51 protein-coding genes (1 of these 51 running past the window's edge) are annotated in these 57,671 nt (G+C 70.6%); 21 read left to right on the top strand and 30 right to left on the bottom strand.

Annotated features, from left to right (window positions below; all coding sequences use genetic code 11):
* Positions 1-63: 63 nt before the first annotated feature.
* Positions 64-2,064 (top strand): sel1 repeat family protein, encoded by a 2,001-nt coding sequence (locus G6045_RS02995; RefSeq protein ID WP_165330182.1) that lies wholly within the window; start codon positions 64-66, stop codon positions 2,062-2,064.
* A 142-nt stretch (positions 2,065-2,206) separates the two neighbouring features.
* Here the strand turns inward: G6045_RS02995 and G6045_RS41165 are convergent, their stop codons facing one another.
* Entirely contained in the window at positions 2,207-2,776 is a 570-nt protein-coding gene (locus G6045_RS41165; RefSeq protein WP_235967504.1) for a hypothetical protein, read from the bottom strand.
* A gap of 82 nt (positions 2,777-2,858) precedes the next feature.
* Complete coding sequence (locus G6045_RS03005) at positions 2,859-4,325, bottom strand: glycoside hydrolase family 16 protein (RefSeq protein WP_165330183.1); 1,467 nt, start codon at positions 4,323-4,325, stop codon at positions 2,859-2,861.
* Between the two features lie 474 nt (positions 4,326-4,799).
* Between G6045_RS03005 and G6045_RS03010 the strand changes: the two genes are divergently transcribed.
* The 3 genes from G6045_RS03010 (at position 4,800) to G6045_RS03020 (ending at position 7,254) form a co-directional block, all read left to right on the top strand.
* A complete protein-coding gene (locus G6045_RS03010) occupies positions 4,800-5,297 on the top strand; it encodes a transglycosylase SLT domain-containing protein (protein WP_165330184.1) in 498 nt (165 codons plus the stop codon).
* Between the two features lie 55 nt (positions 5,298-5,352).
* Complete coding sequence (locus tag G6045_RS03015) at positions 5,353-6,483, top strand: LCP family protein (protein WP_165330185.1); 1,131 nt, start codon at positions 5,353-5,355, stop codon at positions 6,481-6,483.
* Between the two features lie 120 nt (positions 6,484-6,603).
* On the top strand, positions 6,604-7,254 hold the full coding sequence (locus tag G6045_RS03020; protein ID WP_328707636.1) for a TIGR04222 domain-containing membrane protein: 651 nt from the start codon (positions 6,604-6,606) through the stop codon (positions 7,252-7,254).
* Positions 7,255-7,317: 63 nt separating this feature from the next.
* Here G6045_RS03020 and G6045_RS03025 read toward each other — a convergent pair whose 3' ends face one another.
* Positions 7,318-8,292, bottom strand: coding sequence for a DUF3500 domain-containing protein (locus G6045_RS03025; RefSeq protein WP_165330187.1), 975 nt, complete (start codon positions 8,290-8,292; stop codon positions 7,318-7,320).
* 344 nt (positions 8,293-8,636) lie between these two features.
* Between G6045_RS03025 and G6045_RS03030 the strand changes: the two genes are divergently transcribed.
* A complete protein-coding gene (locus G6045_RS03030) occupies positions 8,637-10,919 on the top strand; it encodes an Ig-like domain-containing protein (protein WP_206343204.1) in 2,283 nt (760 codons plus the stop codon).
* A gap of 73 nt (positions 10,920-10,992) precedes the next feature.
* Here the strand turns inward: G6045_RS03030 and G6045_RS03035 are convergent, their stop codons facing one another.
* Positions 10,993-14,196: an alpha-L-rhamnosidase gene (locus tag G6045_RS03035; protein ID WP_165330189.1), complete on the bottom strand. Its 3,204-nt coding sequence runs from the start codon at positions 14,194-14,196 to the stop codon at positions 10,993-10,995.
* 337 nt (positions 14,197-14,533) lie between these two features.
* Between G6045_RS03035 and G6045_RS03040 the strand changes: the two genes are divergently transcribed.
* Positions 14,534-15,757: a metallophosphoesterase gene (locus G6045_RS03040; protein WP_165330190.1), complete on the top strand. Its 1,224-nt coding sequence runs from the start codon at positions 14,534-14,536 to the stop codon at positions 15,755-15,757.
* 173 nt (positions 15,758-15,930) lie between these two features.
* On the top strand, positions 15,931-16,599 hold the full coding sequence (locus G6045_RS03045; protein ID WP_165330191.1) for a lysophospholipid acyltransferase family protein: 669 nt from the start codon (positions 15,931-15,933) through the stop codon (positions 16,597-16,599).
* Positions 16,600-16,648: 49 nt separating this feature from the next.
* On the opposite strand, the gene G6045_RS03050 is transcribed toward G6045_RS03045, so the two are convergent.
* The 3 genes from G6045_RS03050 to G6045_RS03060 are packed head-to-tail and all read right to left on the bottom strand — an operon-like array spanning position 16,649 to position 19,027.
* Positions 16,649-17,560 carry a sucrase ferredoxin gene (locus tag G6045_RS03050; RefSeq protein WP_165330192.1) on the bottom strand — a complete coding sequence of 304 codons (912 nt, stop codon included), beginning with the start codon at positions 17,558-17,560 and terminating at the stop codon, positions 16,649-16,651.
* Position 17,561: 1 nt separating this feature from the next.
* Complete coding sequence (locus G6045_RS03055) at positions 17,562-18,767, bottom strand: cupin domain-containing protein (protein WP_165330193.1); 1,206 nt, start codon at positions 18,765-18,767, stop codon at positions 17,562-17,564.
* Positions 18,764-19,027, bottom strand: a complete 264-nt coding sequence (locus tag G6045_RS03060) for a BatC protein (protein WP_165330194.1) — start codon at positions 19,025-19,027, stop codon at positions 18,764-18,766. The genes G6045_RS03055 and G6045_RS03060 overlap by 4 nt, the downstream gene beginning before the upstream one ends.
* A 223-nt stretch (positions 19,028-19,250) precedes the next feature.
* On the opposite strand from G6045_RS03060, the gene G6045_RS03065 reads away from it, so the two are divergent.
* Positions 19,251-19,811 (top strand): type 1 glutamine amidotransferase domain-containing protein, encoded by a 561-nt coding sequence (locus tag G6045_RS03065; RefSeq protein ID WP_408056291.1) that lies wholly within the window; start codon positions 19,251-19,253, stop codon positions 19,809-19,811.
* A 63-nt stretch (positions 19,812-19,874) separates the two neighbouring features.
* Here the strand turns inward: G6045_RS03065 and ligD (G6045_RS03070) are convergent, their stop codons facing one another.
* The 5 genes from ligD (G6045_RS03070) to G6045_RS03090 form a co-directional block, all read right to left on the bottom strand.
* Entirely contained in the window at positions 19,875-20,807 is a 933-nt protein-coding gene (gene ligD, locus G6045_RS03070) for a non-homologous end-joining DNA ligase (RefSeq protein WP_165330304.1), read from the bottom strand.
* Between the two features lie 94 nt (positions 20,808-20,901).
* On the bottom strand, positions 20,902-21,549 hold the full coding sequence (locus tag G6045_RS03075) for an endonuclease (RefSeq protein WP_165330196.1): 648 nt from the start codon (positions 21,547-21,549) through the stop codon (positions 20,902-20,904).
* Positions 21,546-22,556, bottom strand: coding sequence for a non-homologous end-joining DNA ligase (gene ligD / locus G6045_RS03080; protein ID WP_165330197.1), 1,011 nt, complete (start codon positions 22,554-22,556; stop codon positions 21,546-21,548). The genes G6045_RS03075 and ligD (G6045_RS03080) overlap by 4 nt, the downstream gene beginning before the upstream one ends.
* On the bottom strand, positions 22,553-23,194 hold the full coding sequence (locus tag G6045_RS03085) for a DNA polymerase ligase N-terminal domain-containing protein (protein ID WP_165330198.1): 642 nt from the start codon (positions 23,192-23,194) through the stop codon (positions 22,553-22,555). The genes ligD (G6045_RS03080) and G6045_RS03085 overlap by 4 nt, the downstream gene beginning before the upstream one ends.
* 117 nt (positions 23,195-23,311) lie before the next feature.
* Entirely contained in the window at positions 23,312-24,301 is a 990-nt protein-coding gene (locus tag G6045_RS03090; protein WP_165330199.1) for an SDR family NAD(P)-dependent oxidoreductase, read from the bottom strand.
* Positions 24,302-24,598: 297 nt separating this feature from the next.
* On the opposite strand from G6045_RS03090, the gene G6045_RS03095 reads away from it, so the two are divergent.
* Both G6045_RS03095 and G6045_RS03100 read left to right on the top strand, forming a co-directional pair.
* Positions 24,599-26,398 (top strand): chitinase, encoded by a 1,800-nt coding sequence (locus G6045_RS03095; RefSeq protein WP_328707637.1) that lies wholly within the window; start codon positions 24,599-24,601, stop codon positions 26,396-26,398.
* Positions 26,399-26,528: 130 nt separating this feature from the next.
* Entirely contained in the window at positions 26,529-27,179 is a 651-nt protein-coding gene (locus G6045_RS03100) for an ester cyclase (protein WP_165330200.1), read from the top strand.
* Between the two features lie 108 nt (positions 27,180-27,287).
* On the opposite strand, the gene G6045_RS03105 is transcribed toward G6045_RS03100, so the two are convergent.
* From G6045_RS03105 to G6045_RS03115, 3 genes are all read right to left on the bottom strand, one after another.
* Entirely contained in the window at positions 27,288-28,439 is a 1,152-nt protein-coding gene (locus G6045_RS03105; RefSeq protein WP_165330201.1) for a hypothetical protein, read from the bottom strand.
* Positions 28,440-28,662: 223 nt separating this feature from the next.
* A complete protein-coding gene (locus G6045_RS03110) occupies positions 28,663-29,394 on the bottom strand; it encodes a chitinase (RefSeq protein WP_165330202.1) in 732 nt (243 codons plus the stop codon).
* A gap of 125 nt (positions 29,395-29,519) precedes the next feature.
* The gene (locus G6045_RS03115; RefSeq protein WP_165330203.1) at positions 29,520-30,038 is read right to left on the bottom strand and encodes a lytic polysaccharide monooxygenase auxiliary activity family 9 protein; all 519 of its coding nucleotides are present in this window, start codon (positions 30,036-30,038) and stop codon (positions 29,520-29,522) included.
* A gap of 280 nt (positions 30,039-30,318) precedes the next feature.
* Here G6045_RS03115 and bla point away from each other — a divergent pair, with 280 nt between their 5' ends.
* Together bla and G6045_RS03125 are read left to right on the top strand one after the other, a co-directional pair.
* A complete protein-coding gene (gene bla / locus G6045_RS03120; protein WP_165330204.1) occupies positions 30,319-31,257 on the top strand; it encodes a class A beta-lactamase in 939 nt (312 codons plus the stop codon).
* Positions 31,258-31,334: 77 nt separating this feature from the next.
* On the top strand, positions 31,335-31,532 hold the full coding sequence (locus G6045_RS03125; protein WP_165330205.1) for a hypothetical protein: 198 nt from the start codon (positions 31,335-31,337) through the stop codon (positions 31,530-31,532).
* A 43-nt stretch (positions 31,533-31,575) separates the two neighbouring features.
* Here the strand turns inward: G6045_RS03125 and G6045_RS03130 are convergent, their stop codons facing one another.
* The 3 genes from G6045_RS03130 to G6045_RS03140 form a co-directional block, all read right to left on the bottom strand.
* Positions 31,576-32,241 carry a DUF6629 family protein gene (locus G6045_RS03130; protein WP_165330206.1) on the bottom strand — a complete coding sequence of 222 codons (666 nt, stop codon included), beginning with the start codon at positions 32,239-32,241 and terminating at the stop codon, positions 31,576-31,578.
* A gap of 127 nt (positions 32,242-32,368) precedes the next feature.
* Positions 32,369-33,166 carry a phosphatase PAP2 family protein gene (locus G6045_RS03135; protein WP_408056292.1) on the bottom strand — a complete coding sequence of 266 codons (798 nt, stop codon included), beginning with the start codon at positions 33,164-33,166 and terminating at the stop codon, positions 32,369-32,371.
* Between the two features lie 4 nt (positions 33,167-33,170).
* Entirely contained in the window at positions 33,171-34,739 is a 1,569-nt protein-coding gene (locus G6045_RS03140) for a threonine/serine exporter family protein (protein WP_165330207.1), read from the bottom strand.
* A gap of 187 nt (positions 34,740-34,926) precedes the next feature.
* On the opposite strand from G6045_RS03140, the gene G6045_RS03145 reads away from it, so the two are divergent.
* Positions 34,927-36,066 carry an MFS transporter gene (locus G6045_RS03145; protein ID WP_165330307.1) on the top strand — a complete coding sequence of 380 codons (1,140 nt, stop codon included), beginning with the start codon at positions 34,927-34,929 and terminating at the stop codon, positions 36,064-36,066.
* A 45-nt stretch (positions 36,067-36,111) separates the two neighbouring features.
* Here the strand turns inward: G6045_RS03145 and G6045_RS03150 are convergent, their stop codons facing one another.
* Positions 36,112-36,984 (bottom strand): SDR family NAD(P)-dependent oxidoreductase, encoded by an 873-nt coding sequence (locus G6045_RS03150; RefSeq protein WP_165330208.1) that lies wholly within the window; start codon positions 36,982-36,984, stop codon positions 36,112-36,114.
* 97 nt (positions 36,985-37,081) lie between these two features.
* Positions 37,082-37,561, bottom strand: a complete 480-nt coding sequence (locus G6045_RS03155; protein ID WP_165330209.1) for a DedA family protein — start codon at positions 37,559-37,561, stop codon at positions 37,082-37,084.
* A gap of 554 nt (positions 37,562-38,115) precedes the next feature.
* Between G6045_RS03155 and G6045_RS03160 the strand changes: the two genes are divergently transcribed.
* Entirely contained in the window at positions 38,116-39,342 is a 1,227-nt protein-coding gene (locus tag G6045_RS03160) for an acyl-CoA dehydrogenase family protein (protein ID WP_235967506.1), read from the top strand.
* 4 nt (positions 39,343-39,346) lie between these two features.
* On the opposite strand, the gene G6045_RS03165 is transcribed toward G6045_RS03160, so the two are convergent.
* A complete protein-coding gene (locus G6045_RS03165; protein ID WP_165330211.1) occupies positions 39,347-40,318 on the bottom strand; it encodes an ArsR/SmtB family transcription factor in 972 nt (323 codons plus the stop codon).
* Positions 40,319-40,533: 215 nt separating this feature from the next.
* Here G6045_RS03165 and G6045_RS03170 point away from each other — a divergent pair, with 215 nt between their 5' ends.
* Positions 40,534-41,787: a hypothetical protein gene (locus tag G6045_RS03170; RefSeq protein WP_165330212.1), complete on the top strand. Its 1,254-nt coding sequence runs from the start codon at positions 40,534-40,536 to the stop codon at positions 41,785-41,787.
* Between the two features lie 37 nt (positions 41,788-41,824).
* Complete coding sequence (locus G6045_RS03175; protein ID WP_165330213.1) at positions 41,825-42,616, top strand: M23 family metallopeptidase; 792 nt, start codon at positions 41,825-41,827, stop codon at positions 42,614-42,616.
* Between the two features lie 291 nt (positions 42,617-42,907).
* On the opposite strand, the gene G6045_RS03180 is transcribed toward G6045_RS03175, so the two are convergent.
* Entirely contained in the window at positions 42,908-43,792 is an 885-nt protein-coding gene (locus tag G6045_RS03180; protein ID WP_165330214.1) for a SigB/SigF/SigG family RNA polymerase sigma factor, read from the bottom strand.
* A gap of 343 nt (positions 43,793-44,135) precedes the next feature.
* On the opposite strand from G6045_RS03180, the gene ligA reads away from it, so the two are divergent.
* Positions 44,136-46,193 (top strand): NAD-dependent DNA ligase LigA, encoded by a 2,058-nt coding sequence (ligA, locus tag G6045_RS03185; RefSeq protein WP_206343207.1) that lies wholly within the window; start codon positions 44,136-44,138, stop codon positions 46,191-46,193.
* Between the two features lie 19 nt (positions 46,194-46,212).
* Here the strand turns inward: ligA and G6045_RS03190 are convergent, their stop codons facing one another.
* Positions 46,213-47,355, bottom strand: a complete 1,143-nt coding sequence (locus G6045_RS03190) for a PP2C family protein-serine/threonine phosphatase (protein WP_165330215.1) — start codon at positions 47,353-47,355, stop codon at positions 46,213-46,215.
* Between the two features lie 441 nt (positions 47,356-47,796).
* On the opposite strand from G6045_RS03190, the gene G6045_RS03195 reads away from it, so the two are divergent.
* The 3 genes from G6045_RS03195 to G6045_RS03205 all read left to right on the top strand — a co-directional run bounded on the left by G6045_RS03195 (position 47,797) and on the right by G6045_RS03205 (position 50,787).
* Positions 47,797-48,810, top strand: coding sequence for a phosphotransferase family protein (locus G6045_RS03195; protein ID WP_165330216.1), 1,014 nt, complete (start codon positions 47,797-47,799; stop codon positions 48,808-48,810).
* Between the two features lie 75 nt (positions 48,811-48,885).
* Entirely contained in the window at positions 48,886-49,095 is a 210-nt protein-coding gene (locus G6045_RS03200; protein ID WP_165330217.1) for a hypothetical protein, read from the top strand.
* 369 nt (positions 49,096-49,464) lie between these two features.
* Positions 49,465-50,787, top strand: a complete 1,323-nt coding sequence (locus G6045_RS03205; protein WP_165330218.1) for an enolase C-terminal domain-like protein — start codon at positions 49,465-49,467, stop codon at positions 50,785-50,787.
* 91 nt (positions 50,788-50,878) lie between these two features.
* Here the strand turns inward: G6045_RS03205 and G6045_RS03210 are convergent, their stop codons facing one another.
* The 6 genes from G6045_RS03210 to G6045_RS03235 all read right to left on the bottom strand — a co-directional run bounded on the left by G6045_RS03210 (position 50,879) and on the right by G6045_RS03235 (position 55,277).
* Positions 50,879-51,625, bottom strand: coding sequence for a phosphotransferase family protein (locus G6045_RS03210; RefSeq protein WP_165330219.1), 747 nt, complete (start codon positions 51,623-51,625; stop codon positions 50,879-50,881).
* Between the two features lie 130 nt (positions 51,626-51,755).
* The gene (locus G6045_RS03215) at positions 51,756-52,175 is read right to left on the bottom strand and encodes a hypothetical protein (protein WP_165330220.1); all 420 of its coding nucleotides are present in this window, start codon (positions 52,173-52,175) and stop codon (positions 51,756-51,758) included.
* Between the two features lie 12 nt (positions 52,176-52,187).
* Positions 52,188-52,469: a hypothetical protein gene (locus G6045_RS03220; RefSeq protein ID WP_165330221.1), complete on the bottom strand. Its 282-nt coding sequence runs from the start codon at positions 52,467-52,469 to the stop codon at positions 52,188-52,190.
* A 130-nt stretch (positions 52,470-52,599) separates the two neighbouring features.
* Complete coding sequence (locus G6045_RS03225) at positions 52,600-53,532, bottom strand: hypothetical protein (RefSeq protein WP_165330222.1); 933 nt, start codon at positions 53,530-53,532, stop codon at positions 52,600-52,602.
* A 275-nt stretch (positions 53,533-53,807) separates the two neighbouring features.
* Entirely contained in the window at positions 53,808-54,356 is a 549-nt protein-coding gene (locus G6045_RS03230) for a hypothetical protein (protein WP_165330223.1), read from the bottom strand.
* A 237-nt stretch (positions 54,357-54,593) separates the two neighbouring features.
* A complete protein-coding gene (locus G6045_RS03235) occupies positions 54,594-55,277 on the bottom strand; it encodes an HNH endonuclease family protein (protein WP_165330224.1) in 684 nt (227 codons plus the stop codon).
* 294 nt (positions 55,278-55,571) lie between these two features.
* Here G6045_RS03235 and G6045_RS03240 point away from each other — a divergent pair, with 294 nt between their 5' ends.
* The gene (locus tag G6045_RS03240; protein WP_165330225.1) at positions 55,572-56,735 is read left to right on the top strand and encodes a lipid II:glycine glycyltransferase FemX; all 1,164 of its coding nucleotides are present in this window, start codon (positions 55,572-55,574) and stop codon (positions 56,733-56,735) included.
* A gap of 24 nt (positions 56,736-56,759) precedes the next feature.
* On the opposite strand, the gene G6045_RS03245 is transcribed toward G6045_RS03240, so the two are convergent.
* Positions 56,760-57,671, bottom strand: partial view of a UDP-N-acetylmuramoyl-tripeptide--D-alanyl-D-alanine ligase gene (locus G6045_RS03245; protein ID WP_165330226.1) — the 3' portion only. It continues 432 nt past the right edge of the window; 912 of the gene's 1,344 nt are visible here — the last part of the coding sequence; its start codon lies beyond the right edge, outside the window; its stop codon occupies positions 56,760-56,762.

Here is a 57,671-nt window from a genome sequence, read left to right on the forward strand (position 1 = left end):
GTGTCAGGCGGGCGCACCCGACCCCCTTCCGTCCCGGCCGCGCCCGCCTGACACGATCTCGTTATGACACACGGGGAAACGCACGCGGAAATACGGGACGAGGAAGCCGAGTTGGCGGCCGCCGCAGAGGCCGGACAGGACGGTGCGTACCGCGCCTACGCCACGTTCCTCGGCAAGAACGGCCGGATGGACCAGGCCCTTCCCTGGTGGGCCCGAGCGGCCGCGGACGGGGACGCGGATGCGGCGCGTACGCTCGCGATCTGTCACAAGGACCGCTGGGAGTTCGCCGAAGCCGAGCGCTGGTACCGCAGCGCGGCCGACCGCGACGGCGGCTGCGCCTTCGGGCTCGGCACGCTCCTGAAGGAGGCCGGCGACCCGGACGGGGCACAGGAGTGGTACGCGCGGGGAGCCGCACTCGGCAATGTCCAGTGCCTCACCAACGGTGCCGTGCTCAAAGCCGCCCGCCACGGTGCCTTCGCCGAAGCACAGGCGCAGCTGGCCGAGGCGGCCGAACTCGGGGACCACAAGGCGGCATCGACCCGTCAGGTCATCGAGAACTTCGTCGACGACCTGGAGCTCTGGGAGGACAGGCTCGCGCGGGCGGAGGCGGACGGGGACGCCGAGGCCGCGTTCGAGGCGCTGAGTCCGCTGCGCGACCCGGAGTACGCGGGCATGTTCACGTACTACCCGAGCACGATCCGCGTGGCGGAGGCCCTCTACGCGCGAGCCGCGGCGGTCGGCTCCCACAAGGCCCTGATCGAGCAGGCCATCCTGGTCGCCCGCGACAGCGACCGGTTCGAGGAAGCCCACGCCCTGGCCGTACGAGCGCATGAGCTCGGCTACTCGGGTGCGGCCTACGTCCTTGGTGTCTGGGCGTTCGAGCGCGGTGACCAGCGTGTGGCCGAGCAGTGGTTCGAGACGGCGGCCGCGGCGCCCGACGGTCACGACTACGCCCGCTACTACCTCGGTCTCATCGGCATCATGCAGCGGCGGCTCGACGAGGCCGAGCGGTGGCTGCGTCTCACCGGCACCTCCGAGGACGAGGACGATCCGTACGACGGACTGCCCAAGATGTTCGTCGACCAGCTCGAGGAGATCGCGGCGATCCGCGCCGACCCCGCCCGGCTGCCCGACCCCGAACTCACCGCGCGCCTGCCCGAGTTGCGTGCGGCCGCGGAGGCCGGCGGTCCCGAGGAGTGCTTCGCGTACGCCGATGCGCTCGAGCGCCTCTACCGGCTGCCCGACGCGGCCGACTGGTACCGCAGATCCGGCACTCCGCGCGCGCTGCTCGACCTCGGCCGCATGCTGCAGGACTGCCAGGCCGACGAGACCCTGCTCGTGCCGTACTTCGAGCCCGCCGCCGAGGCCGGGGACGCGAGGGCGGCGTACAGCATCGCCGGGATCCACACCCGCGCGAAGGACGACCGGGCCGCCGGCATCTGGACGCTGAAGGCCGCGCAGCTCGGGCATGCGAGGGCCGCCTGGGGCGTCGGCTGGACCTCCGAAGAGCGGGGCGGGGACCCACAGTTCGCGGAGCGCTGGTACGTGCGCGCCGCCGAGGGCGGACTGGCGCGCCCCGCATTCCTGGCCGGTCGCAGCATGGTGCGCTGGGGACGGTACGCCGAGGCCGAGCAGTGGCTCCAGATGGCGTGGGAGAACGACATCCCCGAGGCGGCGTACCACCTCGGCAGGGCGCTGCGCCGGCTCGGGCGCACCGCGCAGGCCGAGCAGTGGCTGCGCCGTGCAGTGGAGCGCTCCGGTGACTTCGACCGACCGCGGGGACCACTCGCCTCGCGCCCGGATCCGCGTCCCGAGCTGGCCGAGCTCCTCGTCGAGGCGGAGCGCGACGAGGAGGCCGCGCCACTCGTCGCGGACATCCTCGCCGAGTACCCGGGCCATCTTTACGGCCACCGCCTCGCCGGCCGGCTGGCCCGGCGCCGCGGCGATCTCACCACGGCCGAGCAGCACTTCGCGCAGATCGAGGAGCGGGACTCCGACCCCGGTACGCGAATGAGCCTGCGGGAGATCCGTGAGCTGCTTGCTCAGGTCACGCACGAACACTGAGCGGCGAGCAGCCGGGTGAAGTGGCCGGTGCCGGGCAGGCGTTGATGAGCGCGAGGTCAGCCCGGTACCGGTGCACGCCGCCGGACCGGCTCAGTTCTGCGCGGGCTCCGTGCCGGCGCAGGCGGCAGTCCGCCGCCCGCGGTCAGCCGCCGGGCGCGATACGAAGCACCGCGACGGTGGCCCCCGTCTTGAGGACCTCCAGGCTCATGACCTTGTTGATGGTCGCGACGGTCCCCCGGTCGCACTTCAGGCTGACACCGCCACCGCCGTGCGAGGACGTGCCGCCGCCTCCTGAGCACCCGGAGATGCTGTAGCCCGATCCTGTCAACGGCGCGGTGAGCTCGACCGATTCGCCGGTGATCGCTTTCACTGTCATCGGACCGAGTCCGTAGGTGTCGGGGACGGCCAGGACGTCTCCCACGGCGACCTCGACCTCGCATGTTCCGTCCGCGCAAGGTCCGGTCGGTGATGGCTTGGGCTCGGCCGGAGGGCTCGGTGGAGTGGTGGGCGGCGATGCGTCGGACCCGGACCGGCTGGAGGCGCCGTTCGCGTCCGAGGAGCCGGAGGAGCCCGAGGAACCCGAGGAGCATGCCTGGGCTCCGGCGAGCACGGCCACAACAGCCAGCGCGGCAACGGCAGATGACTTCGTACGCACCATGGTCACGCCGGAATCCTGCTCCGGGCCGGCGGAGTCCATGCCGGACAAGTCCATGCCGGCCGGTTCGCCTCCGTCGTGCGGCGCGGTCACCGCGGGGCAGGGACCGGCTCGTCCCGCGGTGACCGCGTCGTGCGGCTCAGCCGATCGGGACGGTCACCCGTGACTGATTGCCGATGCCCAGCGTGCTGGGGCCGTTGCCGATCGCGTTCCACACCTCGACGCGCACCCTGCCGTTCGTCATGGTGCCGTGCGCACCGGTCGAGGACTTGAGGCCGCGGGCCTGCGTGTAGTGCTCGTAGCCGGTCACGGGATCGGTGGCGAAATAGTGATACGTCTCCGTGCGCTCCCAGCTTCCGTCGCCCGTACGGTCGTAACTCACCCGCACCTGCTGCCCGTTGGCGACCGTGGTGCCGGCGTCGACGAAGAGATCGAACTGGGTCGAGCCGCCGGTGTACGCGCCGTTGACTCCGCTCGCCGTGAAGACCTGCGGGTTGTACGGCGTACCGTCCCGGTTCACCCCGCCCGCGGACGGGAGTGCCGCCGTGGCGGCGGACGACTGAGCGGCGCCGAGGCCGCCACCGGTCCGCAGGTGCAGTGCGGTCGGATCACCCGGGTCGGGATCGGGGTCCGTGCCGCCGCCGCGTGTCCACACCGCGACGTAGTCCACCAGCATCGGGCGGCCGGAGACGGTCTCGGGGACCGGGGTGCCGTGGCCCGCGACGCCGTTGGGGAAGGCGCCGCCCATCGCCACGTTGAGCAGGATGAAGTAGCCGGCGTGGCTGGTCATGTTGTTCCACGCCTCGGCTCCGACCCGGTTCTCGTCGACGCTGAGGTAAAGCTGTCCGTCGACGTACCAGCGCAGCACGTTGGGACTCACGCTGCGGTCCCATTCGAAGCGGTACGTATGGAACGCGGACTGGCAGCTCGCGCCCGGGCAGGCCCGGCTGGCGCCGATGCCCTGGGTTTCGTTGCAGGGGCCGCCCGGGTTCACGCCACAGTGCAGCACGCCCCAGACGGAGTTGATCCCGTTGACGTTCTCCATGATGTCGAACTCGCCTATGGCCGGCCAGTTCCAGTAGTTGCCCCGGTACGGCGCCCCGAGCGCCCAGAACGCCGGCCAGTAGCCGAGGGCCTGGGTGCCGGTGACGTTCGGCATCTGAATGCGGCCCTCGATGGCGAGCGTGCCGCCCGCGGGCGCCTTGAAGTCCGCGCGGCGGGTCTCGATACGGCCCGAGGTCCAGTTGCCGGCCCCGTCCTTGAGCGGGGTGATGCGCAGGTTGCCGCCGCCGTCGAGGCTCAGATTGGCGGGGTTCGCGGTGTAGTTCTGGATCTCTCCGGTGCCCCAGTTCGCAGGCCCGCCGGGGTAGTTGTGGCCGGTGTCGATCTGCCAGTTCGTGGACGAGGGCAGGGCGTTGTTCGCCCCGGTGAAGTCGTCGCTCCATTGCAGTGTCCAGCCGGGCGCGGGCGGCGGTACGTCGCCGCGCGCGTCGGCCGGCATCAGCACGGTGAGGAGTCCGACCGCCGCGCAGGCCGCGATCAGCGCGGCTCGCCATCTGCTCGAGGCCCCGGTGCGGGCAGCGGACGTCGTACGGCTCGTTCTCATGGCGCCTCCGTGAGGGCGTGAACCGGTGGGGGGTGAGAGCGCTCCCACAGTTCTTTTATTCACGGAATGCGGCGCCGTCTATGGCATGACTCGGCCAACTTTTGAAGGCGGGCCGAGCAACACGGGACAGGTGTGACGCGGGCGTGCGTCACACCTGTGGTTCACGAAGGCGCGGCGGTCAGGGGCAGGAGTGGGCGTGCCGAGAGTCACCCCGCGCCGCTCGGAGTGTGAGCCCACGCATATGACCCAGCGCACATGCTAAGGACGCTAGTAGTGCCGCCGGTGCGCCGTGGAGCCTTGTGAGGGCTTCGGGCTGGGGGCCGTGGGGGTCCTCTGCTGACCGAGGTAGTACGTCACATCTTTGCGTCGGCCGTCCGGGCGGGGCTACGACTGGCTGACGTTCCCGGACAGCCGGGAGCAACCGGGCGGATTCGCCCGGCACCATGACGTACCGCATTGGAGCGCACACCCCCTATGACCCCCACGCAGACCCGAACCCGCATCGCACGACTGCGCAAGATCACGTTCACCGGCATAGCCACCGCGGGCACCGCGGCCGCCGCTCTCGCCTTGGCCCCCTCCCCCGCCCAGGCCGCCGAGCCCGCGGGGAGCGCTCCGTCGGCGCAGCGCGCGGCGGACGACAAGACCTACCCCGAAAACCTCGACGGCTGGATCCGCGAGTCCCTCGACATCATGAAGGCCGAGGGCATCCCCGGCAGCTACGAGGGACTGCACCGCAACATCATCCGCGAGTCCGGCGGTGACCCGAGCGCCCAGAACAACTGGGACATCAACGCCCAGAACGGCACCCCCTCCAAGGGACTGCTCCAGGTCATCCAGCCCACGTTCGACGCCTACCACGTCGAGGGCACCCCCGAGGACCTGACCGACCCGGTCGCCAACATCACCGCGGCCGCCAACTACGCCGCGGACCGCTACGGCTCCATCGACAACGTCGACTCCGCGTACTGAGACCCGGCAGGCGAATCCGCGTACTGAGAACCCGGCAGACGATAGAGGGCAGCGCATGCCGCACCAGAACGAACACCCCGCGCAGCCGGCCGGCGCCCCACCGGCCCCCGGTTACGGACCTCCACGGCTCGGCCGCTCCCGCCACAAGGCACGCAAGACGGGTCTGCGGTACGTGGCCTGGGGCACCCTGGCTCTCCTGCTCGCCACCGGCGGCGGCGTCGCCTACGCCTGGCAGCACCTCGACGGCAACATCAAGTCCACCGACCTGAACGCCGCGCTGGGGCAGGACCGGCCCGACGCGCAGCGCGGCGGTGCGCAGAACATCCTGCTGCTCGGATCGGACTCCCGGGCGGGCACCCACGGCAAGTACGGCCAGGGAGTCAGCGGGGCACGGGCCGACACGGCGATGGTGCTGCACGTCGACAAGAGCCACCAGAAGGCCTCCGTCGTCAGCATTCCGCGCGACACGATGGTCGAACGCCCCGCGTGTACGAAGCCCGGCGGCGACGAGACGCCCGGCGCACAGCAGGCGATGTTCAACTCGTCCTACGCGGTGGGCGGACCGGCCTGCACCGTCAAGACCGTCGAGAAGATGTCGGGCCTGCGCATGGACCACTACCTCGAAGTCGACTTCAAGGGGTTCCAGAAGCTCATCGACGAGCTCGGCGGCGTGGACATCACAACCCGCAAGGCCATCGACGACCCCAACAGCGGTCTCTCGCTCACCGCCGGCAAGCACCGCCTCAACGGCGAGCAGGCACTCGCGCTCGTACGCACCCGGCATGGCGTGGGCGACGGCAGCGACCTGGGGCGCATCCAGCTCCAGCAGGCGTTCGTCAAGGCCCTGATCCACCGCGCGCACACCGTCGATCCGCTGGGCAGCCCGGCCAAGTCCTACGCGCTCGCCGACACCGCCACCAAGAGCATCAGCGCGGACTCCGACCTGGCCTCGGCGGACAAGTTGCTCGGTCTGGCCAAGGATCTCAAGGACATCAGCCCCGAGCGCACCCGGATGGTCACCCTGCCCGTCACCTACGACGCACAGGACGCCGGCCGCGTACTGCCGCTCGACAAGGCCTCGCACCAGGTGTGGACGGCCTTGCGCCAGGACCGGCCCGTCCCGGAGTCCGCGACCTCGGCGTCCGTGGGCGACAAGGCCGATACGCCGGTGAAGGCGGGCAGTTGAGGGCGCCGTACGCCACCCACGCGGTGGCGTGCTCGCAGTCGGGGCACCCGTAGTCGGCGTGCCCGTAGCTCAAGTAATGCTCTGAGATGGCGGGATGAGGGTTGGACCCTTGGCCGGCAGGTGACACTGCCGGCAGGTGCAGCGGGCCGAATCGGGGGGCGGGTCTGGATGCGGTGGGGGTTCCGGAGGTTCAGCAGGGGTTCGGGCGCGGCGCGGGATCTGGGCGTCTATGACGTCGCGTTCCTGGCGGGCGGGCCTCAGCGGGTGGCGGACAGCGCGATCATCGCGCTGAACAGGCGCGGCCTCGTCGTGGTGCTCGCCTCACGGGTACGTGCGGTGGATGGCGAGCACCCCGAGCATGCCGTCGAGCGTGCTGTGCTCGTCTTCTGCCGGCGCAGCAAGGTCATCAACGCCGTACGTGCTGCCGTGCAACGCTCCCCGGAAGTCGAGGAGATCGGGCGTCGGCTGGCCGCACGGGGTCTGGTGGCGGGCTCGCGGCGGAGGGTGACGCGTGCGGGCAGGCGCCACCTGCAGGCGGCCCGGGACGACGCGAGCGTGCCGCAGTACGTCCTTGGCGGGGCCACGATTTCCCGGGACGGGACGGTGCGACACCGGGGTGGCCACGCGCAGACGCTGCCGGCCGGTCTCGGCCGGACGCTGAGGCGCATGGGCAAGGCCCTGGACAACGACTCCGATCCGGGCTCGGATGCGGGCACATACGCCGGGAGCGGTTCGAGTTGCGGTGGCGGCGGAGGTGGTGGGGGCGATTGAGGCCTCACCCGCCGGCCAGGTGCACAACTCCGCATGCTCCAGGGGGCGTTCGCGCCGAGCCGGTCAGCCGTCGGTGTGCTGATCCGTGTAGTGCGTCCGCAGAAGATCGATGCCCCAGTCGTGGCGTAGGTGCCGCCACACGGAGTGGGCGTGGTTGCCGTTGTCCTGGGTGTTGTCGTACTCGATGAGGAAATCGGGCGATCGTACGCAGTAGTAGTGCTGTTCGCCGGGGGCCGTGCCGCCGGCCCAGGCGAAGGAGAGCGCCTCCAGGCCGCGCGCTTGGACCTCGGACCAGCGGGCCTGTGCGTAGGCGGCAGGAGCCCGGTCGAAGTAGCGGCGCACCAGGTGTTCGAGGAGCTGTTGCTGCGGGTCCGTCATCGCGCCGTACGACAGGCCGGCCGGCAGCACGCCGGGGTCGGCGAACGGGTCGTCGCGGGTGAGGATGTCGTCCGGCGGCGTGGCCGAGAAGACCGCTTCGGTGCGCCGGGCGCGGTCCAGGCCGGTGACGAGATCGCGGGCCAGATCCTCTTCCGGGCCCAGCAACCGCCGCCCTGCGTGCGGGCCGTCGGCGATGCGCGCCGGCTCCGAGCCGATGAAGTGGGGCGTCACCCGGATACCGCCCGCCGCGACCAGCACATGAACGGCGAGGTGGTGGCCGTTCATCCGCCAGCCCCATGGGCCGTCACCGTCGGGATCGCCCAGCAGCCGCAGCCAGTACCGGTCCGGGCCCGTCGCCCCGACCAGGACACGGCGATGACGTTCCACCTCGATCGCGCCGAGGGCCAGCTCCGCGCCCAGCGCGCCGTGCGCGGCGGCGAGCACCGCATCGACCGCCTCGCGCTGTACGCCGTCGAGCCCCTCGGTGGACAACCCCGGCCGTGAGCCGGGCAGATACGTCCACTCCCGCAGCTCCGGGGCATCAAGCCGGCTCGGCGCCGCCCGCAACTCGCGTACCTGCTCCGGCTCCAGGACCTTCAGGAGCGTATGTACCGCGGCGCGCAAGCTCGCCGTCGGCGCCTCCGCCTCCATCCCACCCATGTTTCCTCCTCACCGACGAGCGCCCCCGGCGGAACACCGCCCTTGCCCGGCCATCTCTGATGCGTCCCGGGTTCGCAAGCTACCTCGTCACCCTGCATGCCGTCCGCCTCCCACCGGCCCGAACACTACGCAGAGGCGATCTTGCGTCGAGGCCGCGCGGCTTCCGTCCCAATTTCCTCGTTTTTCCTCGTTCGTATGTACGGAATATCAAGCATCCATCACTCTTATGCAGCTCATGCCAATTACCCAGTACGAAAGGGGATTTACCAGTGAAATCAATACATGCGCATGCTTTATGCAGCGCGCGAGCACCACGGCGAGCGGAGCCGCGAAGATCCCACCGGGTGGGCCCGCACGGGCCGGCCCGGCGCCTGCGGATCCGCGCGACAGGGATCGCGCTCGGCGCACTGGTCGCCCTGCTGGTGGCGCCTTCGTCCGCCCAGGCCGAGCCGACGTTCTCCGTGAAGATGGACTTCGGCGCAGCGACCACGACGCCGGTCACCGGGAACGTCCTCGACTACGGGCAGGCGTTCGGGGCACGGACCGGGGCCGGCCAAGGCACCGGTCTGGAGTACGGCTGGGTCGGCATGACGGGCACGACACCACTCAGCCTTGTCGGCAACGGCCGCGACCGGGGCACCGCGGAGACCGACCGGCTGCGCGCCACCCTGATGCACATGCAACTCCCGGCGTCCTCGACGGGCGTGAAGACCCCGGGCCGCTGGGAGATAGCCGTGCCCAACGGCACGTACCGCGTCTCGGTCACGACCGGTGACGCCACCTCGGTGGACAGCACACACGCGCTCCAGATCGAGAACCAGAACGCGGTCGACACCTTCGTACCGACCACGTCGACGCGCTACCGCACCGCGACCGTGTCGGCGAACGTCGCCGACGGGCGGCTCACCGTCAGTCCCGCCACCGGTACCAACACCAAGATCACCCACCTGACGGTGGACCCCGTGGCCGACGCGTCCCAGCACCCCGAGGTGCGCGCCATGACTCCGGCCAACACCGCCACCGACGTCTCGCCCACCGGCAGCATCGTCGCCGACCTGCGGCTGATCGGATCCGGTGTCGACGCGGCCTCACTCGCCTCGTCCACCGTGACGCTCAAGGAGTCCGTCTCCGGCGCGGCCGTCGCCACCCGGGTCATCACCTCCGGCGGCGGCGACGTCATCAACGTCTCGCCCACCGCGGGCCTCAAGGCCAACACCCGCTACGTCGTCGAAGTCACCAGCGGCGCCAAGGACCTCACGGGGCGCACGTTCACACCGTGGCGTTCGGTGTTCACCACCGGAGCGGCCGGCGGCGGGGGCGATATCGCCTTCGCCAAGGTCGCCAGCGGTGCGAGCGGGCGCAGCTTCACCTCCGTCGTCAAGGGGCCGGACGGCAAGCTCTACGCCTCCACGCTGGACGGCTACATCGTGCGCTGGACCATCGCCGCCGACGGCACCCTCACCGGCGCGCAGACCATCAGCACCGTCCGCACGGACGCCACTGCGCGCGCCCTGCCCGGTGCCCCCAACCGGACGATCATCGGCCTGGCCTTCGATCCGGCGTCCACCGCCGCCGCGCCGATCCTGTGGGTCAGCTCCAACACCATGTACGCGGGCGGCACTCCGAGCGAGCCCGACTTCTCCAGTAGCGTCGCAAAGCTCACGGGGCCCGCGCTCGGCACGTACACCGAGGTCGTCTCGAAGCTGCCGCGGTCGGTCAAGGACCACGAGACCAACTCCCTGGCCTTCGGCCCCGATGGCGCGCTGTACATCAGCCAGGGCGCCAACAACGCCATGGGCGCCCCCGACGGTGCCTGGGGCAACCGCCCCGAACGGCTGCTGAGCGCCGCGGTGCTGCGTCTGGACCCCGCGAAGCTGCCGCAGACACTGCCGTTGAACGTGCAGACCGAGGGCGGCGGCACCTACGACCCCTTCACCGCGACCGCCCCGCTCACGCTGTACGCGACCGGGGTCCGCAACGCCTATGACCTCGTCTGGCACAGCAACGGACACCTCTACACCCCGACCAACGGCTCCGCGGCCGGCGGCAATGCCCCCGCCTCGCCGGTGTCCCTGCCCGCCGCCTGCAACCGGCGGATCGACTCCGCGACGTCCGGCCCGTACACAGGACCCGCCGTCCCCGCGCTCACCAACAACCCGAACGCCGAGACGGACTACATCTTCGACGTCAAGAAGAACCGCTACTACGGACACCCCAACCCGAGCCGCTGCGAATGGGTGCTCGCCGCCGGCAATCCCACCTCGGGCAGCGACCCCTTCCAGGCGGCCGCCTACCCCGTGGGCACGCAGCCCGACCGCAACCTCGACCTCGCCGGCATCTACGACGCGGGGCTGCACGCCTCCGCCAACGGCGTGGTGGAGTACCGCTCGGGCGCCTTCGGCGGAGCCCTGCGCGGCAAGCTGCTCGTCGTGCGCTACTCGAGCGGGCAGGACATCGCGGTGTTCGGCGTCGACGCCCAGGGCCGGCCGGCCCCACCGCTCACCGGCACCGCGGGCATGACCGGCTTCCAGCAACCGCTCGACGTCACGGAGGACACCGCCACCGGGAACCTGTACGTCACCGAACTGGGCGCCAACCGCATCACCCTGCTCCGTCCCGCGAGCTGACTTCTCGCGTGAACACGAGGGGGCGACCGACACGACTGCCGTCGGTCGCCCCTGACGAAGCCCTACGGCACGGTCAGTTGGAGAACCGGTGCGTGCCGGAGCCCACGGCGAAGACGGCGCAGCCGTCCTCCACGCGGAGGAACTTCGCAGAGCCGTGCGCGACTTGGTCCGCCTCGGCCGACTCGCCGGTGGGGACCCACACTTCAGCGGTCGTGTTGGCGGGCACCGCGACGGTGAGCCGGAAACCTCCGTCGTCCACCTTCCACTGCGTGGTGATCGGCCCGTGCACGGAGTCGTAACGGCCTTGTGCCTCGGTGATCCCGCCACCGGGCCGCGGCCGGACCCGGATCTTGCGGAAGCCCGGTTCGGCCGGGGCGATGCCCGCGATGTTCGCGTACATCCACTCCCCCACCGCGCCGTACGCGTAGTGGTTGAAAGAGTTCATCCCGGGGTCCTGGAAGCTGCCGTCCTCCTTGAGGGAGTCCCAGTGCTCCCACATCGTCGTGGCTCCCTTGTCGATCTGGTAGCCCCAGCTGGGGAACGAACGCTGGACGAGCAGCCGGTAGGCGACATCGGTGTGCCCGGTCTCGGTGAGCACCGGCAACAGGCGAGGGGTGCCGAGGAATCCGGTCGACAGGTGCCACCCCTTGGACCTGATGAGTTCGACCAGTCGATCGGCGGCCGGAGCGCGGTCGGCCTCGGCGAGGAGGTTCATGGAGAGGGCCAGGACGTACGCGGTCTGCGTGTCGCCCTTCACCTTGCCGCCGGCCGAGACGTACGCCGCCCGGAAGGCGTCGCGCACGCCGGCGAAGAGTGCCGTGTACGGCGCCGGGTCCTTGCCGAGGGCCTTCGCCGCCTGGGACACCAGGTCGGCCGAGTGCGCGAAGTACGCCGTGGCGATGACGTCCTTGGGCGTTTCGTCCTTGACGTTGAGCCAGTCGCCGTAGCCCTCCGCGGGGCGCAGGAACCCGCTGCTGTGCGCCTCCAGATAGCCGAGCCACTTCACCATGGAGGGCCATGCGCGCTCCAGGACCCCCAGGTCGCCGTACGCCTGGTACAGCGCCCACGGGACGGTCACCCCCGCGTCGCCCCAGCCCGCCACGCCTCGCCCGACCGTGCCGACGAACGGCGCCACGTCGGTGAACGCGCCGTCGCCGTCCTGCCCGTCGCGCAGGTCGTCGAGCCACTTGGTGAGAAACCGCGCCGACTCCATGGTGTACGCCGCCGTCGGCGCGAACACGTTGATGTCGCCGGTCCAGCCGAGCCGCTCGTCGCGCGCGGGGGTGTCGGTGGGCACGGAGACGAAGTTGCCGCGCTGACCCCAGGTGATGTTGCTGTGCAGCTGGTTGAGCATCGGTACATTCGTCGAAAAGTCCATGGTGAACGGGGCGTCGGTGTGGATGACCCGCCCTTTGACGGCGCTCAGCGGCGGCCGGCCGGGATAGCCGGTCACCTCGACGTAGCGGAAGCCGTGGAAGGTGAAGCGCGGCTCGTACGTCTCCGTCCCCGCGCCCTTGAGGGTGTACGTGTCCGTTGCCCGCGCGCTGCGCAGGTTGGCGGTGTAGAGGGTGCCGTCGGGGTTGAGCACCTCCGCGTGGCGCAGCGTGATGACCGTGCCCGCCTCGCCCTTCACCTGTAGGCGCACGGCACCGACCATGTTCTGGCCGAGGTCGAAGACGAAGACGCCAGGCCCCGGCTCGGTCACCTTCTGTGCGGGCAGTTCGTGCTTCACGCGCGTGGCCCCGTCGACCGCCGCCACCAGCGCGGCCTTCACCTCGCCGAAGGCGTCGGCGGGCACCCAGCCGGAGTCGTCGAAGCCGGGGCGCGTCCAGCCCTCGGTCTCCCGGCGGGCGTCGTACTCCTCACCCGTCAGGAGGTCCGCCATGGTGACGGGCCCGAGCGCGGCCCGCCAGTCGGTCCCGGACAGGACGCGGTCGGTGCTGCCGTCGGTGTACGTGACCTCCAACTGGGCCAGGAAGGCCGGGCGTTCACCGTACTGATGCGGTCCGAACATGCCGACGTTGCCCGCGTACCAGCCGGTGGCGAGTGTGGCGCCGATGGCGTTCGTGCCGGACCTGACCAGCCCGGTCACGTCGTACGTCTGGTACTGCACCCGCTTGTTGTAATCCGTCCAGCCGGGCGCGAGGCGGTCCTCGCCGACCCGACGGCCGTTGATCTGCGCCTCGTACAGGCCGAGGGCGGTGGCATAGAGCCGTGCCCGCGCGACCGTCCGGCGCCCCAGGCGGAACTCCTGGCGCAGCTGCGCGGCCGGGGACACGGCCACCGCCACCTTTCCCCACGGCCCCGATCCCCAGGGTGCGAGCTCCTTGGCGGCCTGCCACGCACTGTCGTCGTACGCGGCCGAACGCCAGTCACCCGAGGGCTCCTTGTCGGCGGCCTTCCACTCGCCGCCGGTGGCGAAGGTGCGCACACCGTCCGCGGTGGTCAGCTCAAGGAGGCCGAGAAGGCCCGCGGGGCTCACGGTGGCGTTCGTGGCCGCGACGGCGATGAGCGCGGCGCCGGGGCCAAGTTGGGAGGTCACGTCGATGAGGGCGGGACGGCGCCAGCTGTCGGCCGGGCCGTGAGCGTCGACGTGGCCGACCTGCTCGCCGTTCACGTACACCGTGTAGCCGTCATCGGCCGATATGACGAGGCGGGCGCGGGTCACTCCTGCGGGAATGTCCAGAGGGCCGCGGAAGTACCTGGTTCCCGCGGGGGCTTCGGCGGCCGGGTCGCCTTCGGGGAACCAGATCCACGAGGCGCCATCGAGCGCAGGTGCGCCGACGAGCGCTTCGGGGGCGGCGATCCACCTGGCCGTCCAGTCGTCAGGGGACATGAGACCGGTTTCCCACCAGGAAGGCTCGCTCCACTCGGAGGCCCTTCCCTTGTCGTCCCAGACACGCACCGTCCAGTGGTACCGCGTACGCGACTTGAGCGCCGGGCCGGCGTAGGAGACCAGGACGGAATCACGCGAGGCGACCTTCCCGCTGTCCCACACGTCGGGCTCCGAGAGCCGGCCTGGCGAGCTCGCCACCCGTATCTGATAGGCACCCTGCGTCCACCCCTTCGCGGCGGACGCCAGCGGCCAACTGAACCTGGGGCGAGCCGCGTCGAGACCCAGAGGGTTGCTCACGTACTCGACGGACGGGACGGTGACGCCGGCGGCCTTCGCGTCGGCGGCCCCCCTCGCCTGCGCTGCGCCCGGCACGGCGGAGGCGAGGGCCGTTCCCAGGGCGGCCGTCGTGGTCGTGCTGAGCAGTCGTCGTCTGCTGATCAATGTCGGCTCCTATGCGATGCACAGTGCATGAATCGTTCCAGTCCTGACATGGCAGCGGAACGGCTGCGCCGCGTGGTCCATGCAGACCTGGGCTCGGGGTGTTGGTAGCTCGACTCAAACGCCGTCACGAACGCCGTCATGAAACGTTTCAGCCACGGTGAGCGATCCTAAGTGGAGCGTCAGGGACACCTCAAGAGGCTTGCAGGGGTGTATTGGTGCGGTGCGACAGCACAGCGGGGTGCGGTGTGCCCGAGCGTGGGCAGGCGCATCCGTGCGTGGCACACGAACGGCTACAGTTCCCGCGACGGCAGCCCGGTTGCTCGAAAAAAGGGGAAGCGTGACCGAGACCAGCGACGAAACCCGATCCGCCGGAGCCGCGGCGGACGCGGCTCAGCCGAGCCGGCTGCATCGCCTGATGCGCTACCTCCCCCTGATCGCGCCCGTCCTGCTGTGGGCCGTGCCCTGCTGGCTGCTCCTGCACGCCGGCCAGAACTGGCCACTGCCCCTCACACTGGCCGGCACCTGCCTGTTCGCGCTCGGTCTCATCGGCATGCCGCTCGCCATGGTCCGCGGCCACGGCCGGCGGCAGCAGGACGCGGCGGCGATCGTCGGGGACACCCTCCTCGGCAGCATCTGGGTCCTGTTCACCTGGTCCGTTCTGCTCGGTGTCCTGCTGCGGCCCGCCCTGACCGTGGCCGGTGTCGGCGACGGCCAGGACCGGGCCCGGACCGTCACCTGGGCAGTCCTCGGCGTAGCCGCCGTGCTGCTCGCCTGGGGGTACGCCGAAGCCCGCCGGGTGCCGCGGGTGCGCCGGCTCGACGTGCAACTCCCCCGCCTCGGCGCCGGATTGGACGGCACCCGCGTCGTCCTCATCACCGACACCCACTACGGCCCGCTCGATCGCGCCCGCTGGTCCGCGCGGGTCTGCGACACGGTGAACACCCTGGAGGCGGACCTCGTCTGCCACACCGGTGACATCGCCGACGGCACGGCCGAGCGCCGCCGCGCCCAGGCCACCCCGCTCGGCACCGTGCGGGCCACCCGGGCCCGCGTCTACGTCACCGGCAACCACGAGTACTACAGCGAGGCCCAGGGCTGGGTCGACCTGATGGGCGAGCTGGGCTGGGAGCCCCTGCGCAACCGCCATCTGCTGCTCGAACGAGGCGGTGACACCCTCGTGGTCGCCGGCGTGGACGATGTCACCGCCGAGTCCTCGGGCCTGGCCGGCCACCGCGCCCACCTCGCCGGAGCGCTCGACGGCACCGACCCCGATCACCCTGTTCTGCTCCTGGCCCACCAGCCCAAGTTCATCGACCGGGCCGCCGCCGAGGGCGTGGATCTGCAACTGTCAGGCCACACCCACGGCGGCCAGATCTGGCCCTTCCACCACCTGGTCCGCCTCGACCAGCCCGCCGTCGCGGGCCTGAGCCGCCACGGCACCCGAACCCTCCTCTACACCAGCCGCGGCACCGGCTTCTGGGGCCCACCCTTCCGTATCTTCGCGCCCAGCGAGATCACCCTGCTCGTGCTCCGCTCCGGGCAGGGGTCGCCCTCGTCGTAGCCGCCGCAGCGCTGAGACCCTCGTGGGTACGGAAGGTCCAGGCGGCGCCCGGAGCGGCGAAGTGCGCACCGTACGTGCCGGACGCCAGACCAAGATGAGTACCTGCACTCAGGCCCCAGCGGCTCCCGACGCCGACGATGGAGATCATTCGTCGTCGGCCTCAGGAGAGCACGTTGCTCAGTCGCCTCGCCCAGGTTCTCGTTCCGGCTTTCGGTCGCCTCACGGTGAGCGCCGACCCCGGGGCCGAGTTCGCACGTGGCAGTCTCATCGTCGCGAATCACACCTCGTTGGCCGACCCGGCTGTCGTGCTCGCCGCGCTGGAGCGTCTTGGGGTCCGGCCCGTGGTGATGGCCGCAGCGGGCCTGTGGCGCATTCCGTTCCTCGGTACGACGCTGGCTCGCGAGGGCCACATCCCGGTTCATCGCGGAGACCGCCGTGCGGCACAGGCCCTCGACCTCGCCGCCGCCGCGCTCGAGGAGGGCAAGCTGGTGCTCATCTACGGTGAGGGCCGCCTGCCCGTACGCCGGGACGCCGGCGAGCAGGCACCCCTCGCCTTCCGCAGCGGCGTGACCCGGCTCGTCGAACGTACGGGCGCACCGATCGTGCCGATCGGGCAGGCCGGGGCACGGCGGGTCACCTCAGGGAGCCTGACCAAGCAGCTGGCGGGCCTGGCCACAGCGCCCCTGCGTCGTCCGGAGCTGCATGTGCACGTCGGGGCTCCGCTCACCGTGACCGGGCACGGCCACCGCACCATGCGTACGGGACAAGCGCACGACGCGGTCACCGCCGCGTGGCGTACGGCGGCGGGCCGGCTCGGCGAGCCGGCCGCGCTCGCCGCGTGAGGGGAGGGCTCGGCAGTCCAGCGCCTACGGGGCGGTCCGCACGCCCAGTTCACCGTCGGTCGGCGACGATCGACTGGGCTTCGTAGACGACAGTCGAGCTCAAGGACAGACCGTTGCAGGTCAATTGGCGAGCGGGCGTCCGGTGGGAGCGTACGTCGACGTCATACGCGGGTGAGCGCGGCGTACGGGCCGTCAGGCGGACGAGCCAGCCGTCGTTGTCGCGGGTCGTGTCCTCGACCGCGTAGTGGTGCCGACCGGCCGGGCCGAAGCGTGCGAGGAGAGCCGCGACGGCGGTCTGCTGGGGCGGGAAGAGGTTCGTGTAGCCGCGCAGGTGATCGGCGTGTACGCGGTCGGACAGGTGCTCCTCGACGGCGGTGACGGCTGACGCGGCATCGAGGTTGCCGTAGTAGACGCCGTCGGGCGCGACGAGGACGTTGGCGGCGAATCGGTCGCCTCCGACGTGCGTGCACTCCCACACCAGGTCCGGCCAGCGCTTGCTCAACGCCCGTGACACCGGCCGTCCGCGCACGGCACAGCAGGCGTCGTGCAGGCCGTGGGCGCAGACCAGCACGACGGGCCGAGCTCCCCGGTCGCCGGGGGCATCGAGGGCGACGGCGATGCCCGCGAGGTCCTCGTCACGCGTCCAGGTGCCCCAGGTCTGCCGGTGCGCGCCGTCGCTCTCGTAGCGCAGGACAGCCCAGCGCCGCGTCCCATCGGACGTGCGCCGTCCGTGCCGTCTGATCAGGAGGATGCGGGCCCGGACCGCCTGGGCCGCGGAGAACACGAGCCGCTTTGTGTCGGGCTCGAGTGCGAGGCCGTCGAAGCCGTTGGGCGGCCAGCCGCCCGGGTACTCGATGAGGATCCAGGTCGTCCCGTACGGCGCCGTACCGGCCAGGGGGTCGTTCCGCAGCCGGGCGGCGTCGGCGCAGAAGAACCGGGGCGCCGGATTCGCCGCCCCCACGTCAGGACCCGCCGGGCACCGCTACGCCCGCACGCAGGAGCCGCTCTACGAGCTCGGGGCCCAACTCGTGTGCGGCGTGGTCCCGGCCGTCGAGCAGGCGGGTCACCGCGGGCAGGTCCTGTTCGGACAAGTCGAGCCAGCCCGCCCGTGTGTGCAGGCGCCGTCCCTCCAGCCGTGCCTCGAGGGACGCCCGCAACCGCACCTGCGTATCGGGTGCGAGGCCCTCGACGGCCGCGAGTTGGGCCAGCGGTCCCAGCGGCGCCGGCCGTGCCTGGCCGCGCCGGGTCCGGTGGAACAGGGGCGTGGGATCCGTCTTCGTCAGGGCGGCGACGAGACGTTGACGGATCAGGGCGAGTTCTTCGCCCGGCCCGTCGGTGCCGAGTGGCAGGGAGGCGCGCATCTCCGGGTCGTCCCGCAGCAACGCCAGTGCGGACTGGGCGAGTTGCTCGGCCAGGGTGTGACGTGTCCAGGTGTGGACGCCGAGCGTCAGGTGGATCGAGACGGCGCCCTGCGCCTCGGCCGCGTGCAGCCAGCCCCGCGGCAGGTAGAGGACGTCGCCCGGCGCGAGGACGGTGTCCAGGTGGGGCTCGTCCTTCGCGGCCCGGGCGACCGCGTCACGGTGATCGGTCCACGGCTGGTCGCGCAGCGGGTCGGGGTGGACCGGCTTGTGGATCATCCAGCGCTTGGTGCCCGCGATCTGGAGGACGAAGACGTCGTGCACGTCGTAGTGGTCGTCGAATCCACGGTTCTGCGGGGGCGTGACGTAGGCGTTGGCCTGCACCGGGTGTCCGAGTTCCGCACCGAGGCGGGCGACGAAGTCCGTCACCGGCTCCCACGTGCGGTGCAGGGCCTGCAGGACGAGCGTCGCGCCGTCGGCGAAGCTGCGCCACAGGGCGGTGTCGTCGAGTTGGTCCCCGATCGACGCGCCGACTCCTGCCGGGGCGGTGAACGACGCTTCGGGGAGCGTGGCGCCGTCCTTGGCCACGCGCAGGAACGGCGTGCGCAGACCGCGCCGGGAGATCAGTTCGTCGACGGCGTCGGCGGAGAAGAGGTCGGTGAAGTCGTCGGCGCCGCGCGTGAGCAGCGGGGTGCGCGCCCAGTACTTCTGGGCGAATTCCTCGCGGGTCAGGTTGGTCAGGCGCGCGTGCAGGACGCCGACGCCCGGCTGGGCGTCGGCGTCCCTGAGCTCATGGGGAGGGGTGCTCAAACGCCACTGCCGGACTCGTCGGCCCCGCCATCGGCTCCGCCGTCGTGGACACCCGGCGTGCCCGCAGCGCCACCGTCGGCCGGACCTTCCGCGCCGCCGTCCGCTCCCCCGTCGTGGACGCCCGGTGTCCCTGCGGCGCCACCGTCCGCCGGACCCTCCGCCCCACCATCGGCACCCCCGTCGTGGACGCCCGGCGTGCCCGCGGCGCCACCGTCCGCCGGGCCTTCGGTCTGGTTCGGGTCCTGCTCGGGGTTCGTCATGTCTCCTCCTGGAAGTCGACGGTCGGGACGGGACGGGAGCCTTGTGAACCCCCGTGTCCCCACTTCCCAACGTCACCCATGCGGTCCCGGCCAGCAACCGGAGCGGTATCGACACTGCGACGCTTTTGTTCCGTATGTGCTGATTGTGCTGGCACTCGCCGGTTACTAGATCCATATGGCCTCGGCGACCGAGGCGACACCCCACAAGCGGAAGGACATGCCCATGCCTGCGGATCTCGGAAACCGCCGTGCGCTGGTCATCACGACCAACTACGGCGTCGAACAGGACGAGCTCGTCAAACCGGTGGAGCACCTGCGCGGCCTGGGCGCGCAGGTCGACATCGCAGCGACCGAGAAGGACAGCATCGTCACGCTGGTGGGCGACCGCGACCCGGGCCAGACCGTGCCCGCGACGCACAGCCTGTCCGAGGTGCGGGCCGACGACTACGACCTGCTCCTGATCCCCGGCGGCACGATCAACGCGGACACCCTGCGCCTCGAGGACACGGCCTTGGACGCCGTACGCAGTTTTGCCTCCTCCGGACGTCCGGTGGCGGCGATCTGCCACGGCCCGTGGGTCGCGGTCGAAGCGGACGTGCTGCGGGGCAAGACGCTGACCTCGTACCCGTCCACGGCCACCGATGTCCGCAATGCCGGGGGCACCTGGGTCGACAAGGAGGTGCAGGTCTGCGGTGCGAACGGCTGGACGCTGATCACCTCGCGCAAGCCCGACGACCTCCCGGCGTTCCTCGACGCCATCAATGGGGCGCTCACGCCCAGCTGAGGCGGTGGCAGCGGCCCATTCCGACGCCCTCAGCCCCACCTGGGGCCCGCCCGCGCCCCACGCTCATGCCCGCTGATCCTTCAGGTCGCGCAGTGCGGCGCGGGCGGGCCCCAGTGCTCGTCCCTTGCGGGCCAGGCCGGCCCACGGGTCGGTGCGGGCCTGGTCGACGACGTTGTCGATGGTCCAGCGCCGCGCCGTGAGGTCGGGGTCGTCAAGCTGGTCCCAGGCGATCGGGGTGGCCACGGGGGCGCCCGGCTTCGCCCGCACCGTGTACGGGGTGACGGCGGTCTGCGCGTACGCGTTGCGCTGCACGTCGAGGTAGAGCCGGGCGCCGCGGTCCTCCTTGCGCATGGCGGTGGTGAGCCGGTCGGGGTGGGCCGCGGCCAGGGTCTCGGCGGCCTCCTTGGCGAAGTCATGGACGTCGTCGAAGGTGTGCCGGCCCTTGAGGACGGCCACGACATGCAGTCCGCGCGAGCCGGTGGTCATCGCCCCGCAGGCGAGGCCGATGCGGTCGAGGAGGTCGCGCACCTGCCGGGCGGCCGAGCGGACCGCCTCGAAATCGTCGTCCCCGGCGGGGTCGAGGTCGAACACCACGCGATCCGGATGCCGGATGCCCGAGGCCCTCGACTGCCAGCGGTGCAGGGTGATGGCCGCCTGGTCGGCGAGGTAGACCAGGGTCGCCGTGTCGTCGCAGACCGGGTGCACGACGCTGCCGCCCTCCTTGGGCACCTTCACGCGGCGGATCCACTCCGGGAAGTACGCGGGCACGTTCTTCTGCATGATGCGGGCACCGTCGAGTCCGTCGGGGAGACGCTCCAGCATGAGCGGACGCCCCCGCAGATGCGGAAGCATGAAAGGGGCGATCTCCCGGTGGTACGCGACGAGATCACCCTTCGTGATCGGGTCGCCGGTGTCGCCGGCGGGCAGCAGTGTCTTGTCCTGCCGGTGCAAGGTCAGCGTGCGGCGGCCGACCCGCAGCGACTGGGTCTCGGACATCGAACGGCTCCTCTTCTTCGTCGGCCGGTCCGCGCTCTTCGTCGGCGGTCCGGGCTCTTCGTCATCGCTCTTGGTCATCGGTCCGCGCTCTTCGTCAGCGTGCCCGCGCCAGGCAGTCGTCCGCCACACGCCGGTCCAGGGCGGCGCGCACGAGCGCCGCGGCCAGTTCCGCGCGGGAGGCGTCCTTCGCCAGGCGGGTGAGCGCGGCGGGCTCCTGCGGCAGCCCGAGACGCTCGGCACCCTCGAGGGCTTTCCTGTCCAGGAACGGCGCATACTCGGTCCAGACGTCCTGGACCTCACGCAGGAAGATGTCGGCACCGGTCGCACCGAGTCCCGGCGTGCGGCGCAACAGCGCGCGCAGCTCGGCCACATCGCCGTCCGCCTGCTTGCGCAGCGTGCGCAGGTCGCCGCCGAAGTCGTCCAGCAACAGGCGGGCGCCGTCGCCGAGTTGCGTGGCCGTACGTTCGTCGTAGCGGCGATAACCACCCTCTCCCAGCGCGTCGACGCGCTGCTGCCAGGTCGCGTCCGCCATACGGCGCGGATCACGCAGGCCCGCTTTGTACAAGGCGCGCGACGTGGAGACCGCGACGGAGGCTTGGATCCGGGCACTGAGCAGGATCGCGAGTACGAGGGTGCGGTACAGGGGCTGCGGCGTGTCCCGCAGCCGGATGCCGGCTTCGGCGGCGTAGGTGCGGCCGTGCTCACGCAACAGGGTCCGCATCACGTCCTTCTGCTCGGTCATGTCCTGGCCCGCTCCTTGATCACGTCGGTCGGCTTCTTGTCGTCGCGCAGCCCTTGGTAGCGGGGGTGGCGCAGCATGCCGTCGCGCGTCCATTCGGAGAAGGCGATCTGGGCCACCAGGTGCGGCCGCGTCCAGTGGGCGGCGGGCGGGGCGGGGCGTCCCTCGAAGGGTGAGGTGTCCGCCTTCAGTTCGTCGAGCCTGCCTCTGAGCGCGGTCAGGGTTTTCTGGTCGAAGCCCGTGCCGACTTTGCCCGCGTAGCGCAGCCGGCCGTCCTCGTAGTAGCCGATCAGCAGGGCGCCGATGCCCTTCCTGCTGCCTGCCGGTTCGGTGAATCCGCCGACCACGAACTCCTGGCCCTGAGCGCATTTCAGCTTGAGCCAGTCGTCGGAGCGCCGCGCCTGGTACATGCTGTCCGCCCGCTTCGCGATGAGCCCTTCCCAGCCCCGCTTGCAGGCGTCGGCGAGCAGCTCGGGTCCGCCCGCGTTGCGGTGTGTGGTCAGACGCAGGGGCGCTCGGAACGTCAGCGCGTTGCGCAGGAGGGACTTGCGGGTGCGCAGCGGAAGACGCCGCAGGTCGGTGCCGTCGAGGCGCAGCAGGTCGAAGGCGTAGTACGTCACGGCGACCTTGCTGCGTGCCACGTCGGCGGGGCGGCTGAGGCCCATGCGTTGCTGGAGCCGTCCGAAATCCGTGCGGCCGTGTGCGTACGCGACGATCTCCCCGTCGATCGTGAAGTCCGCGCAGTCCTGTGCGGACAGGGCGTCGACGATCTCCGGATAGGTGGCGTCGAGCTTGCGGCCGGAGCGGGAGCGCAGCGTCACCGTGCCGCCCTCGCGTACGGCGAGGACCCGGATGCCGTCGAGCTTCCGCTCGAAGATCCAGCCGTCGGGGAAGTCACGGCGGTCGCTGAGCGTCGCCAGCATGGGAGTTGCCGCCAGTTCGACGCCGGGTGCGGCCGGGGAGAGGCGGCTTTCCAGCGCGGACGGCACGGTGTCGAGCAGACCGGTCATCCCCGCTCCCCTCCTTCCGCCTCCTCGACCTGGCGCAGGGTGCGTCCGCTGCGGGCGGACCGTGCGCGCCGCGGGTCGGGGGTGCCGGCGCCGCTGGGTCCGGATTTCGTGCGTACGAGCAGCCAGGTCGGTTTCGCGGAATCGGCGCCGGACTTCTCCTCGCGGCTGTTGATGCGGGTGAGGGCGTACTGGCCGTGCAGTTTGTCGCCGTGCAGTTCGAAGGTGGCGTGCCCGTCGTCCAGGGCGCGTCCGAAGGGGACCGGGCGGCCGTGTTCGTCGTGGGCGGCGGGCCGGTACGTGCCGGTGTCCCAGACGATCACGGTGCCGCCGCCGTACTCGCCTTCCGGGATCACGCCTTCGAAGTCCCGGTAGGACAAGGGGTGGTCCTCGGTCGGGATGGCGAGCCTCTTGTCCCGCGGGTCGCCGGAGGGCCCCTTGGGGACGGACCAGGATCTGAGCACGCCGTCGACCTCAAGCCGGAAGTCGAAGTGCAGGGTGCTCGCGTCGTGGATCTGGACGACGAAGACGGGCTGGTCGTCCGCGTCACCGGCCCCGTCTTCGTTCTGGCCGTGCGGCTCTTTCGTACGGTCGAAGTTCCGCTTGTCGTGATAGGCCCGCAGGCCGTCCTTCTCGCTCATGGCGACCTCCTTCGGTACGGAGCGCGGATGCCGGTCTCCTTCGCTACGGATCGCGGATGCCGGTCTCCCTGGGCATCACCGCTGCGGACCGGTACGCGTGCGCCGGGCAGCCCCGCATCACGAGCTGGTGCGCGGCCCGGGCTCCTGCTGGTTGGCCTCACGCACCGCCCGGTCGTTGCGCGCGCTGCCCCAGGCCCTGATCCGCCGCGCGATCGGGTTGCGGGGCTCCCCGGCCTCGGCGCCCTGGCGCAGGGGCCCTCGGCCCGACGCGGACGGCAGCAGCCGCGCGGCGACGCCGTTGAGGCGGGTCGTCAGGCCGGGCGCCACCCCGTGCGCGAGTTGGGCCGCCTTGGCCGGTGCGGTGAGCACCAGCCGGGCCCGTCGCCGGATCACCGCGTCGACGATTCTGCGGGCCGCCCGATCCGCGTCCATCGACAGCAGCGGGGCGCCCGCGGCGGTGCTGAACCAGCCGAACTCGGCGCTCGTGTCCCCGCCGAACTCCGCCTGCCGATGCGAGCCGGTCCGCATCAGCCCCGGATGGACCGCGGTGACGCTGACGCCGGACGCCGCCGCCTCCGCGTGCAGCCCTTCGGCGAGTGCGCCGACCGCGGCCTTGGCGCATGAGTACGGCAGCAGGTGCGGCACGCCGAGCAGTCCGCCCACCGAGCCGATCAGGCCGAGGCGTCCGCGGTTCGCGCGCAGATACGGCATCGCTTCGAGCGAGGTGTGCAGGGCGCCGTAGAACATCGTGTCCATGGCGTCGGTGAACTCCGCCGGGCCGATCGCCTCGACGGGCGCGACCTGGATGACACCGGCGTTGGCGATCACGATGTCGAGGCCGTGGCGCTCATGGGCCTCGCGCATCATCGCGGCGACGGCGGCCCGGTCGCGTACATCGCACACGGCCACATGGACGGTCGCACCTGTCTCCACACGTACCTGTGCAGCCGCGCGGTCCAGCTCTTCGGCGTCGCGGGCGGCGATGGTCACGGTGCAGCCTCGATCGGCCAGCTCCCGTGCCATGAACAGCCCGAGCCCTCGGGAGCCTCCGGTGATCAGAGCCCCCACCGTTCTGGTCCGGTTCGGAAGGCGGGTGCGTCGGGTCATGTCATCGCCTTTCAGAGGGTGCTTGCGAGCCGAAGCGGCAGGTCGGGACGCGCCCCATGTGCCCACAAGCAGCCGTCCGTAACATCCCGCGGTGCCATCAGCGGGGTCGGATGCCGGCCGCCACACGTCACGCAGGAAGTGGGCGCAGGGGGCCATCCGACCCTACGAACAAACACACTCCTCCGCACGCGGAGATCACCTGCCCGATGGCCGTCCCCCGTCAGAGGTATTGACCACTTGATTGGTCTGGACCAAGCTGTGCGCCACTTCCCTCATCAGGTCCCCCTGGAGGCAGTTGTGGAACGCCACAGACCCCTGTCCGCCCTGCTGGCGACGGTGCTCGCCGCGTGCGGTCTGCTCGTATCAGCCCCCGCCGCCGACGCGGCCGACGTCGAGCTCGCACGCAACGGCGGCTTCGAGGCCGGGCTGAGCGAATGGAATTGCAGCGCGGGCAGCGGGGCGGTGATCTCCGCGCCCGTGCACAGCGGGAGCAAGGCCCTCCAGGCGACCCCGGCCGGCAGCGACAACGCCAAGTGCTCCCAGACCGTCACCGTGCAGCCCAACTCCGCGTACACACTGAGCGGTTGGGTGCGCGGCAGCTACGTCTACCTGGGGGCGTCCGGCACCGGCACCACCGACGTCTCCACCTGGACCCAGTCCGCACCCGACTGGCAGAAGCTGACCACCTCCTTCCGCACCGGCGCCTCCACCACGTCCGTGACCCTCTACACCCACGGCTGGTACGGGACCGCCGCCTACCAGGCCGACGATCTCTCGCTCGTCGGGCCCGGCGGCGACCCGGTGCAGGCGCCTGCGGCGCCGACCGGTCTCAAGGCAGGCTCCCCCACCAGCACGACCGTCCCGCTGTCCTGGTCCGCGGTCCCGGGCGCGACCCGCTACACCGTCTACAAGGGCGGCACCCAGGTGACGACGGTGAGCGGCACCTCTGCCACCGTCTCCGGGCTCACCCCCGCCACCGCGTACACCTTCCAGGTCACCGCGGGCAACAGCGCCGGCGACTCCCCCAAGTCCGCCTCCGTCACCGCGACGACCACCAGCGGCGGCGGCGAACCCGGCGGCGACCTTCCCGCCCACGCCCTCGTGGGCTACCTCCACGCGAGCTTCGCCAACGGATCCGGCTATACGCGGATGGCCGACGTGCCCGACTCATGGGACGTCATCAACCTGGCCTTCGGAGAGCCGACTTCGGTCACCTCGGGCGACATCCGCTTCAAGCTCTGCCCGGCGACCGAATGCCCGAACGTCGAGTCCGAAGCCGAGTTCAAGGCCGCGATCGACGCCAAGCAGGCCGCGGGCAAGAAGGTCCTGATCTCGATCGGCGGGCAGAACGGCCAGGTGCAGCTGGGCACGACTGCGGCACGGGACGCCTTCGTCTCCTCGGTTTCGAACATCATCGACACCTACGGGCTCGACGGCCTGGACATCGACTTCGAGGGGCACTCGCTCTCCCTCCAGAACGGCGACACCGACTTCCGCAGTCCCACAAGTCCCGTGATCGTGAACCTGATTCAGGCCATCAAGACGCTCAAGGCCAAGTACGGCGCGAAGTTCGTGCTCACCATGGCGCCGGAGACCTTCTTCGTCCAGCTGGGCTACCAGTTCTACGGATCGGGCCCCTGGGGCGGCCAGGACCCGCGGGCCGGCGCGTACCTGCCGGTGATCCACGCGCTGCGTGACGACCTCACGCTGCTGCACGTCCAGGACTACAACTCGGGCCCGATCATGGGTCTGGACAACCAGTACCACTCCATGGGCGGCGCCGACTTCCACATCGCGATGACCGACATGCTGCTCACCGGCTTCCCCGTGGCCGGCAACGCCGACCGCGTCTTCCCCGCGCTGCGACCCGACCAGGTGGCCATCGGACTGCCCGCCTCGACCAACGCGGGCAACGGGCACACCTCCCCGGCCGAGGTGAACAAGGCCCTGGACTGCCTGACGAAGAAGACGAACTGCGGCTCCTACCAGACCCACGGCACCTGGCCGGCCTTGCGCGGCCTGATGACCTGGTCCATCAACTGGGACCGCTTCAACGGATGGGAGTTCAGCCGGAACTTCGACGCCTACCGCTGGTGACGCGCCACGAACACACCTCGCTCACCGAGTGAAGGTTAACGATCTGAAGTGTGCACAAGTTGTGCACTTGTGGCCAAAGGTTGACTGCGCGAGTATCTGCCCAACCACCCACCTCCCGAAGGGCGTTGGCATGACACAGGCGGAAACCTCCCCTCCCCTCTGGCTTCAGGGGCGTGACGCGGTCATCGCCGCGGCCGCCCCAGGCGACTGGCGCGAGGAGGCTCCCGACTATCACTACTCGCACAGCGTGATGCCGGGGCAGCGCACCAAGCACCACGAGTCCGGATCACTCGACGCGATCGTCGAAAGCATCGTGCAGGTCTTCGAGATGGAGGTGTCGCACAAGGAGGATCCGGCCACCTGGGTCTCGATGGTCACCGAGAAGTTCCGTACGCGCGTCAACGGCGGCCCCTGGGCCGACGCGGCGGACATCGTCGACAAGGGCAGCTACAACATCCTCATCGGTGACAGCGTCTTCTACGGCCAGGAGACCTTCGAGTCCTCCCACGAGGTGTTCCACACGGCGTTCCCCGAGGGCTTCTTCTGGGAGGTCCTCGAGGTCGTCTCACCGCCGCCGGTCGTCACCTTCAAGTGGCGGCACTGGGGCAGCTTCACCGGCGAGTACAAGGGCTTCGCGCCGACCGGCGAGAAGATCGAGATGTACGGGGTGAGCATCGCCAAGGTCAGCGACGACCTGCGCCTGCTCGAAGTCGAGCACTACTACGACCCGAACGCGTTCCTCGGGTCGATGACGGGCGGCTGCCCGGTCGCCCACGGCTGAGCGCCGACGGCACGGAAGGCGCTCAACCGTAGATGATGGTGAAGGCCGGAGGCCCGTACCCTCCGGCTCGTCCATCACCCGGCCGCACCATGCCCGCCGAGGAAGGCGTCACTTCCCGGGACCGCGGAACCGGCCGAGCGCCTTGGTGAACGTACTCAGGGGTGAAGAGTCCGGTTTGCCCGGCTCGGCGGGCGACGCAAGGGGCAGCCCCTTGCCGTCGGTCGCCTCGGACAGGGCGGCCTGGAGCGCCTCGGCCGCCTCGTGGTACCGGTCACGGGACTGCGTCATGGCCTCGAGCGCTTCGGCGTAGTGGTGAACCATGCGCCGGGCATGGGCCAGTTCCTCATCGGGTGAAAGGAGGTGCCACCCTCGACGCAGCCGGAGCAGTGCGGCTTCGGCGTCGGGAGCGAGCGGGCGCGGCAGTCCGGCGAACTCCACGATTTTGGCGACGAGTTCGGTCGGCTCGGAGCCGTCCAGGAACACCGAGTGGAGCGTGAAGTGCTCCGCCTCATATGCGGCAGGGGGCTCGGCGGCCGGCAGCACGACGGCGCCACCGCGCGGCATGCGCACGCCACGCTCCTTGCGCAGGGCGAAGTCGGCGATCTGCGCCTGCTGGGGTGTGGCACGGTGCTCGATCACCTGGTGGCGCAGGCTCGGCGGCAGGAACCCCGTGAGCGGCCGTTGGCCCGGCCCGTCCGGGGTCATCGCTTCGTGCACCACGAGCTGGATGTACCAGCTCTCCTTGGCGCATTCCTTGAGCCGGGCGCGCAGCTCGTCGTCGTCGGCCGGCAGATGGTTGGTCCTGCCGAGCCGGATGTCCGGCACCACGTCGTGATCCCACTCGGCACGGCCCCCGTCCGGCCAGAACATCGTGGCAGGCGACGGCCACCCCAGGTCCCAGCGCCGGTCCGCCTCTGCCGCCAGGATCCAGGTCACGGCGTCCTGGCTCTGGCGGCGCACCTTGCCCTCGTATGTCGTGAGCTGGGCACGGACAGTGACGTCGTCCGCGACGCGCCAGCGTGCCTCGAACACGCGGCGGGCCGAGGCGCCGGGGTCGGCAGCCGCGTCCCGCGGATAGAGCACGCTGGAACGCGCCGCGTCCTCGGGCTCGAGTTCCAAGAAGCCGTCAAGCACCCCGGCAGCCTTGAGCGCTATCAGGTTGCGACGGGCGTCCAGCTCGGGATCGGGGCCGAGGTGACGCCCGCGTGCCAGCCATGCGGTATCGGGAGTGACGGTCGAGGAAGTCTTTTTCTTGGCCATGAAGTCGATCTGTGCGGGGGCAGGGACTGGCACCAGTATGGGCGGCGCCGCCCCGGCGACACAGGGCAGGGTGGCGGTGACCGGCCGGGAACCGGTCAGGTACGGTGCCGCCCCACCTGCGCCGACGGACCGCACGGCTCGGCGGCGCGGACCGCGGGAACGGTCCGCGCCGCGCGGCGTGTCGATGGTGCTCCCGCCTTCCGGTTCCGGCGGGGCAGGAGGGTCAGCAGCTCAGGTCGCCGCCGGGTTCGACGCCGAGCAGCTGCGTGAACTGCTGGTACTTGTCGATGCGGCTCTGGACCTGCGCGGGGTTGCCTCCGTTGCACTCCAGGGTGCCGTTGATCGCCCGGATGGTCTCGCCGAACCCGGCGCCGTTGGTCATGGCGGCGTGCGGCGTCATGGTGCCCGGACCGCTCTGGGTGTTCCAGTACCAAAGGCCGGTCTTCCAGGCCACGGCGGAATCGTTCTGCACCAGGTCGGGATTGTTGAGCAGGTCGATGCCCAACGCGTCCCCGGCGGCCTTGTAGTTGAAGTTCCAGCTCAGCTGGATCGGGCCACGGCCGTAGTACTTGTCATGGCCGGCCGGACAGCCGTAGGGCTGCGTGGTGTCGCAGTAGTGCGGGTAGTTGGCGGTGTTCTGCTCGACGACGTGCACCAGGCCACCGGTCTCGTGGCTGACGTTCGCGAGGAAGGCGGCGGCCTCCTGCTTCTTCACCGTGTCGCTGCCGGTGTTGGAGAAGCCGGGGTAGGCCGCGAGCGCGTCGGTGAGCCCGCTGTAGGTGTAGAAGCTGTTCCGGTTCGGGAACATCTGGCCGAACTGCGCTTCGCTCACGATGAATTCGGCAGCGGCCTTGTTGTCGTCGGTCTTCTCCGCCGAGGCCGTGGGGGCCAGGGTCAGGGTGCCCAGGAGGGCGGCCGCGGCCGTCGTGGCCAGGGCGAGTATGCGGCGGTTCACATCGACTCCTTGGGAGGCGAGGGTGTGGGGGACGGCGCGCCCCTCGACATACGTGGGGGGGAGGGGCGCGCCGGAGGTGGGGCCGCCCTGCCGGCAGGCAAGGGGGCGGCCCCGAGGGTGGTGCGTCAGCCGCCGACGTTGACGTCGATGCAGGCGTAGAAGGCGTTGTCCGTGTCGGCGACGTTCCAGACGGCGAGCACCTTCTGCTTGCCGCTCAACGAGCCGAAGTCGACCTGGTGGTTCACGATCTCGCCGGGCTGGGCGCCCCCGTCGTCGAACTGCGCGATGCGCTGTCCGCCGGCGAAGTACTCCCAGGTCGCCGTGGAGTGACGGGCGCTGAGCTTCCACGAGAACGTGGTGCTCTTGGCGACCGGAGTGACGGTCCACCCCTTGCTGTCGTCGTCCAGCTCGGCGAAGCGGCTGTTGCCGCCGCTGCAGCTGGTCAGGCCCTTCGGGCCCTCGACGCTCTGCGGTTCGTAGGTGATGTCACCGCACGAGAGGGTCCCGGCGGCACACTGCGCCTGCCGGCTGGGCGGATTCGAGACGTACCCGTGGGCGCTGGCGGAACTCGCGGGGAGGCTGATGGCGAGAGCCGGGGCGAGTGCGGCACCGATCAGGGCAGCCGTCTTCCTTCGGATGTACATGGTGTCTCCTTCACATCAGGCCGGCCCGGGAACGCGCGGCTGTGGGGAGCCACGCGCAGCGGCACGGCCTCTCATGGGTGGGGCCAGGAGGCGCGAAGGTGCGCTTCACCGGGACGCACGAGAGCAGCCCGAAGTACGGGCCAACTCCCCATGCGGAACGGTGAGTTCTGTTGGACTAGACCATAGTCGCGGGCGTTGTGGGCATGTCAAGGCCTCGTCATGGCGCCCTCGTGTCCAGAGATACGATCAGCAGGAACCACCCCTCTGGAGAGACGCCCTCATGCCGCACAACCCCAGCCGTCGCATCGCTCTCGCCGCTCTCGCCGCTCTGGCGGCCGCGGCCGCGGCACCCCTGGCCGGATGCAACGACAACGAGGACCGTCGTCCCAGCAGACCCCGCGCCCAGCGCACCACAAAGGCTCCGGTCCCGGTTCCCGTACGGGAATTCGGTGCACTGGAGCGGGAGTACGACGCAAGGCTCGGCGTGTACGCCCTGGACACCGCGAACGGGCGGGAGGTGGCCTACCGGGCGGATGAACGATTCGCGTACTGCTCCACCTGCAAGGCCTTCCTCGCGGCAGCGGTACTCGACAAGCGAGGGGTCGACGGAATCGACGGCGAGGTCACGGTGCGCGCCTCGGACGTCGAAGGATGGTCACCGGTGACCGGGAAGCACATCGGGGCCCGCATGGCACTGCGCTCCCTGTGCGACGCCGCTGTGCGCTACAGCGACAACGGGGCGGCCAATGTTCTCTTCCGCGAACTGGGCGGCCCGCGCGGCCTGCAGAGCGCGCTGCGCGCCATCGGCGACGACGTCACCCGCTGCGACCGCTACGAGGTCGAGTTGAGCCAGGCGGTGCCGGGCGACGAACGGGACACCAGCACTCCTCGCGCGATGGCGCGGTCCCTGAGGGAGTTCGCCCTCGGTGACGTACTGGCCGATGACGAGCGTGCCCTGCTGACCGGCTGGCTCGTGCGCAACACCACCGGCGCCAAGCTGATCCGGGCCGGCGCTCCGGACGGCTGGCGCATCGGCGACAAGACGGGCAACGGCTCGTACGGAACCCGCAACGACATCGCCCTCGCCTGGCCGCCGCAGAGCGGCAAGCCGGTCGTGCTCGCCGTGATGTCCCGCCGCAACGGCGACAACGCGGACGCGCCACACGACGACGCGTTGATCGCCCGCGCCTCCACTGCGGTCTTCGGCGCCCTGGCCTAGGACCCGCACCTCCCCGACGCCGCAGTCGCTTGCGTCCGATGGCTCATGCCCGGGCGAAGACAGGGCAGCAGGATCACATGGACACCGCAAAGCTCGAACTCGCCGCCCAGCGCTACCGCGAGGCGCAGGCCGCCCTGGACGCCGCGCTCGTCGACGTGCAGACCGAAGCGGTCACCGTGCTCCGCGAAGGTGGAGACGCAGCCGAAGTCGCCCGGATCACCGGCTGGAACCGGCGGCAGCTGAGGAAAGTGCGCGCCCGAAGGGGTGACCGATGACAGCCAGGATTGCGAGCAGAGGGCTCTCGGGCACCCGCGGGGTCTACGCGACCTGGCTCCCTCTCACCGGCCCGCTGTGCTGCGAGGGTGGCGCCGGCTGCTCCGCGCCGACCCACCTGAACAGCACCACGGAACAGAGCGCGGCCCACGCGCACCACGTGGAGATGAACTCCAGCCGCCACACCGTCGCGCACAGCGCCGCGCCGACACCGGCCAGGCAGCCGAGCATTCTCAGCCCCTTTTCGCCGGACACCACCAGCGCCCCGATCGTTCCCAGCAGATAGCCGGCGAGCAGCACAGGCGCATACGGCAGACCGATCGCGTATCCCATGGTGTGACCGCGGATCTCGGCCGCGACGGGCTTCGTGACCAGGACGTACGCGAGGACAGCGGACGTGACCACCGCAGCGGCCACCGGCATCAACAGACGCCGACGCTCCCAGCGGGGAACGACGCACAGCACTCCGAAGGAGACCCACAGCGGCAGCAACGGCAGCGCGATCACGGCCCAGACGAGGGTGGCCGGACCGGTGCCGCCGCCCGCGTTCCAGACGACCGCCTCGACCAGCTGATGCGCTCCGAGAAGCAGCGGAAGCGCGGCCAGCGGCAGCGCACGGCGACGAACGCGGGCAGCGCGTGTCACGCAGGCGACCCCGACCGCGCTGATCGCCGCGCCCGCCACCAGGTCGGCCGATGCACTCCAGCACATGCTGAAACGCTAAGTCGGCGCCTCGGAGACCGCGTCCGAAGGCCGGCGGGGGCGGCCGCCGGTGGACGCGAGCGGGTGCGCGTCCACGTGGGGTCAGGACACCTGTTGCACCGGTTCCGCGATGACGTCATCCGGGATCGGGATTGCGCCGTTCGATGTACTGCGGCAGCTGCCAGGGGAAGGAGCCGAACCAGGCGTAGCTGAACGCGAAGCCGATGCCGAGGCAGATCAGGCCGCCCAGGGCGTCGGTCCAGAAGTGGTTGGCGGTCGAGATGATCACCAGCAGGGTGGCGACCGGATAGAGGATGCCCAGCGCCTTCGCCCAGGGGTGCCGGGCGAAGCACGCGATCATCGTGGCGCACCAGGTGGACCAGCCGATGTGCATGGAGGGCATGGCGGCATAGGGGTTCGAGACCGAGGCGGCGCTGCCCTGGCTCATGGAGCCCCAGGTGTGGTGCACGGCGACCGTGTCGATGAATCCGGCGTCCTCCATGAGGCGGGGCGGGGCCAGCGGAAAGAAATAGAAGCCGATCAGGGCGATGCCGGTGGTCGCGAACAGAGCGAGGCGGCCGCTGATGTAGCGGCCGGGGTGACAGCGGTAGAGCCAGACCAGGACGCCGATCGTGACGATGAAGTGCAAGGTCGCGTAGTAGTAGTTCATGCCCACGATCAGCCAAGTGACCTTGTTCACCGCATGGTTGATGGCGTGCTCGACACCGATGCCGATGCGGCGTTCGGTGTCCCACACCCAGTCGGCGTGCCGCAGCGCCAGGGCCTTCTCCTGGGGCACGGCGTTGCGGACCAGGGAGTACAGCCAGTAGCTCACGGCGATCAGCACGATCTCGAACCAGAGCATGGGTTTGCGCGGGGTGCGCGCCCGCGCCAGGAGGCTGGGCTTCTTGGCCGTAGGGCGGACGGTGGTCACGGTTCTAGCCTCGCGGCGCGGACTCGGGCGGCAACTCGGACGGATCCGGCTCCGGCGGCGCAGCCGGCGTCCCGTCGGAACCTTCCGCGCCGGGCGGGGTGGGCGGGTCGGACGGGTCGGCCGCGGACGAGGCGGGTGAGCGGGCCAGGCCAGGCTCGGCGGGGACCGGGACCACGCGCCGGTTCAGCGCGTTGGCACCCACCAGGACGCCGAGGGCCACGGCCACCACGGTGAGCAGGGCTTCGACGGTCGTGTCGAGGCCGCTGTTCTCGTGGTCCACAAGGAGCTGCCCGACTCCGGTGAGACCGAGGCGCCCGGGCACCAGCATCCAGAAGGCGGGCAGAAAGACCACCTGGGCCGGCGGGGCGTGCGGATTGCGCTCGATCAGACGCGTCAGCAGCGGCAGCGTCACCCCGCCCGCGAACGCGCCGAACAGCGGCCCCGCCACCGTGGTGCCCACGTCCTGGCCGACCTTGGCCACACACAGGACGAGCAGCAGCCACGGCAGCGTACGCAGCGAGGCCGAGAAGCTGAGGACGAAGCCGAGACCGAGCAGACCGACACCCGCCCACGCCGCCCAGGCTCCGAGGGCGTCCACCGAGGTGTCCTTGGCCAGCGGGTGCTCGGTGACCAGCTGGGAGCCGACGGCGATGCCGAAGGCGAGCAGGATCAGGACGTTGAGGCCGTACACGAGGCGGCTGGCGCCGGACACGATGGAACCGGTGGCCAGTTCGATGGTGCCCATGGTCAGCGCGGTGCCCGGCAGGAACGCCACAAGGGGCGGGATGAGCAACTTGGTCGGGTCCTCGCCGAGCAACGGTCCGCTGTAGCGGTACGCGACGGCGGTGACGAGCAGCGCGGCGAGCACCGGTAGCGCCAGGTTCACCAGCCGGCCGGCCCGATCCGCGTATTCGCGCAGCATGCCGACTCCGAGGCCGAGCACGGCGTACCCGGCGAGTGCCATGGAGTTGGGCAGGGTCAGCAGGCCGAGCCCCATGGTCATGACGACATAGCCCAGGACTCGCGTCCAGAACCCGAAGCGCGGCCGCATCGCCTCGATCTCCGCGAGGCGCCCGGTGCCGGCCTCGGGGGCCACGGGGTGGGCGTAGACCTCGTCGATGAAGCGGTAGAGCTGGTCGATCTGGTCGAGGCGCAGATCAGGGCCCTGGACGGGGGCGAAGTCGATGACCGCGTCCGGGGCCTTTCCGGCGCGTACGAACACCCCGGTCGGCACCACGAAGGTGTGCACGGTGTCGAAGCCGTAGCGGGCGCCCAGCCGGTTGATGGTCTCCTGGACGGCGTCGACGGACTCGCCCGCCCGGACCAGGGTCGCTCCGACGACCCGCAGGAAGGCGATCAACTCCTGGGGCGGTGGCGGGGGCTCGCTCGGCTCGGGCAGGTCGGGACTGCCGGGCAGCAGGGTGCGCAGCTTGCGCAGCCGGTGCCGGGCGACGGGGGCGGACGCGTGCCGTGGGGCGGCGCGCCGGGGGCGGCCGGGGCGCCCGCGGCGGACCTCGGCCGGGGGAAGTCCCCCGTCGTCGGCGCCCTGCGCGGGCCGCGGCGCGTCGGCCATGGCCACATCCTGCGCGGTCGGCGCACACCTGGCCGGGCGCTCGCGCGCAAACGGGTGAGCCGCCCGCGTGCCGGTTCCTGATCCGGACGGCGCAGTTCAACGCGCTCGCGGACCAAGGGGTGCCTTGACTGGGGGCGTGGAAACAGATCAGCGCACCTCCGCCGCCGCCGCGTACCGGAACCTGATCATGGCGACGGTGGGGTTCACTCTCACGTTCTGGGCCTGGGATCTGATCGCTCCGCTGGCGTCGGGCTACCGGGACCGTCTGAACCTGAGTTCCTTCCAGCAGTCGCTGCTCGTGGCGATTCCCGTGCTCGTGGGTTCCGTGGGGCGGATCCCGGCGGGTGCGCTGACCGACCGGTACGGCGCCAGGCTGATGTTTCCGCTGGTGTCCGCCCTCACCATCGTTCCCGTGCTGCTGCTGATCCCCGTCAAGGACAGCTACGGCCTGCTGCTCGTCGTCGCTCTGCTGCTTGGACTCGGGGGTACGACGTTCGCGATCGGTGTCCCCCTGGTCAGCTCCTGGTTCCCGCCCGGACGCAGAGGCTTCGCCCTCGGCGTGTTCGGCATGGGCACCGGGGGCGTGGCGCTCTCGGGGTACTTCACACCCCGTATCGCCGCCCACGGCGAGAACCTGCCCTTCCTGGTCGTCGCCCTCGGCCTGGCCGTATTCGCGGTGCTGGGGGTGCTGTTCATCAGTGACCACCCCGACCGCCAGGTCCCCACCTCCTCGCTGGCTTCCCGGCTGCAGCAGGCGGGCAGGCTGCGGGTCACCTGGGAGCTGTCGGCGCTGTACGCCATCGGCTTCGGCGGCGTCGTGGCGTTCGGCGTCTACCTGCCGACCTATCTCAAGACCTGGTACGACCTCTCCCCCACCGACGCCGGCACCAAAGCCGCCGGGTTCGCCCTGGTCACGGTCATTTTCCGGCCGATCGGCGGGCGCCTTTCGGACCGCTTCCATCCGGCCGTGGTCACCGCGGTCGCCTTGGCCGTCGTCGCCCTGTTCGCCGTGGTGCAGGCCTTCGACCCGCCGCTGGCGCCGCTGGCCACCATCGCGCTGCTTGCCATGGCCGCGGGCCTTGGCGCGGCGGGCGGCAGCGTCTTCGCCCTGGTCGCGCAGGTCACCCCACAGCCCCAGGTGGGGAGCGTGACCGGCATCGTCGGCGCGATGGGCGGCCTGGGCGGCTTCGTGCCGCCGCTGCTGATGGGCGCCATCTACAGCGTCAAGGACTCGTACTCCATCGGCTTCATGCTCCTGTCCGACCTCGCGCTCGCGGGCTGCGTGTACGCGTACGGCCGCATGCGCACCCTGCGCACCACAGCATGAGAGTCGGTGACCTCGGCCAGAGCGGGCACGGCATCCGGCGGCGGGTCAGTGAGCGGAACGGTTCCGTTGGGACCGGTGACTCATCGCGAGCACTCTGTCCATCAGGCGCCCGGGAAGGAAGCGGGCCAGAGGGATGGTGAAGGCGGCGTCCATGCCGAGGGTGTATCGCGTGCGTGGCCGGGCCGTCGTGGCCACGTGGGCGATTTTCGCCCCGGCCTTCGCCGCGGGCAGGGCGCGCTTGAGGAAAGCGGTGTTCGAGGCGACGGTCGATGCGACGAGATCGCCGTAAAGGCGCTGGTGCTCGGTGCTCATTTTGCCGGCGAGTTCGAGCGAGATGTCTCCGCTTCGGGCGGCCATCTCGGTCTTGACGCCACCTGGTTGAACCACCACCACCTGGACGCCCTGTGCCGTGACCTCTCGCCGCAGGGAGTCGCTCGCGGCTTCGAGCGCGAATTTTGTTCCCGCGTACGCGCCGAAGATCGGGAGTGCGGCGACTCCGCCCACTGAGCTGATGTTGACGATCCTGCCGCGGCTCTGCCGCAGGAACGGCAGGAGTTGTTGGATGACGGCGATATGCCCGAACAGATTGACTTCGAACTGTTCGCGCCAGAGCTCGAGTGGCAGTACCTCGACGGGAGCGTTGATCTCGATTCCGGCGTTGTTGATCAGGGCGCGCAGCGCGCGCCGCTCGGGGTCGTGGGCGATGCGCTCCGCGAGGGCGTCGATGTGGTCGGGGACGGTGATGTCCAAGGTGACCGGTTCGACGCCCGCGGCCCGGATGGCCTCGGCCTCACGGTCGGTACGCACGCCTGCGAGCACGTGATATCCCATCGAGGCCAGCTCGAGCGCTGTCGCGGCCCCGATACCTGTGGCAGCGCCGGAGACGACGATCAGTTCTTGCTTGTGGGGCTGCGGCATGTCAGGGGGTCCCTTTCAGAAGGCGCGCACACCCACAGCTTGCAGGAGCGAGGAACCGATCGCCTTCGCTGCGGGATCCCGGCCGGGGAGGTCGGCGTCAGGACTCCGTGGAGGCAGCGCCCTCCGTGGACGCCGCGGCTCTCCTGCGGTACGTCAGGACGCCGAGCACGCCGAGCAGGAGCGCGAGCACCGTGGCCACGCCCAGGGCCGTGTGTTCGGTGAAGATCTTGCCGAGGAGTTTGAGGGCGCCGATGCCGGCGCTCGCGTAGAGCAGCGCCCAGGCGGCTCCGCCGAGGAAGAGGGCGGGGAGGTAGTGCCGGAGCGGCATCCGCATGGTGCCGGCGAGGAAGTTGGCGGCGGTCTGGAAGCCGATGGTCAAAAACGAGACGGCGACCACCGGTGCGCCCCACCGCTGGATCGCCCGTTCGGCGCGCTGGAACCGGGCCGAGGCCAGCCGCTCGGCGAAGCGGCCGCGCCGGGCTCCCGCTCCGGCAAGGCGGCCCACGGCGAAGGTCCCGCCGGCGCGGAACAGTACGAGGACGTACAGACCTGCGGCAGTGAGCAGGATCTCCCCCACGGTGGCCCGCCCTCGCTTCCGTCTGTCGTCGCTCGTCGTCGCTGTCCAGGACCGTCAGCTTAGGCGAACGCCTGTGCCACAGGACGCCTGGCCTGCACCGCAGCGCCCGGGCCGCGCGCACGCGGCGAGGACCAGGGTACGGATCCGAGAGCTCGCCCGGCCGGCAGGCGTGCGCAAGTACGGTGCACGTCAAGGGATTTCGGCGGTGACGGCCCTGGCCTGGGCGTCGGGTGCGACGACGAGGCCGCCGCCGCCCATCCGTACACACCCGCGTTTCTCCCGCTGAACCGGCTGAACCGGCTGAACCGGCTGAAACTCGGCGGTTCCCTGCACGACTGGTGACCCACCTGTGCCGCCCGTGAGCGAAGCCGCCACCCCTCACCGCTCGCCACCTTCCGCGCACGCTCCCCCGGCGGGTGCCTGCGTCTCACTTGTGTATGTACTTGCAGATGTACGTGCAGGCGTTCTTGCAGGCGTACTTGCAGATGTACGAACACGGGCCCACCATGACTGCGGCACGCCCTTCAAGTCCCCCCGCTCATACGGGAGTTCCGTTGCCCACGACGCATGCCCAGACCCGCCTGCGCCCGGCCGTCCGCGGCTACTTCACCAGCACCCGCCACGAACAGTTACGCGAGGACGTGCGCGGTTTCGCCGAAGAAGAGATACGGCCGCGGATCGCGGAGATGGAGAGCGCACGTACCGTCCAGCACGAGCTGTCCCGCCGGATCGCGCGCCAAGGCTGGATCGGCGCGACCATCCCGGCCTCGTACGGCGGGATGGGTGCCGGACACCTCGCCAAGACGATCATCATCGAGGAGCTGTCGCGGGTCAGTGGCGCGATGGGCGCGATGGCGCAGGCCTCCCAGCTCGGGGTCGCGAAGATCCTGCACTTCGGCAACGAGGCGCAGAAGACGACGTGGCTGCCCGCCATCGCCGCGGGTGGGTGCCTGCCGACGATCGCGGTGACCGAACCCGAATCCGGTGGGCACGTCCTCGGTATGGCCGCCAGTGCCGTACGCGACGGCGACAGCTATGTGCTCACCGGCCGCAAGGTGTTCGTCGGCAACAGCCATGTCGGCGACCTGCATGGCGTCGTCGCCCGCACGGGACCCGGCTCCGGTGGACTCACCGCGTTCCTGGTCGAGGCCGACCGGCCCGGCTGCACCGCCGTCGCCGAACAACCCACCCTGGGACTGCACGGGTTCAGCTTCGGCGAACTCGTCTTCGACCACTGCCGTATCCCCGCCGGGAACCGGCTCGGCGCGGAGGGCGACGGGCTCGCCGTCGCCTACTCCTCCAGCGTCCTGTACGGGCGGGCGAATCTGACGGCCGTATCCCTGGGGATCCATCAGGCACTCGTCGAGGAGACCAGCCGGTTCGCCGCCGAGCGGGAACGTTTCGGCAAGCCGCTCCACCACCTGGCGAACGTCAAGATCAAGCTCGGGCAGATGCAGTCCCGCCTGATGACCGCACGCCTCGCCGCCTACCACGCCGCCCACCTGCTCGACCAAGGGCAGCCGTGTGACGCCGAGTTGATGAACGCGAAGGTGGTGAACGTGGAATCCGCGCTGGACACGGCGCGCAACGCCATGGAGATCCATGCCGCCGCGGGGCTGTTCACGGACCGGCCGATCGAGCGCTACCTCCGCGACGCCCACCACATCTACGCACCGGCAGGCACCACCGACATCCAGCACCTGCGTCTGGCGGAGTTCGCGCTCGGCACGGCCCGAAGCGACTGGTCCACACAGCTCGCCCCGCACACCACCATCCACTGACACTTCACGCCCCGAGCAGCGCCCGCCCCCGCCCTGTAAGGCGGTGGTGGACCTGCTGTCCGGAGCGGGAGCTCTCGACGAGGCCCGCCTCTCTGAGGATCTTCAGGTGGCCGCTCACCGAGGAGTCGGGCATCGAGAGGCGGGCGGCGAGGGCGCCGGTGGTCGTGGTGTTCTCCAAGGCGGTCAGGACGCGGGCCCGGTTCGCGCCCAGGAGCGGGGCGAGGTGCGGCGCCGGCGGCGGCGCGCTCTCGCGGTGCGGAAGCGGATAGACCACCACCGGCGGCAGTCGCGGGTCGACGATCGCGACCGGAGTGGTGTGGCAGAAGTACGAGGGGATGAGGCGCAGTCCGCGTCCCCGCAGGCGCAGGACGTGGTCGTGCGGGTAGGGCGCGCTGAGGACCGGGTCCCGCCAGGTGAAGGCGGGCAGCGAGGCGAGCAGCGCCCCCAGGCCGCCGTCGAGGGCGTCGAGGCGCAGGGCGCGCTCGGCGGCGACGGCGCTGTGCACGTCGCTCCAGTCGGGGATGATCAGACGGGTGTGGAAGTCCCGTACGGCGTCGGCCACTTGACCGAGCAGACCCCGGTCGCCCGCGGCCAGGCGCCGGGTCCAGGCGGGCAGGTTCCGGTGATGGGCGGCCACCCGCAGCTCACCCGCGAGGCGCGCCGCCGAGGTGGCGCGCAGGGCGTCGAGGCCGGCCGCGAGTCCGTCCTCGGACTCGACGGGCGTGAGGAAGTCCGGCCAGTACGGGGCGTCGGGTGGCGCCAGGTCGGCGAGCAGTCGGCAGGTGCGGCGCAGGTCGGTACCGGTCCGGTGCCGGGCGCGCCGGCGCCAAGGCCGCAGCCGCACAGGGACGCGGGGCTCCGGCGAGGTCAGCACATGGAGGGCGAGGATCGCCTCCCAGATCGGGTCGGGTGACTTCGCGAACTGCACATGAAGGAAGTCCCTGTCGCTGAAGTGGATGCGCAGCGTTCCTGCCACACCGGTCATTAGCGGGGCCGAACGCCCTTCCCGCAAGGCCCCGTGCGGCTCTTGTACCCAGGGGCACCTGGAGTTTTCGACTGTGCCGGGAAACCCTCGCGGTGCAACGGCATCCGGTGGCCCTACGCTGCGGTGCCCGCGGCGCCCCGTACGCCCCTTCGCGCGCCGCGCGTTCACCTCCTGGATCACGTGCACGATCAAGGGAAGGAACCCGGATGCGACCCCACATCGCCGTCCGCCACACCCGCCGTCGCCCGATACGTCTGCTCGGCGTGCTCGCCGCCCTGGCCGCCCTGTCGGGGCAGGCCTGGCCGGCGGGTGCGGCCGAGCCCCCACGCGGCCAGGCGCCGATCACCTGGAGCCCCGACCTGTCCGTGATCGACACGGATGATGTCGATGTACGGTACGGATCAGGGCAGTTGAGAGTCGCGGACCGTCCGTCGGGTCCGGCGTCCGTACGTACGCGCGCGGCCGCCCAGGGCAGCCTGGTCCTGGCCGAGAAGCGCCTGGACCGCAGTGTGGACCGTGTCCGCGCCCGGCTCGATGCCGAAGTGCCGCGCGGCGCCGAGGTCGCCCTCGACATACGCGGCCGGTCCGCCGGACGCGGCTGGAGTGAATGGCACACCGCACCCGCCGGCGGCAGCGCGGTCCGGCTCCCGTACGCGGTCGACACCGTGCAGGTCCGGCTGACGCTGCGCGGCGCCGAAACGGCCGTACGCAAAGTCCAGTTGACCGCCGACACAGCACCCGAGCGGAGCCGGGGCACCGCGGCCTCCCCGGTGAAGTACCGCCTGTTCGCCACCCGGGAGGGACTGGTCGGCGGCACCACGGCCAACGGCCATGTGATCCAGCCCAACGACCATTTCGTGGCACTGCCCTCGCGCCGCGGCCTGTCGCCCAGGGGCACGTGGGACTACTCGGTCCAGGTCTGCGGCCCCGCCCGCTGCGAGACCGCACCCGTCTGGGATGTCGGCCCCTGGAACACCAAGGACGACTACTGGAACCCGTCCGGCGAACGGGAGATGTGGCGTGATCTGCCGCAGGGCACCCCCGAAGCCCAGGCCGCCTACCAGAGCGGCTACAACGGCGGGCTCGATGAGTTCGGCCGCCGCGTCGCCAACCCGGCCGGCATCGACCTGGCCGACGGCACCTTCTACAACGTGGGCCTGAACGACAACGGCTGGGTCGACGTGACCTTCCTGTGGACCGGCGACCAGACCGGCTCGACCTTCCCGACCTGGGGCACCGACGTCGCCGTACGCCAGGCGTCGACCACCTCGTCCGCCGTCGTCGCCCGGCTGCCCGGACCGACCCAGGTGCGCGTCGGCTGCCAGGAGCGCGGCGGGAGCGTGACGTACGAAGGCCACACCAACGACGCCTGGTCCTACCTGCCGGACTACGACGGCTATGTCTCCAACATCTTCATCGACGTCGCCGAGGCCTGGCTGCCCGGCGTGCCCGAGTGCTGAACTCCCCCATCCCCCGGACCACTTCGAGGAGACCCCCATGTCCCCCAGACAGCGGCTGCTCGTGCTCGCCGCCCTGCTGCTCGCGCTGCTCGGCCTGACCACACCGGCCCAGGCCGGCGAGTCCGGTGCCGCGGCCGCGCCCAACTTCAAGGCTCCCTATCCGTGCGGCCAGCAGTGGACGTACAGCCATCACAGCGCCGAAGTGCGCCGGGCGTTGGACTTCATACGCTCGGACGGCGGCTCGACGGCGGGCACCCCGACACTCGCCTCGGCGGCCGGCACCGCCTACCGCTACTACCAGGCGGGCGGCGCCGGGAACTACATCGTCATCGATCACGGCTCGGGCTGGAAGACGTACTACTTCCACCTCGCTTCGTTCTCCGTCGCGAACGGCGCCGGGGTGGCCCAGGGCCAGGAGATCGGCATCACCGGCTCCACCGGCAACTCCTCGGGTGCGCACATCCATTACGAGCAGCTGCTCAACGGAGTCGGCCAGGACATCCGGATCAACGGATCTCCGCTGGCGTATCCCGGTTCGTACCACCAGTACTACCTGACCAGTGACAACTGCGGCGGTGGCAGCAGCAACTTCCGCACCTGGGGCTCGGACGTCGCCGTGCGCGCGGACGCCTATCTCAGCTCGCCGCTCGTCACCCGGCTCGGCGGCCCGACGGCCGTGTACGTCGAGTGCCAGAAGCAGGGCGACACCGTCAACGCCGAGGGCTACAGCAACAACTGGTGGAGCAAGCTGCGGGACCAGGGCGGCTTCGTCTCCAACATCTACATCGACCATCCGGACGCCAAGCTGCCCGGCGTACCGGACTGCTGAGGCAAGCCCGAGAGCGGGCGCGGTGACCGCGGTGGTGTCCACCGCCGCGGTCACCGCGCCCCGGTGCCCCGTCCGAAGGACACTGCCGCTGTCCTCCCGGCAGGCACACCGCCACGTACAACAGACGCCTCACGCGCCTGATCGTCCGCATGGAATGGACTCCCTCCCTCGCCGGTCCGTCGGCCTCCCCGGCCGAGCCAAGCTTCCGTACCCCGAGAGGAGCGCCCTCACCAGGACCAAAGTCCCGCGGCCGAGGACTTCCGGCCCGCGCGACTCCCCTCGGCCGTCCCTTCACTCCTCGACGAACAAACCGCGGCGCAGGCGCGCCAGGGTCTTCGAGATGAGCCGGGACACATGCATCTGGGAGATACCCAGGGCCGCGCCGATCTCGGACTGGGTCATCTCCTGGCCGAAGCGCATCTCGATGATGCGGCGTTCGCGGTCGTCGAGTTCGGCGAGGAGAGGAGCCAGGGCGTGGAGGTGTTCGAAGGTTTCGAAGGACGGGTCCGACGCGCCGATGATGTCGGCGAGGGGACGGCCGGCCTCTCTGCCGCCGTCGCCGGCGTCCTCCGGGGTGTCGAGGGATTCGGCCACGTAACCGTTGGCGGCCACGATGCCTTCCACCGCGTCTTCTTCCGAGACGCCCAGGTCCTCGGCGAGTTCCCTGACCGTGGGGTCGCGGCCGAGTTCGGCCGCCATGCGCTCCCGGGACTTCGTCAGGTCGATACGGAGTTCCTGGAGCCTGCGCGGTACGTGCACGGCCCAGCTGGTGTCGCGGAAGTAGCGTTTGATCTCGCCGAGGATCCACGGGACGGCGAACGAGATGAACTCGACACCCCGGTGCACATCGAACCGGTCGATGGCCTTGATCAAGGCCACGGTCCCGACCTGGACGATGTCCTCGAGCTGCCCGTTGCCGTGGTTGCGGTAACGGCCCGCGACGTAGTGCACCAGGGAGATGTTCATCTCGATCAAGGTGTTGCGCGTGTACAGATGCTCGGGCGAGCCGGCCTCGAGCTGATTCAGCTGCTCGAAGAACAGCTTCGTCAGTTCCCGCGCGTCCCTCGGCGCGACCTGGTCGGCCCGGTCGATCCCCGGCGGCAGCCCGATACCTACCGCACGCGCTGCCGGGGCCGGTTCGACGGTTCGGTGCAGGTCGAGCAGCCCACCGCTCATCGCCTTGTTCCTCCTTCCCTTCTCTGTCGGTGCGGACGCCTCAACTGACGACAACGGCGGGACCAACTGCCTCACACCTCCCCGCGGCCGGCGCCGTGCACCGGCGGCTCAGCTGCCTCTGATCGATCCGACGGGTGGCTCTCCCCATGCCCTCTCCTCACTCGCGACCCGATTCCTACGCCGGGAGAGTCGTTCCGCAGCCGCAAGGCCCCATACCGGGACCTTCCTCACCTACCGCACAAGCCGAAAGTCCCTCATTTTCGAGGCGGAAGACCCGGAACCGATGGCGCGGACCGGAATTCACGGCTCCGGATTGTCAGTGGTGGGCGCGAAGATAGGGACCATGACGACGACTTCTGCCGTACTCGTTGACGCCGCCGCCTACGCCGAAGCGGTCGAGACCGCGACGAAGGCCGCCGCCGCGTACTACGCGGGCGGCGACAGCGCCCTGGACGACGACAACTACGACCGCCTGGTCCGGGGCATCGAGGCGTACGAGAAGGAGCATCCGGACGAGGTGCTCCCCGGCTCACCGACCGGAAAGGTCGCGGGCGGCGCCGCGCTCGGGGATGTGCCGCACACGGTGCCGATGCTGTCGCTCGACAACGTCTTCTCGGCCGAGCAGCTCAGCGGCTGGGCCGCATCCCTGGAGCGCCGCATCGGGCGCCCTGTCGAGCAGTGGAGCGTGGAACCCAAGCTCGACGGGCTCGCGATCGCCGCGCGCTATGCCGACGGCCGGCTGACCCGCCTGATCACCCGTGGCGACGGCACCGCGGGCGAGGACGTCTCGCACGGCATCGACAGCATCGAGGGCCTGCCGGCGCAGCTCACGCAGCCGTACACGATGGAGCTGCGCGGCGAAGTCCTCATGACGACCGCCCAGTTCGAAGAGGCCAACGAGGTGCGCACCGCGCATGGCGGCGAGCCCTTCGCCAACGCCCGCAGCGCTTCGGCAGGCAGCCTGCGCGCCAAGGACCGCCCGTACAAGGTCCGCATGCTGTTCTTCGGCTATGGCGCGATTCCCACGCCGGACACGGACGAGGCGCTTGCCGAGGAGCTCCGTACGCTCCCCCACAGCGAGCTCATGGCCCGTGTCTCCGCCCTCGGTGTGCACACGGCCGACGACACCGAGGTGCCGGGCCGCGCGGTCTCCACGGTCGAGCAGGTGCAGCAGCGTGTCGAGGAGATCGGTGCTCTCCGTGCCGAGCTGCCCTTCGGCATCGACGGCATCGTCATCAAGGCCGACCTCGCGGCCGACCAGCAGGACGCGGGATTCGGTACGCGTGCGCCACGCTGGGCGATCGCCTACAAGCTGCCGGCCGTCGAGAAGATCACCCGGCTCGTCGGCGTCGAGTGGAACGTGGGGCGCACCGGCGTCATCGCGCCCCGCGCCGAGCTCGAACCGGTCGAGATCGACGGCTCCACCGTCACATACGCCACGTTGCACAACCCGGCCGACATCACCCGCCGCGATCTGCGCATCGGCGACCAGGTCATGGTCTACAAGGCGGGCGACATCATCCCGCGCATCGAGGCCCCGGTCGCCCATCTGCGGACCGGTGAGGAGCGGCCCATCGAGTTCCCCGAGGTGTGCCCGCAGTGCGGTTCGGGCATCGACACCAGCGAGCAGCGCTGGCGCTGCGAACGCGGCCGCAACTGTCATCTGGTCGCCTCACTGAGTTACGCGGCCGGGCGCGACCAGTTCGACATCGAGGGCCTGGGCGCCTCGCGCATCGTGCAGCTCGTCGACGCGGAGCTCGTCGCCGATCTCGCGGACCTGTTCACGCTCAACCGCGACCAGCTGCTCGGGCTCGACCGGATGGGCCAGACCAGCACCGACAACCTCCTCGCGGCGATCGAGCGGGCCAAGGCGCAGCCGTTGTCGCGCGTCCTGTGCGCGCTCGGGGTGCGCGGCACCGGCCGGTCCATGTCCCGGCGTATCGCCCGGCACTTCGCCACGATGGACGCGATCCGCGGCGCCGACGAAGAGGCGATCCAGGGCGTCGAGGGCATCGGTCCGGAGAAGTCACCGGTGATCGTCGCCGAGCTCACGGAACTCGCCCCGGTGATCGACAAGCTGGTGAACGCCGGGGTGAACATGACCGAGCCCGGCGCGACACCGCCCGACGCAGCCGCCGCATCCGAAGCCGGCCCTCTGGACGGCATGACCGTCGTCGTCACCGGAGCGATGACCGGCGCGCTGGAATCCCTCAGCCGCAACCAGATGAACGAGCTCGTGGAGCGCGCCGGCGGCAAGTCCTCCTCCAGCGTCTCCAAGCGCACCACGCTGGTGGTGGCCGGCGAGGGCGCGGGCTCCAAGCGGACCAAGGCGGAGGAGCTCGGCATCCCGCTTGCCACGCCTGCCGAGTTCGCGGACATGGTGGGGCATCTGCTGGACTGACCGGCGCCGGGCCGGGAGTTCAGGGGGATTCGGGGGGACGCCGACGTACGGCGAGCAAGGCGATGTCGTCGTCGGTGTCCCTGCTGTAGTGCTGCAGCAGGGCGTCGCGCAAGGTGTCCGGGGTGCAGGCGGTGTGGGTGGCGCGCTCGCGCAGGTCTTCCAGGGAGTCGGCGAGGTCGACGCGGGGCCGCTCGATGAGGCCGTCGGTGACCATCAGGAGCACCTGTCCGGGCTCGAGGCGGGCCAGGCTGGCGGGTTTGTGGTCCAGATTCAAGCCCAACAGCGGTCCTTGGACGGGCAGATATTCCGCTTGTCCGTCGGGCGAGACGACGAGGGGCGGGAGGTGACCGGCGTTGGCGATGTCCATGGCGCCGGTGAGCGGATCGAGGATGACCAGGCACATGGTCGCGGTGATCTCGGGGTGGAAGTGCGCGAGAAGGCGGTCCATCAACTGGAGGATGTGGTGCGGCTCGTGGCCTTCGAGGGCGTAGCCGCGCAGGACGTGACGCAGTTCCACCATGACCGTGGCCGCGGCCAGGGAGTGCCCGGCCACGTCGCCCACGGCCAGCAGTACCCCGCGCTCGACGGTGAAGGCCGCGTAGAAGTCCCCGCCCAACTCCGAGCGGTCCATCGCCGGCACATAGCCGACGGCGAGGTCGACGCCCTCCAAGGCGGCCAGCTTCCGCGGCGGGGGCAGGAACGCGTGCTGCAGTTCGAAGGCGAACCGGCGTTCATCCCGCGCGGCTTTCGCCTCACGCGCCGCGAGCAGCACCATGGAGACCGTGGCCAGCAGCTCCTCCGGTGCGACCGGGGAGGCGAGATAGGCGCTGCCTCCCGCTTCAAGGCCTTGGACGCGGTCGCGTGTGTCGTTGGCTTCCGCCGAGACATGCACGACCGGGATACGGGGCAGTTTGGGGTCGGCGGCCATCTGCCGGGCCAGTTCGAAGCCGCTCACCTCGGGCAGCCGTACGTCGATGATCGCCATCTCCGGCACCGGATCGGATCGGTGTAAGACCCTCAACGCCTCGGGGCCCGAAGCCGCCTCCACCACTCCGTAGCCGGCCCGGCGCAGCACACTGCCGACGGCAAACCGGTTCGGCTCATGGTCATCAACCACCAGGATCGTGGCCTCTGGGCCCGTACCGGGTTCCGTTTCTGTCACGCGCGGAAAATACGGTGCCACCACGAGCGCACACAAGACCTTCACCACTCGTGTGGGTGACGTCGCCGCAGTGGCGGGCCGGCGCGAGGGCTCCGACGCTGGTCAGTCGCGTCGCACCATACCTCTGCGAAGACGAGCCCCTGATCGCACCGGACGGCACGCAAGGGCCCGCTTCGGGTCGCTCTCAACTCCCGCCAAGGGGCGACCACTTCCAGCTCCACCGACTGAGCTGGCAGCCAGTCGCTTGCCACATGGCGCCTGCCCTGAAGGGGAGTTGCGGCATGTACGCCTGCGGCGTGCAGCCGACGTACTTGGCCGGCCACTGGTCCATCGTGACACCGGTCGGCCACAATGGTCCCCTTCTCGCCACAATTGGAGCGCACTGTTCCGGACTTTCCGGGCGGCCGGGTCGGACGGCTGCCGTGATGCCAAGATTGACCTGTGCACCAGTCCCTGGACCTCCCCGTAGCCGACGCTCTCGCCGCCGTCTCGGTCACCGTGGACGACGTCGTGGAGTGCACACCCCTGACGGGTGGCACGTACAACGCACTGTTGCGGGTGGTTCTGCGGGACGGGCGACGCTGGATCGTGAAGTGTCCGCCGTCCGGCGACGGTGCGTCCGCGCTCGCGTACGAGCACGACCTGCTGCGAGCCGAGAGCGTCTACTACCGGGCCGCGGCCGGCACACCCCAGGTCCCGGTGCCACGGTTGGTGCACGCGGCGCTCGACGGTGACCCGCCGATGGTGCCCTGCCTCGTCATGACGGAGTGCCCCGGCAGCCCTTGGCACCAGGTCGACGCGCAGCTGGAGCCTTCCGAAAGGACCCGGTTGCGCGGGGAGTTGGGCGGCATCGTCGCCCGGCTGCATGCCACGACCGGGGACGCGTTCGGTTACCCGGCCCTACCGTTCGGACCTGCTGCGGCGACCTGGCGCGAAGCCTTCACCGACATGACGCGGGCGGTCCTGGACGACGCCCAGCGCTATGACGCGCAGCTCCCGAGGCCCGTGGCGGACCTGCGCAAGGTGTTCGCGTCGGCGGCCGGCGTCCTGGACGAGGTCACCCGGCCCGCGCTCGTGCACTTCGACCTCTGGCAGGGAAATCTGCTGATCGACGGCGAGCCGGGTGCGCGCACCATCAGTGGAGTCATCGACGGGGAGCGCATGTTCTGGGGCGACCCGGTCGCCGAGTTCGTCTCGCTCTCCCTGTTCGACGACATCGAGCGGGACACGGATTTCCTGACCGGCTACGCACAGGCCGGCGGGCAGGCGGAGTTCACCGACTCCGTACGGCTGCGCCTGAATCTGTACCGCTGCTACCTGTATCTGATCATGCTGGTCGAGACGGTTCCGCGCGGCTACTCGCGCGAGCAGCGGGCCTGGACTTGGCGGCATGCAGGGAGCAGCCTCACCAAGGCAGTTGGGGCGGTGGAGGAGGCCGCGAAGAGCAGCCCGTAATCGCACTGGCGCGGGTACTGGGCGGCGGTCGACGTCCCGTTCGCGAGCACGCCCCTTCCCCGTACCCACGTCTTCGTGGCCGCTACCGCGGCAAGGTCGCCGTCCATCCCGCCTCACCCCGCCAACTCCACCGTGCCGGAGCTGGTCACAGGGAGCGAACGCGTCGATCTCGCCGAGGCAATCACCGAACTCGGGCAACGACACAACGCCCAGGTCATCCGCGTGGACAGCGGCGACTCCCTCACCCGCGCCCGCTGCCTGACGGTGCCGGCTGCCACCCATTGACGATTCGCTGACTCTCTCCCTACGGTTGGTCCTCATACACGAACGTTGTTCACATAGAAAAACATCATGTCTTCGCAGAGCACCAACCGCCCGTGGCCGTCCGCCTCATCGACGGCAGCCGGCACGGCGTGCTCTCGTTCCCGCTGACCGCCTTCGACGAGCAAGGCGCTTCGGACCTGGAGGCCCTCCGAGCGCATCATGACCTCCAGTTGGCCGCGCCGAACACGGTCCGCTACTCGTGCGGCACCGGCGAATGCCTCTCCGTTACGCCGACGTCGTGGCCGCCTCCCGGTGATCGCGGGGCCCCGGGCCCACGACAGCCCGCACAGACACCGCTGGATCATCCCGTACGCATCGAAAGGCGACCGCATGACCGGGCACCGCACCTCCGCAGCCGATACGACAGCCGATACGACGATCGCCGACGTCCGTCTGACGCCGATCCTGATCGCCGATCCGCCTCTGCTCAACGTGCAGGGCGTGCACCAGCCCTACGTCCCCCGCCTCATCGTCGAGGTGGAGACCGAGGGCGGAATCGTCGGCGTCGGCGAGACGCTGGGCGACACCACCTATCTGGAGATCGCCCGGCAGCTCGCCCCGGCCCTGGTGGGACGCCGTACCAGCGAGACCAACCTGCTGCCCGCGATAGCCGCCTGCGTCGCGGACGTCGACGCGGGCGCGCTCAGCTCGCCCACCGACACGGCAGGATTCCGCGGCACGCCGAACGCCGGCAAGCTGCGGCTCAGCGTGATCTCGGCCTTCGAGGTGGCCATGCTCGACGCCCTCGGCAAGGCGACCGAACTGCCCGTACATGCGCTGCTCGGCGGCAAGGTGCGCGACAGCGTGGAGTACAGCGGCTACCTCTTCTACCGCTGGGCCGAGCACCCGCAGGACGACGCTCCGCGCGACGACTGGGGCGCCGCGCTCGACCCGGCCGGCATCGTCGAGCAGGCGCGGCGCTTCCACCGCGACCACGGGTTCACGTCGTTCAAACTCAAGGGCGGTGTGTTCCCGCCCGACGAGGAGGCCGCCGCGATCCGCGCCCTGGCCGAGGCGTTCCCCGACAGTCCGCTGCGGCTCGACCCCAACGGCGGCTGGAGCGTCGGCACCAGCCTGAAGGTCGCCGCCGAACTCACCGGCGTACTGGAGTACTTGGAGGACCCCACCACCTCGACGCCCGGTATGGCGCAGGTCCACGAGGGCAGCGGTATGCCGCTCGCCACGAACATGTGCGTCACGCGGCTCGGCGAGATCCCGGAGGCCTTCACCAAGGACGCCGTGCAGGTCGTGCTCTCCGACCACCACTACTGGGGCGGCCTGCGCGCCACCAAGGAACTCGCCGCGATCTGCTCCGCGTTCGGCGTCGGTGTCTCCATGCACTCCAACACCCACCTGGGCATCAGCCTCGCCGCCATGACCCAGGTCGCCGCGACCGTGCCCCACCTCGACTACGCCTGCGACACGCACCGCCCTTGGCAGACCGACGACGTCATCACCGTGCCGCACGTCTTCCGCGAGGGCCGTATCGAGGTCACCGACACCCCGGGCCTCGGCGTCGAACTCGACCGTGACGCCCTCGCCGTACTGCATGAGCGCTGGCTGGCCATGCCCGGAATGCGCGACCGCGATGACGAGGCCGGGATGCGCCTCGTCGATCCGCGGTGGACCCCGCACTCCTCGCCGCGCTGGTGACCTGGCTCAGGCCGTCTTCGGCGGACAGGCAGGCGTTGCCGCCGTCCGCGGCCGGCGCGGTGGCACGCGCGCAGCCGCTCCCCCGGCAACCTCACATGCGCGCTCTCAGCACGTCGACCTCGCAGCCCGGCGCGAACGGGTCGAAGCCGTGCTCGATCAGCCAGCGGATCGCGAGCAGGCTGCGCAGCGACCACCACGCTTGGATCACGTCGAGGTCGACGTCCCGTCCGTAACCGTCGACCAGGTCGCCGAGGTGCTCCTCGTGTCCGAGCGCCAGGGTGGCGAGGTCGTACAGGGCGTCACCCTGGCCGGCCTCGGACCAGTCGATGATGCCGGTGATCTCGTCGCGGTCGACGAACACATGGGCGACCTGCAGGTCGCCGTGGGTGAACGCCGGGGTCCATGGGCGAAGTGCGGCTTCGGCGACCTGAAGGTTGCGGGTGACCAGGTCGGCGGGCAGGACGTCGTTCGTGACGAGCCATGCGCATTCGTCCGCCAGCGCCGCTCTCCACTCGTCGACGCCTCGGCCGGCCCGGCCTGTCCATCGGGGCAACGGCCCGTCGTGCAGGGCCCGGAGGGCCGCGCCCGCAGCGGCCCACGCCGCGGGCGATGAGGCCGACGGCTCGCCGAGGCGGGCGAGCGCTGCTCCGGGGAGCGCCGCGATCGCGAGCACCGGCGGCTTGTGCCACAGGACTTCGGGGGTCGGGACCGGTGCCAGGGCCAGCGCTTCGACCTCGACGTCCCTACGCGCCTGATCGGCGTCCACCTTCAGGAATACGTCGCCGACCCGCAGGGTCGCGCGCTCGGAATGCGCGACGACGACCTTGACCTCATCCATGGCGACCAGCATCCCGGACGACCGTCCACGGCACCGGGATTATTGGCCTGAGCCCGACTACCGTTCCCCGACTACCGTTCGCAGAACCAGAATTGTCGACCCGATCAACGTGCGGCCGGCCTCGATGTCATCACCTGGGCGACGTCGGCCGTGAACGCTCGGTCTGCCGAGTCGCGTCAGCGTGCGGGACGCCGGCGCTCTGCCCGTGCAGGTCGACCTCGGTGACGTTGCCCGGATCGCCGGCGCAGACGGCGTAGATGGTGTGGCCGGTGCCCGGGGTGATGACCGTGGTGCCGGTCAGGGTGTGGCCGCCCGGCTTCGCAGGGGCGAGGTCCACGGGCTCGATGGGCGTGTGCGCAGTGGTGCCGTCGCCGACGAGCTGTCCTTCCGCTCGACCGCCCATGGACGGATCGGAGCATCCGGTCAGGGTGATGATCACCGTTTCCCCGGGGCGCGCGGTGGTGGGCGACACGGTCACGGAAGCAGAGGGGGTGGGGGTGCAGGCGACCGTGCCCGCGAGCGCGGCGGTCAGAACCAGGGGGATCAGCACGGCAGGTCTCCGTCAGAGGCAGGGGTTCACGGGGTTGCGGGGCGCTTTGAGGGCAGGGAGCGAGGTCGCCTGTTCAGGCACGAGTCCGATGGGTTTTCCGGTGACGCGTTCGGCGCCGCGGTGGGCGATCCTGCCGACGATGTTCGCGGCGGGTTGGATCTCCTCACGCGGACTGATGTGCGTGGACGTCGCCTCGTGCGTCGGGGCGGGCGGAGGCGTGGCGAACGCGGGAAGCGTGGGCAGGGTGGTAGCGGCCAGGGCGCCGGCCACGATGATCAGGGCTCGGATGCGCACGCGGGCGGGCATGAGCGGAACGGCCTTTCAGACTGGTTCGCGGGGCTGGTGCAGGGCCCGCCGGTACATCTCCGGACCGGCGGGCCCTGCACCACGGTGAAAGCCGACGTCAGACGTCAGACGTCAGACGTCAGACCGCGGGGTTGAGCTGGACCTGGCCGGGGTCGGTCGTCGGGGCGACCGGGGCCGGGGCCGGGGCCGGCTTCTTGTCCGGCTTCGGCGCGGTGTCGACGTCCGGCTTCGGCTGCTGCTCGTTGTCCGGGACGGGCTGCGGCTTCGGCTGCTGGTCGTTGTCCGGGACCGGCTGCGGGTCGATCGGGTCCGGCTCGGGGGTGGGCTCCGGCTTCGGCTCGGGAGCCGGCTGCGGTGCACCGGAGTTGTCGACCCAGGAGGTCAGCCGGCCGTCGGGGGACAGCACGACGTGCAGACCGTTGTTCTCGCCCGAAGCGGCGCGGCCGTTGGCGTCGAGGGTGCCGATGCTCGCCGCGCCGGGGCCACTGGAGACGACGGCCTGCCAGTGGTTGGCGGACAGCTTGTACACCCGGGCCATGGAGCCGTCAGCGAGCGTGTCGTTGCGGACGTGCTCACGCTTTTCCGGGTTCGGCTTCGGCTTGGGCTTCGGGTTGGGCTTGGCACGGTCGACCCAGGAGCTGACCTGTCCGGTCTTGGTGAGCTTGACGTGCAGGCCGTTCAGGTTCGCGTCGGCGGTCTTGCCGAAGGCGTTGACCGTGGCGATCTTCTTGCCGTTGAACAGGATGTCGGCCTGGAAGCAGTTCTTGCCCAGCCTGTACACCTTGGCGGTGTGGCCCTTGGAGGCGAGCTTGACCGTCTTGGTGAAGACACGCTTGCCGTGGGCGGCGGCCTCGACGCCGGCGGTGGCCTCCGCGTCGGTGGGGGCGGCGGTGAAGACCTGCGTGCCGTCCGTCTCGGTGATGACGGTTCCGGCCGCGGTCGCGGTGTCGGCCTGGTCGGCCATGGCACCGGTCGCGGTGTAAGCGCCGAATCCGATGGCCGTCGCGGCGGTGGCGGCAATGATGCTGGTGCGCAGGGTGCGGGTGGTCATACGCATGGTGAAAAGGGGCCCTTTCGGGTCGCGGTTTCAGGATGTGATGGCCGCCCGGTTCCAGTTCCCCTCCGGCGACATCTACGAAGCTACGCACCCGATATGAAAGCCACCCATAAGGGATGTAACAGGTAAAAGGCTCCTGTATCTCAGTTCTCTTACATGATCGCTACTCGCGCGTAGCAAAGCGCCCTGCCCGGCGCATGCCGCCCGGCAGGGCGCTGGTCACAGACCTCGGGTCGGCGCCGTAAGACGACCTCCGTCCCGTGGAAGGCTCAGCCTTCGGCCGCCCGACGGCGGATCACCCAGTACGTGGCGCCTAGCGAACCGGCGACCAGGAGACCACCCGTGATCATCGCGGTGCCCGATCCCCCGAAGCTGCCGCCGAGGCCGCCGTGGACGCCGTGGGGAGTGGCGTTGCGCGACACGGTGAAGGACGCCGACCACTGACCGCCGCCGGGGCAGCTCCCGTCGACGCCCCACTGTGAGGTGGCACCGACCCCGTTGGGACCGGATCCGGTGAAGTTGGAAGCGGGGGCGATGCGGGCCGTGCCTTGGTACTGACCGCCCGAACCAGGCGCGCCGCCGGAGCCGACGAGGTGCAGCGTGGCCGTGCCCGAGGCGAACGCCTGGCTGTTGGCGGTGATCGTGGACGGCGACTGGCTGGTCTGCGTGAACGCGCACTCGACGTTGACGGTGACCGTGCCACCGGGCGAGACGGTGCTGGGCGTGACGTCCGCGGACTCGGCCCAGGCGGCGGGGGCCGCCGCGAGCACGGCCGCGGCAGTAAGGGCGGATGCGGCGAGGACGCGGGCGGTGCGCATGACGGGACTCCTCGGATACCGGGGCGGGCGCTTCGTTGCGCCTATGCCGTCATGCAAGTCGTCAGCCAGGGAGCTCGCCTTCGGCAGGGCCCCATTCGCAGTACGTGTGCCTCCGCACGGGTGAGGGGCCGAGCACGGGTGAGCGGCCCCACGCGGTATGAACCTCGACCCTCACGGTCCAAGCCGACACCTGATCGACATCGACCACCTCCCGCGGAGCGGACGTCGCTCGCCGGCTCAGCGCGACCTGAGCGTCACCGGCACGTTGGGGCAGCCCTGCGCCACCTCGGTGAGCTTCACCGCCTCCAGGAAGTCAACGGTCAAGCCCCAGCGCAGCTTTGTGAGCACCCAGTCCGTGATGTACGCGCAGCGGGAGGCCTCATAGGGCGGCAGCCAGCCGGCCGGATCCCGGCCCGCCTTCTCTCTGTGCGTCTCTGCCGTGACCGCGGTCAGAGTCGCCTGCGCGGCGAGGTCGTTCGCGTAGGCCTCCCGCTTGGCCGCATCCCACGTGTACGCACCTGACGCCCAGGCCTCCTCGAGCGGCACGACGTGCTCGACGACAAGCCGGCGGGCCGGATCGCCCGTCACCGGCCGGTCGTCGTACCACGAGTACCACTGCCCGGATGCGATCACGCACCCCTCATCGACCCGCACGGGGCCGACCGCCTCCGCCCTGAGGACCTCGGCGCGGGTGTCGCATCCGTCGAAATCGGCGTCCGCCCAGCGCCCGAACGCGCTCCGCTCGAAGCCGGTCCCGTGTGCGGACATCACTCCCAGCAGCTGCACCGCCTTGCGGAGTTGCACACGCGGCACCGGATCCGCCGCCACCTCCGCCGTCGGGCCCGCGGTCGCCGGGAACCACACACCCGCCAGAGCCAGCAGCGCGAGAGCCGTACACCACAACCGGAAAGTTCTGATCATCCGCCCCGTCTATCCGACCCGCCCACCCCGGCACCACGGACGACACGGCCGCGTACGCCAAATCGACGCGCCATGCGCCCACCCGGACGACACCACCCACAGGCCTCGCGCGGCCTGACGGCCTCATCGGGCGCGGCATCGGCGCATATCGTCGGCGTATCGAAATCCGCATACCCTCCGGCAACATCACGCTGCTTTGACTGGGGGCATGTCGTACAGCGAACCAGCACGCACCGCGCCCCGGACTCCGCCGAACGCGCCCACGGAACACGCCGAAGCGAAGGCGAGGGCCCTGTGAGCCGGACTGCTCATCAGCGGGAGGTGGCGGGTGCGGGGCTGAGCGTGTGGGCGATCACGGCCGCCGAGTACGCGGCGTTCGTGCGGGCGCAGCCGTCGGTCAGCTTTCTGCAGACGCCGGCGTGGGGCCGGGTCAAGACCGAGTGGCGCAGCGAGTATCTCGGGTGGTTCGACGGAGGGCAGTTGGCCGGTGCCGGGCTGGTGCTGCACCGGCCGGTGCCGCGACTAGACCGCTACACGCTCGCGTATCTGCCGCAAGGCCCGGTCATCGACTGGAGCGGTGAGATCGAGGCGTGGCTCGACCCGCTGGCGGTCTATCTGAAGGCACATGGCGCGTTTGCTATACGTCTCGGTCCGCCGGTGCGTACCGCCGTCTGGAGCGCCGCCCAGGTCAAGGAGGGTATCGCCGACCCTCGCCGGAAGCGGCTCACGGACATGGCGAGCCTGACGGACGACCCGGTCGGGGTCCACGTGACCACGCAACTGCGCCATGCCGGCTGGCTGCCGCAGAGTCCGGAGGACGGGTTCGGGGCCGGGCAGCCGCAGTTCACGTATGAGATGCCGCTGGCCGGCCGGTCCGAGGACGATGTGCTGCGCGGTATGAACCAGCAGTGGCGTCGCAATATCAAGAAGGCTGCCAAGGAAGGGGTCGAGGTCACGGTCGGCGACGTCACCGCCGGCGAGGACCTGAAGGCCTTTCACGACCTCTACGTGCACACGGCCGAGCGCGACCGGTTCACTCCCCGGCCGCTGCACTACTTCGCCACCATGTTCGCCGAGATGAGCGCGGAGGCGCCCGAGCGGATCAAGCTCTATCAGGCCCGGCACCAGGGCGAACTGGTGGCGGCCACGATCCTGGTGCGCGTCGGCGGTCACGCCTGGTACCTGTACGGCGCTTCCTCGACCGCGAAACGCGAAGTGCGGGGCTCCAACGCCTGCCAGTGGGCGATGATCCGCGACGCGCTGGCGGCCGGGTGCGACCTCTACGATCTGCGCGGCATCACGCCCACCCTCGATGCCGACGACCCGCATGTCGGGCTGATCCAGTTCAAGGTCGGTACCGGCGGCCAGGCGGTGCGGTACGCCGGGGAGTGGGATCTGCCGCTGCGGCCGATGGTGTACCGCGCCTTCGATCTGTACATGAGGCGACGCGGGCGCTGAGCCCCAATCCGCCGCCCTGCCGAACTACTCGAGGGCGGCGGCGACTTCGTCGAGGCGGGCTCCGCGGGATGCCTTGACCAGCACCACGTCCTTGGCGGCGAGCCGGCCGCGCAGCCAGTCGACCGCGGCGTCGTTGTCGGCGAGCACCACGGCCCGCTCCCCCGCCCCGTCGGCGATCGGCCGCGCGCGCTCGCCGATCACGGCCACCACGTCGGCGCGGGAGGCGGCGTACTCCCCGATGGCCCGGTGCTCCGAGGCGCTGTCGGCGCCGAGTTCGAGCATGTCGCCGAGTACGGCGATGCGGCGCCCGCCGTCGATGGCCGCGAGGGCGTCCAAGGCGGCGCGGGTGGAGTCGGGGTTGGCGTTGTAGGAGTCGTTGAGGAGGGTTGCGCCGCAGGCGAGTTGGCGCAGTTCCATGCGCCAACGCGACAGCGAGGCGGTCGCAAGCGCCGTGGCGGCCGCGGCGAGCGGGATGCCTGCTGCCAGACCCACCGCCGCGGCGGCCGAGGCGTTCAGCGCCTGGTGGGCTCCGACGAGCGGCAGGGTCAACGGAGTCGAGGCGTGGGCGGTCCGCAGGGTGCAGGACGGCCTGCCCGAACCGTCGAGCACCGGATCGAGGATGCGTACATCGGCATGCTCTGCCCGGCCGAACGTCAGCACTGGGCCTTCGGTGAGCGCACGCATCGCGATCACCCGGGGATCGTCGGCATTGAGGACGGCGATACCGCCGGCTGCGAGCCCCCGCACCATCTCGCCTTTGGCCTGCGCGATGGCCGCGCGGGACCCGAACTCGCCCAAGTGGGCCTGCCCGACGTTCAGTACGACGCCGATGTCGGGCGCGACCAAGCCGGTGAGGTGGGCGATGTCACCGACGTGGCGAGCCCCCATCTCCAGGACGAGACAGCGGGTGTCCGCGTCCGCGCGCAGCATGGTGAG

The sequence above is a fragment of the Streptomyces mesophilus genome, assembly GCF_011044995.1.
Taxonomy (GTDB): domain Bacteria; phylum Actinomycetota; class Actinomycetes; order Streptomycetales; family Streptomycetaceae; genus Streptomyces; species Streptomyces mesophilus.

Excerpts from the sequence above, each read along its gene's own strand:
- G6045_RS03235 (WP_165330224.1), bottom strand. The coding sequence starts at position 55,277 with ATGATCAGAACTTTCCGGTTGTGGTGTACGGCTCTCGCGCTGCTGGCT.
- G6045_RS41165 (WP_235967504.1), bottom strand. The coding sequence starts at position 2,776 with ATGGACTTGTCCGGCATGGACTCCGCCGGCCCGGAGCAGGATTCCGGC.
- G6045_RS03145 (WP_165330307.1), top strand. The coding sequence starts at position 34,927 with ATGGCGACGGTGGGGTTCACTCTCACGTTCTGGGCCTGGGATCTGATC.
- ligD (WP_165330197.1), bottom strand. The coding sequence starts at position 22,556 with ATGACCGGTCTGCTCGACACCGTGCCGTCCGCGCTGGAAAGCCGCCTC.
- G6045_RS03015 (WP_165330185.1), top strand. The coding sequence starts at position 5,353 with ATGCCGCACCAGAACGAACACCCCGCGCAGCCGGCCGGCGCCCCACCG.
- G6045_RS03150 (WP_165330208.1), bottom strand. The coding sequence starts at position 36,984 with ATGCCGCAGCCCCACAAGCAAGAACTGATCGTCGTCTCCGGCGCTGCC.
- G6045_RS03005 (WP_165330183.1), bottom strand. The coding sequence starts at position 4,325 with ATGAGAACGAGCCGTACGACGTCCGCTGCCCGCACCGGGGCCTCGAGC.
- G6045_RS03090 (WP_165330199.1), bottom strand. The coding sequence starts at position 24,301 with ATGACCCGACGCACCCGCCTTCCGAACCGGACCAGAACGGTGGGGGCT.
- G6045_RS03230 (WP_165330223.1), bottom strand. The coding sequence starts at position 54,356 with ATGCGCACCGCCCGCGTCCTCGCCGCATCCGCCCTTACTGCCGCGGCC.
- G6045_RS03170 (WP_165330212.1), top strand. The coding sequence starts at position 40,534 with ATGCGACCCCACATCGCCGTCCGCCACACCCGCCGTCGCCCGATACGT.
- G6045_RS03075 (WP_165330196.1), bottom strand. The coding sequence starts at position 21,549 with ATGACCGAGCAGAAGGACGTGATGCGGACCCTGTTGCGTGAGCACGGC.
- G6045_RS03105 (WP_165330201.1), bottom strand. The coding sequence starts at position 28,439 with ATGGCCAAGAAAAAGACTTCCTCGACCGTCACTCCCGATACCGCATGG.
- G6045_RS03010 (WP_165330184.1), top strand. The coding sequence starts at position 4,800 with ATGACCCCCACGCAGACCCGAACCCGCATCGCACGACTGCGCAAGATC.
- G6045_RS03085 (WP_165330198.1), bottom strand. The coding sequence starts at position 23,194 with ATGAGCGAGAAGGACGGCCTGCGGGCCTATCACGACAAGCGGAACTTC.
- G6045_RS03060 (WP_165330194.1), bottom strand. The coding sequence starts at position 19,027 with ATGACGAACCCCGAGCAGGACCCGAACCAGACCGAAGGCCCGGCGGAC.
- bla (WP_165330204.1), top strand. The coding sequence starts at position 30,319 with ATGCCGCACAACCCCAGCCGTCGCATCGCTCTCGCCGCTCTCGCCGCT.
- G6045_RS03025 (WP_165330187.1), bottom strand. The coding sequence starts at position 8,292 with ATGGGTGGGATGGAGGCGGAGGCGCCGACGGCGAGCTTGCGCGCCGCG.
- G6045_RS03225 (WP_165330222.1), bottom strand. The coding sequence starts at position 53,532 with ATGACCACCCGCACCCTGCGCACCAGCATCATTGCCGCCACCGCCGCG.
- G6045_RS03140 (WP_165330207.1), bottom strand. The coding sequence starts at position 34,739 with ATGGCCGACGCGCCGCGGCCCGCGCAGGGCGCCGACGACGGGGGACTT.
- G6045_RS03205 (WP_165330218.1), top strand. The coding sequence starts at position 49,465 with ATGACCGGGCACCGCACCTCCGCAGCCGATACGACAGCCGATACGACG.
- G6045_RS03180 (WP_165330214.1), bottom strand. The coding sequence starts at position 43,792 with ATGAGCGGTGGGCTGCTCGACCTGCACCGAACCGTCGAACCGGCCCCG.
- G6045_RS03130 (WP_165330206.1), bottom strand. The coding sequence starts at position 32,241 with ATGTGCTGGAGTGCATCGGCCGACCTGGTGGCGGGCGCGGCGATCAGC.
- ligD (WP_165330304.1), bottom strand. The coding sequence starts at position 20,807 with ATGTCCGAGACCCAGTCGCTGCGGGTCGGCCGCCGCACGCTGACCTTG.
- G6045_RS03210 (WP_165330219.1), bottom strand. The coding sequence starts at position 51,625 with ATGGATGAGGTCAAGGTCGTCGTCGCGCATTCCGAGCGCGCGACCCTG.
- G6045_RS03115 (WP_165330203.1), bottom strand. The coding sequence starts at position 30,038 with ATGTACATCCGAAGGAAGACGGCTGCCCTGATCGGTGCCGCACTCGCC.
- G6045_RS03175 (WP_165330213.1), top strand. The coding sequence starts at position 41,825 with ATGTCCCCCAGACAGCGGCTGCTCGTGCTCGCCGCCCTGCTGCTCGCG.
- ligA (WP_206343207.1), top strand. The coding sequence starts at position 44,136 with ATGACGACGACTTCTGCCGTACTCGTTGACGCCGCCGCCTACGCCGAA.
- G6045_RS03100 (WP_165330200.1), top strand. The coding sequence starts at position 26,529 with ATGACACAGGCGGAAACCTCCCCTCCCCTCTGGCTTCAGGGGCGTGAC.
- G6045_RS02995 (WP_165330182.1), top strand. The coding sequence starts at position 64 with ATGACACACGGGGAAACGCACGCGGAAATACGGGACGAGGAAGCCGAG.
- G6045_RS03065 (WP_408056291.1), top strand. The coding sequence starts at position 19,251 with ATGCCTGCGGATCTCGGAAACCGCCGTGCGCTGGTCATCACGACCAAC.
- G6045_RS03125 (WP_165330205.1), top strand. The coding sequence starts at position 31,335 with ATGGACACCGCAAAGCTCGAACTCGCCGCCCAGCGCTACCGCGAGGCG.